General features: G+C 71.4%; 44 protein-coding genes and 1 pseudogene (1 of these 45 running past the window's edge). 18 read left to right on the forward strand and 27 right to left on the reverse strand.

Annotated features, from left to right (window positions below):
• Together KWI83_RS31295 and KWI83_RS31300 are read left to right on the forward strand one after the other, a co-directional pair.
• The coding region (locus tag KWI83_RS31295; protein ID WP_256363058.1) for a carbohydrate-binding protein at positions 1–2,204 on the forward strand (2,204 nt) is incomplete at its 5' end.
• 234 nt (positions 2,205–2,438) lie between these two features.
• The gene (locus KWI83_RS31300) at positions 2,439–4,022 is read left to right on the forward strand and encodes a right-handed parallel beta-helix repeat-containing protein (RefSeq protein ID WP_256363059.1); all 1,584 of its coding nucleotides are present in this window, start codon (positions 2,439–2,441) and stop codon (positions 4,020–4,022) included.
• Positions 4,023–4,056: 34 nt separating this feature from the next.
• Here the strand turns inward: KWI83_RS31300 and KWI83_RS31305 are convergent, their stop codons facing one another.
• Positions 4,057–4,311, reverse strand: coding sequence for a hypothetical protein (locus KWI83_RS31305; protein ID WP_218517758.1), 255 nt, complete (start codon positions 4,309–4,311; stop codon positions 4,057–4,059).
• On the opposite strand from KWI83_RS31305, the gene KWI83_RS39230 reads away from it, so the two are divergent.
• The gene (locus KWI83_RS39230) at positions 4,262–5,626 is read left to right on the forward strand and encodes a non-reducing end alpha-L-arabinofuranosidase family hydrolase (protein WP_374106413.1); all 1,365 of its coding nucleotides are present in this window, start codon (positions 4,262–4,264) and stop codon (positions 5,624–5,626) included. The two genes, KWI83_RS31305 and KWI83_RS39230, sit on opposite strands and share 50 nt — an antisense overlap.
• A 149-nt stretch (positions 5,627–5,775) precedes the next feature.
• Here the strand turns inward: KWI83_RS39230 and KWI83_RS31315 are convergent, their stop codons facing one another.
• The 4 genes from KWI83_RS31315 to KWI83_RS39240 all read right to left on the reverse strand — a co-directional run bounded on the left by KWI83_RS31315 (position 5,776) and on the right by KWI83_RS39240 (position 11,375).
• Complete coding sequence (locus tag KWI83_RS31315; protein WP_218517760.1) at positions 5,776–7,095, reverse strand: Nramp family divalent metal transporter; 1,320 nt, start codon at positions 7,093–7,095, stop codon at positions 5,776–5,778.
• 111 nt (positions 7,096–7,206) lie between these two features.
• Positions 7,207–7,701: an ATP-binding protein gene (locus KWI83_RS31320; RefSeq protein WP_218517761.1), complete on the reverse strand. Its 495-nt coding sequence runs from the start codon at positions 7,699–7,701 to the stop codon at positions 7,207–7,209.
• 88 nt (positions 7,702–7,789) lie between these two features.
• Complete coding sequence (locus KWI83_RS31325) at positions 7,790–8,698, reverse strand: MEDS domain-containing protein (protein ID WP_218517762.1); 909 nt, start codon at positions 8,696–8,698, stop codon at positions 7,790–7,792.
• 40 nt (positions 8,699–8,738) lie between these two features.
• Positions 8,739–11,375: a LuxR C-terminal-related transcriptional regulator gene (locus KWI83_RS39240; protein ID WP_256363060.1), complete on the reverse strand. Its 2,637-nt coding sequence runs from the start codon at positions 11,373–11,375 to the stop codon at positions 8,739–8,741.
• A 365-nt stretch (positions 11,376–11,740) separates the two neighbouring features.
• Between KWI83_RS39240 and KWI83_RS31335 the strand changes: the two genes are divergently transcribed.
• Complete coding sequence (locus KWI83_RS31335; protein ID WP_218517763.1) at positions 11,741–13,093, forward strand: M14 family metallopeptidase; 1,353 nt, start codon at positions 11,741–11,743, stop codon at positions 13,091–13,093.
• A 15-nt stretch (positions 13,094–13,108) separates the two neighbouring features.
• Here the strand turns inward: KWI83_RS31335 and KWI83_RS31340 are convergent, their stop codons facing one another.
• The 6 genes from KWI83_RS31340 to KWI83_RS31365 all read right to left on the reverse strand — a co-directional run bounded on the left by KWI83_RS31340 (position 13,109) and on the right by KWI83_RS31365 (position 18,468).
• The gene (locus KWI83_RS31340; RefSeq protein ID WP_256363061.1) at positions 13,109–13,648 is read right to left on the reverse strand and encodes a hypothetical protein; all 540 of its coding nucleotides are present in this window, start codon (positions 13,646–13,648) and stop codon (positions 13,109–13,111) included.
• 33 nt (positions 13,649–13,681) lie between these two features.
• Complete coding sequence (locus KWI83_RS31345; RefSeq protein ID WP_218517764.1) at positions 13,682–15,247, reverse strand: AAA family ATPase; 1,566 nt, start codon at positions 15,245–15,247, stop codon at positions 13,682–13,684.
• A gap of 89 nt (positions 15,248–15,336) precedes the next feature.
• A complete protein-coding gene (locus KWI83_RS31350; protein WP_218517765.1) occupies positions 15,337–15,900 on the reverse strand; it encodes a hypothetical protein in 564 nt (187 codons plus the stop codon).
• Positions 15,897–16,121: a hypothetical protein gene (locus KWI83_RS31355; protein ID WP_218517766.1), complete on the reverse strand. Its 225-nt coding sequence runs from the start codon at positions 16,119–16,121 to the stop codon at positions 15,897–15,899. Before KWI83_RS31355 ends, KWI83_RS31350 begins: the two co-directional genes overlap by 4 nt.
• Complete coding sequence (locus tag KWI83_RS31360; RefSeq protein ID WP_218517767.1) at positions 16,118–17,890, reverse strand: hypothetical protein; 1,773 nt, start codon at positions 17,888–17,890, stop codon at positions 16,118–16,120. The genes KWI83_RS31355 and KWI83_RS31360 overlap by 4 nt, the downstream gene beginning before the upstream one ends.
• Positions 17,891–17,946: 56 nt before the next feature.
• Positions 17,947–18,468: a hypothetical protein gene (locus KWI83_RS31365; RefSeq protein ID WP_218517768.1), complete on the reverse strand. Its 522-nt coding sequence runs from the start codon at positions 18,466–18,468 to the stop codon at positions 17,947–17,949.
• 176 nt (positions 18,469–18,644) lie between these two features.
• Between KWI83_RS31365 and KWI83_RS31370 the strand changes: the two genes are divergently transcribed.
• Positions 18,645–20,576 (forward strand): caspase family protein, encoded by a 1,932-nt coding sequence (locus tag KWI83_RS31370; RefSeq protein ID WP_218517769.1) that lies wholly within the window; start codon positions 18,645–18,647, stop codon positions 20,574–20,576.
• Here the strand turns inward: KWI83_RS31370 and KWI83_RS40120 are convergent.
• The 7 genes from KWI83_RS40120 to KWI83_RS31405 form a co-directional block, all read right to left on the reverse strand.
• Positions 20,557–24,774, reverse strand: coding sequence for a CHAT domain-containing protein (locus tag KWI83_RS40120; protein ID WP_218517770.1), 4,218 nt, complete (start codon positions 24,772–24,774; stop codon positions 20,557–20,559). The two genes, KWI83_RS31370 and KWI83_RS40120, sit on opposite strands and share 20 nt — an antisense overlap.
• Positions 24,775–24,811: 37 nt before the next feature.
• Positions 24,812–25,465: an RES family NAD+ phosphorylase gene (locus tag KWI83_RS31380; RefSeq protein WP_218517771.1), complete on the reverse strand. Its 654-nt coding sequence runs from the start codon at positions 25,463–25,465 to the stop codon at positions 24,812–24,814.
• Between the two features lie 5 nt (positions 25,466–25,470).
• A complete protein-coding gene (locus tag KWI83_RS31385; RefSeq protein WP_218517772.1) occupies positions 25,471–26,154 on the reverse strand; it encodes a hypothetical protein in 684 nt (227 codons plus the stop codon).
• Positions 26,154–27,254, reverse strand: a complete 1,101-nt coding sequence (locus KWI83_RS31390; protein WP_218517773.1) for a hypothetical protein — start codon at positions 27,252–27,254, stop codon at positions 26,154–26,156. The genes KWI83_RS31385 and KWI83_RS31390 overlap by 1 nt, the downstream gene beginning before the upstream one ends.
• Positions 27,255–27,979: 725 nt before the next feature.
• Positions 27,980–28,390 carry a RidA family protein gene (locus tag KWI83_RS31395; RefSeq protein ID WP_218517774.1) on the reverse strand — a complete coding sequence of 137 codons (411 nt, stop codon included), beginning with the start codon at positions 28,388–28,390 and terminating at the stop codon, positions 27,980–27,982.
• Positions 28,387–29,148, reverse strand: a complete 762-nt coding sequence (locus tag KWI83_RS31400; protein WP_218517775.1) for an IclR family transcriptional regulator — start codon at positions 29,146–29,148, stop codon at positions 28,387–28,389. Before KWI83_RS31400 ends, KWI83_RS31395 begins: the two co-directional genes overlap by 4 nt.
• A complete protein-coding gene (locus tag KWI83_RS31405; RefSeq protein WP_218517827.1) occupies positions 29,145–30,272 on the reverse strand; it encodes a sugar kinase in 1,128 nt (375 codons plus the stop codon). Before KWI83_RS31405 ends, KWI83_RS31400 begins: the two co-directional genes overlap by 4 nt.
• A gap of 179 nt (positions 30,273–30,451) precedes the next feature.
• On the opposite strand from KWI83_RS31405, the gene KWI83_RS31410 reads away from it, so the two are divergent.
• Together KWI83_RS31410 and KWI83_RS31415 are read left to right on the forward strand one after the other, a co-directional pair.
• Positions 30,452–31,744 carry an amino acid deaminase gene (locus KWI83_RS31410; RefSeq protein WP_218517776.1) on the forward strand — a complete coding sequence of 431 codons (1,293 nt, stop codon included), beginning with the start codon at positions 30,452–30,454 and terminating at the stop codon, positions 31,742–31,744.
• Between the two features lie 10 nt (positions 31,745–31,754).
• Complete coding sequence (locus tag KWI83_RS31415; RefSeq protein ID WP_218517777.1) at positions 31,755–33,365, forward strand: amidohydrolase family protein; 1,611 nt, start codon at positions 31,755–31,757, stop codon at positions 33,363–33,365.
• A gap of 18 nt (positions 33,366–33,383) precedes the next feature.
• On the opposite strand, the gene KWI83_RS31420 is transcribed toward KWI83_RS31415, so the two are convergent.
• Together KWI83_RS31420 and KWI83_RS31425 are read right to left on the reverse strand one after the other, a co-directional pair.
• Positions 33,384–34,223: a serine protease gene (locus tag KWI83_RS31420; RefSeq protein WP_218517778.1), complete on the reverse strand. Its 840-nt coding sequence runs from the start codon at positions 34,221–34,223 to the stop codon at positions 33,384–33,386.
• A 165-nt stretch (positions 34,224–34,388) separates the two neighbouring features.
• Positions 34,389–35,036, reverse strand: coding sequence for a hypothetical protein (locus KWI83_RS31425; protein WP_218517779.1), 648 nt, complete (start codon positions 35,034–35,036; stop codon positions 34,389–34,391).
• 144 nt (positions 35,037–35,180) lie between these two features.
• Here KWI83_RS31425 and KWI83_RS31430 point away from each other — a divergent pair, with 144 nt between their 5' ends.
• Positions 35,181–36,392 carry a pyridoxal phosphate-dependent aminotransferase gene (locus tag KWI83_RS31430; protein WP_218517780.1) on the forward strand — a complete coding sequence of 404 codons (1,212 nt, stop codon included), beginning with the start codon at positions 35,181–35,183 and terminating at the stop codon, positions 36,390–36,392.
• A gap of 100 nt (positions 36,393–36,492) precedes the next feature.
• Positions 36,493–36,909 (forward strand): hypothetical protein, encoded by a 417-nt coding sequence (locus KWI83_RS31435; protein WP_218517781.1) that lies wholly within the window; start codon positions 36,493–36,495, stop codon positions 36,907–36,909.
• 113 nt (positions 36,910–37,022) lie between these two features.
• On the opposite strand, the gene KWI83_RS31440 is transcribed toward KWI83_RS31435, so the two are convergent.
• On the reverse strand, positions 37,023–37,199 hold the full coding sequence (locus KWI83_RS31440) for a hypothetical protein (RefSeq protein ID WP_218517782.1): 177 nt from the start codon (positions 37,197–37,199) through the stop codon (positions 37,023–37,025).
• 1,063 nt (positions 37,200–38,262) lie between these two features.
• Here KWI83_RS31440 and KWI83_RS39250 point away from each other — a divergent pair.
• The 5 genes and pseudogenes from KWI83_RS39250 to KWI83_RS31465 form a co-directional block, all read left to right on the forward strand.
• A pseudogene (locus tag KWI83_RS39250) lies at positions 38,263–38,529 on the forward strand (cellulose-binding protein); the annotation flags it as partial.
• A 167-nt stretch (positions 38,530–38,696) separates the two neighbouring features.
• Positions 38,697–39,791, forward strand: a complete 1,095-nt coding sequence (locus tag KWI83_RS31450; RefSeq protein ID WP_218517784.1) for a substrate-binding domain-containing protein — start codon at positions 38,697–38,699, stop codon at positions 39,789–39,791.
• Positions 39,788–40,999 carry a toxic anion resistance protein gene (locus KWI83_RS31455; RefSeq protein ID WP_218517785.1) on the forward strand — a complete coding sequence of 404 codons (1,212 nt, stop codon included), beginning with the start codon at positions 39,788–39,790 and terminating at the stop codon, positions 40,997–40,999. The genes KWI83_RS31450 and KWI83_RS31455 overlap by 4 nt, the downstream gene beginning before the upstream one ends.
• On the forward strand, positions 40,996–42,537 hold the full coding sequence (locus tag KWI83_RS31460; protein ID WP_218517786.1) for a substrate-binding and VWA domain-containing protein: 1,542 nt from the start codon (positions 40,996–40,998) through the stop codon (positions 42,535–42,537). Before KWI83_RS31455 ends, KWI83_RS31460 begins: the two co-directional genes overlap by 4 nt.
• Positions 42,524–43,126 (forward strand): hypothetical protein, encoded by a 603-nt coding sequence (locus KWI83_RS31465; protein WP_218517787.1) that lies wholly within the window; start codon positions 42,524–42,526, stop codon positions 43,124–43,126. Before KWI83_RS31460 ends, KWI83_RS31465 begins: the two co-directional genes overlap by 14 nt.
• Positions 43,127–43,315: 189 nt before the next feature.
• On the opposite strand, the gene KWI83_RS31470 is transcribed toward KWI83_RS31465, so the two are convergent.
• The gene (locus KWI83_RS31470) at positions 43,316–45,142 is read right to left on the reverse strand and encodes a phosphoenolpyruvate carboxykinase (GTP) (RefSeq protein ID WP_218517788.1); all 1,827 of its coding nucleotides are present in this window, start codon (positions 45,140–45,142) and stop codon (positions 43,316–43,318) included.
• A gap of 339 nt (positions 45,143–45,481) precedes the next feature.
• Here KWI83_RS31470 and KWI83_RS31475 point away from each other — a divergent pair, with 339 nt between their 5' ends.
• The 3 genes from KWI83_RS31475 to KWI83_RS31485 are packed head-to-tail and all read left to right on the forward strand — an operon-like array spanning position 45,482 to position 47,599.
• Positions 45,482–46,195, forward strand: coding sequence for a hemolysin III family protein (locus KWI83_RS31475; RefSeq protein WP_218517789.1), 714 nt, complete (start codon positions 45,482–45,484; stop codon positions 46,193–46,195).
• A 53-nt stretch (positions 46,196–46,248) separates the two neighbouring features.
• The gene (locus KWI83_RS31480; RefSeq protein WP_218517790.1) at positions 46,249–46,863 is read left to right on the forward strand and encodes a TetR/AcrR family transcriptional regulator; all 615 of its coding nucleotides are present in this window, start codon (positions 46,249–46,251) and stop codon (positions 46,861–46,863) included.
• Positions 46,864–46,867: 4 nt separating this feature from the next.
• Complete coding sequence (locus KWI83_RS31485) at positions 46,868–47,599, forward strand: Mut7-C ubiquitin/RNAse domain-containing protein (protein ID WP_218517791.1); 732 nt, start codon at positions 46,868–46,870, stop codon at positions 47,597–47,599.
• On the opposite strand, the gene KWI83_RS31490 is transcribed toward KWI83_RS31485, so the two are convergent.
• The 5 genes from KWI83_RS31490 to KWI83_RS31510 form a co-directional block, all read right to left on the reverse strand.
• On the reverse strand, positions 47,596–49,998 hold the full coding sequence (locus tag KWI83_RS31490) for a galactose oxidase-like domain-containing protein (RefSeq protein WP_218517792.1): 2,403 nt from the start codon (positions 49,996–49,998) through the stop codon (positions 47,596–47,598). The genes KWI83_RS31485 and KWI83_RS31490 overlap by 4 nt on opposite strands.
• Positions 49,995–51,176 carry a glycosyltransferase family 2 protein gene (locus KWI83_RS31495; protein ID WP_218517793.1) on the reverse strand — a complete coding sequence of 394 codons (1,182 nt, stop codon included), beginning with the start codon at positions 51,174–51,176 and terminating at the stop codon, positions 49,995–49,997. The genes KWI83_RS31490 and KWI83_RS31495 overlap by 4 nt, the downstream gene beginning before the upstream one ends.
• Entirely contained in the window at positions 51,173–52,822 is a 1,650-nt protein-coding gene (locus KWI83_RS31500) for a glycosyltransferase family 39 protein (protein ID WP_218517794.1), read from the reverse strand. Before KWI83_RS31500 ends, KWI83_RS31495 begins: the two co-directional genes overlap by 4 nt.
• Positions 52,819–54,081 carry a glycosyltransferase gene (locus tag KWI83_RS31505; protein ID WP_218517795.1) on the reverse strand — a complete coding sequence of 421 codons (1,263 nt, stop codon included), beginning with the start codon at positions 54,079–54,081 and terminating at the stop codon, positions 52,819–52,821. Before KWI83_RS31505 ends, KWI83_RS31500 begins: the two co-directional genes overlap by 4 nt.
• A gap of 193 nt (positions 54,082–54,274) precedes the next feature.
• Complete coding sequence (locus KWI83_RS31510; protein ID WP_218517796.1) at positions 54,275–56,305, reverse strand: thioredoxin domain-containing protein; 2,031 nt, start codon at positions 56,303–56,305, stop codon at positions 54,275–54,277.
• Between the two features lie 441 nt (positions 56,306–56,746).
• Between KWI83_RS31510 and KWI83_RS31515 the strand changes: the two genes are divergently transcribed.
• On the forward strand, positions 56,747–57,671 hold the beginning of the coding sequence (locus KWI83_RS31515; protein ID WP_218517797.1) for a tetratricopeptide repeat protein. Its footprint extends 2,276 nt past the window's final position; the window shows 925 of its 3,201 coding nt (coding positions 1–925); it begins with the start codon at positions 56,747–56,749; its stop codon lies off the right edge, out of view.

Raw genomic sequence — 57,671 nt, forward strand, 5'->3', positions numbered from 1 at the left:
ACTGGCAGGTCGGCGGCAACATCTTCGACAACGTGACCTGGTCCAGCCCGGGCAGCGAGAACTACCCGGCCGGCCCGAACCCGCAGTCCAACACCACCGTCAGCATCCCGTACTCCTACCGCCTCGACGCGGCCAGTTGCGTGCCGGGCATCGTGAGCGCGACGGCGGGCGCCAACAAGGGCCTGAAGGTGTCGGACGGCAACTGCACGCCGCAGTCGCCCACACCGACACCCACGCCCACCCCCACGCCCACACCGACGCCCACACCGACGCCCACACCGACGCCGACCCAGCCCAGCGGGACCAACCTCAGCATCGGGGCCGGCGCCGACGGCTCCAGCAAGGCCTCCGGCACGAGCTACGGCAACGTCATCGACGGCGACATGAGCACCTACTGGTCGCCGAGCGGCTCGACCGGCCGGATCTCGGTCAAGTGGGGCTCGGACACCACGGTGTCCACGATCAACGTCCGTGAGGCGGCAGGTTCCGAAGGCAACATCGGCTCCTGGCGGGTCGTCGACCACGACACCGGCGACGTCCTGGCCTCCGGCAGCGGGGCGGGAGTCATCACCTTCCCCGCGACGTCGCTGAGCAAGATCAACTTCGAGATCACCAGCTCGAACGGCACGCCGAGGGTCGCCGAGTTCGAGACCTACGCCGGATCGCCGCCGGACGACGGGACCACCGAGCCGCCGGACAACGCCGAGACGGTGCGGTTCGAGGCCGAGTCCTCCTCGGCGACGTGCGACGGCACGATCGACTCCAACCACTCCGGCTACTCCGGCACCGGGTTCTGCAACACCGACAATGCCTCCGGTGCGGCTGCCGGGTTCACCATCGAGGCGGCCGACGCCGGCTCCGCGACCTTGAAGGTCGGGTTCGCCAACGGCGGCTCATCGGCCCGGAGCGCGGACCTGGTCGTCAACGGCTCGACGGTCCAGTCGGTCTCCTTCGAGGCCACCGGCGCGTGGAACACCTGGTCCACCAAGTCCCTGACGGCGCAGCTGGGTTCGGGCACCAACACCGTCCGGCTGGTCGCCACCGGCTCGGCGGGCCTGCCGAACATCGACTACCTGGACTCCTCGACCGGCACCCCGCCCGACAATGGCGGCAACCCGCCGACCGGGGACGCGCTGTACGTGGCGCCGGGCGGCAGCGACGGCGCCTCCGGGAGCCAGTCGGACCCGACGACGCTCACCGCGGCGATCAGCCGGATCGAGCCCGGCGGGACGATCTACATGCGCGGGGGTACCTACAACTTCTCGCAGACGGTCCACATCGAGCCGGGCAACGACGGCACCTCGGGCAACCGCACCGAGCTGTTCGCCTACCCGGGTGAGACCCCGGTGCTGAACTTCTCGGCCCAGAGCGAGAACTCGTCCAACCGCGGCCTGGCGATCGGCGGTGACTGGTGGCATCTGCAGGGCCTCGTCGTCGAACGCGCCGGTGACAACGGGATCCTCCTGGGCGGAAGCAACAACATCATCGAGCGGGTGATGACGCGGTTCAACCGCGACACCGGGCTGCAGCTGTCGCGCTACACCGCCGGTGCGCCGTCCTCGCAGTGGCCGTCGAACAACCTCATCACCAGCTCGGAGTCGCACGACAACGCCGACTCCGACGGCGAGGACGCCGACGGATTCGCTCCGAAGCTCACCGTGGGTCCGGGGAACGTCTTCCGGTACTGCGTCGCCCACAACAACATCGATGACGGCTGGGACATGTTCACCAAGGGCGACACCGGCCCGATCGGAGAGGTCACCATCGAGGACTCGCTCGCGTACGAGAACGGGACGCTCTCCAACGGCGGCCAGGCCGGAAACGGCGACCGCAACGGGTTCAAGCTCGGCGGCGAGGACATCGCGGTCGACCACACCGTGCGGCGGACCATCGCCTTCGACAACGGCAAGCACGGGTTCACCTACAACAGGAACCCCGGGTCGATGACGATCGAGAACAACCTGAGCATCGGCAACGAGGAGCGCAACTACAACTTCGACGCGGGTGACTCGACGTTCCGGAACAACACCTCCTGCGACAGCGGGTCGAATGACCGGATCGTCGGCGACGACGCCGGCGGAAACCAGTGGTGGTCCGGTTCCAACGGGTCCAGGTGCTCCCAGTACTCCGGAGCCCTGGACTGGCAATTCGCCTCGGACGGTCGCCTGCTGGTGACCATAGGAGGAAATCCCGTCAACCTGTAGCCGATCCAGCCGACGGAGCCGGCATCGACAAAACCCTGGCCGGCCCGTCCGAATGAACCGGACGGGCCGGCCGTTCCACGTCTTCACACCACTCCCGGCGGGGCCGCGACCCCCGTAAAAAGCAGGTAATGCAGTCAGTTGTGAAATCTCATGTCGCACAGGGAGGTTGTACCGAATATGTCACTCAGTGGAATGCGAGTTCATGGCAAGCGGTCGAGAGCGGTGCGGATCGCCTTGACGGCGGTACTGGGCCTGCTCGCCGCCGTCGCGCTCGCGTCGCCGTCGTCGTCGACGGCGGCGGCGCAGACCAGCACGCTCACCGTCGCGACCAACGGCGACGACGCCAACCCCGGCACCGTCGCCGCTCCCCTGCGAACCATCCAGCGCGCCGTCGATCTGGCCGAACCCGGCACCGTGATCCAGATCCGCGGCGGCACCTACGACCCCAGCGTCAACATCCGCATCCAGAAGAGCGGCACCGCCTCACAGCCGATCACCATGCGCGCCTACGGCGGTGAGCATGTCGTCATCGACGGCGAGAAGATGCCCAACACCCCCGCCCCCTTGGGTGAGTCGTACCCGCGCATCGAGCGCGGCGCGATCCACGTCGCCGGCGACTGGTGGCGCTTCGAGGACCTGGAGATCATCAACGGACCCTACGGAATCTTCGCCATCGAGTCCGACAACAACATCTACCGGGACCTGGTCACCCGCGAGAACTACGAGACCGGGCTGCACCTCGTGCTCGACTCCAGCGACAACCAGGTCATCAACCTCGACAGCTACGGCAACCGGGACCCGCGCAAGAACGGCGAGAGCGCCGACGGGCTGGCCATCAAACAGGGCACCGGCTCGGGCAACACCGTGGTCGGGGCCAGGTTGTGGAACAACGCCGACGACGGCTTCGACTCCTGGGAATTCCTCAGCCCGATCCGCATCGAGGACTCGGTCGCGTGGGGCAACGGCGTCAACCGCTGGGGCTTCCCCGAATGGGAGGGCGACGGCAACGGCTTCAAGCTCGGACGCGGCGACACCGACCACGTCGTGACCAACAGCATCGCCTTCGACAACGCCGTGGGCGGATTCATCGACAACGGCAACACCGCCTCGCTGCGGCTGGAGAACAACACCGCCTGGGACAACGGCGGCAGCGGGTTCCTCTTCAACCGCTCGACCTCGACGCTGAACCGGAACCTGTCCGTGAGCAACGGCAGCGGCGTCCACCTCGGGCCGTCCGGCGGCAGCGGCAACTCCTGGGACATCAAGGACGACTGGAGCAACGCCGACCTGGTCAGCACCGGCACTTCGACCATCAAGGGCCCGCGCGAGGCCGACGGCTCGATTCCCGCCACGGACTTCCTGCTCCCGCGGGACCACCCGGACCTCGGCGCCGACTTCAGCGGCGACGGCGGCAACACGGGCGACCCGGGCCGATACGAGGCCGAGGACGCTCCGGCCACCTGCGCCGGCTCCATCGACGCCAACCACTCCGGATTCTCCGGGACGGGGTTCTGCAACACCGACAATGCCTCCGGTGCGGCAGCGCGGTTCACTGTCGAAGCCGCCGGTTCCGGCACGGCTACGGTGAAGATCCGCTACGCCAACGGTGGCTCGTCCGCCCGACCTGCCGACATCGTCGTCAACGGCTCCACGGCGCAGCCGATCTCGTTCGAGACCACCGGCGCGTGGGCCAACTGGGCGACCGCGGCGGTCACCCTGCGGCTGAACGCGGGCAACAACGCGATCTCGCTGACCGCGACCGGTTCCGACGGCCTGCCGAACATCGACTACCTGGACGTCACGACCGGCGCCGCCTGACGGTCGGGACCGGGATCTGAATCAAGAGGCCGTCTCAACGGGTTCGTTCACAGATCCGCGCGCCATCACCAGCGGAAAGGTCACTGATGAAAAAGTGGTTCAGAATCCGATCTCGGTTCACGGCCGTGCTGATTGCCGCCTTAGCCACGATCACATTCACTGTCGCTGCCGGCCCGCCGCCCGCGTCGGCACAGGCCGACGCACTTCCCAGCAGCTTCGAGTGGGAGTCGAGCGGCGAACTGGTCGCACCGCGGCAGACGGCTCCGGGCCGTGAGCTGGTTTCGATCAAGGATCCGACAGTGGTCAGCGTGGGCGGCGAGTACCACGTCTACGCCACCACCGCCGATACCGGCGGCGGCTGGAGCATGACCTACTTCGGTGGGTTCTCCGACTGGTCCCAGGCCGGGCAGGCGGAGCAGTACCACCTGTCGCAGACCGCGATCGGCGGCGGCTACCGCGCCGCGCCGCAGCTGTTCTACTTCGAACCGAGAAACGAGTGGTACCTGGTCTACCAGACCGGCCTTCCGTCGTTCTCGACCCTGTCGGACCCGAGCCGGCCGCAATCGGCCAGCGCGCCGCGGAACTTCATGGGCGCTTACCCACCGATCGTCCACGACACCGCCTCAGACGCCGGATACGTGGTCGACCACTGGGTCATCTGCGACGAGGTGAAGTGCTACCTCTTCTACAACAACGACAACAACTACTTCTTCCGCTCCGAGACGACCGTCGAGGAGTTCCCGAACGGGTTCGGCGACACCGTCGTCGTGATGGCCGATCCCGGCAACAACCGCATCTTCGAGGCCATCAACGTCTACAAGGTCGGCGACACCGGCCAGTACATGATGGTGATCGAGGGCATCGGCTCCGACGGCAAGCGCTACTTCAACTCCTGGACCGCCGACAGCCTCGACGCGGTCGGTTCGGAGTGGACCCCGCTGGCAGCCACCGAGTCCAACCCGTTCATGCGGCACAACAACGTCGCCTTCGCGCCCGGCGTCGAGCCGTGGACGAGCGACTTCAGCCACGGCGAGCTGATCCGCGCCTCCAACGACCAGACACTGACGATCGACCCGTGCCACCTCCAGTTCCTCTACCAGGGGAAAGACCCGAACGTCGGCGGGGACTACTCCCAGTGGCCCTGGCGCCTCGGACTGGTCACCCAGACCAACGCTCCGGCCGGCTGCGATGGCGGCGGCACCGGCGGTGGCAGTGGCGAGTTGCGGGCGGTGGCGGCGGACAAGTGTCTGGACGTGCCGAATGTGTCGACTCAGCCGGGGACGCAGTTGCAGATCTGGGACTGCTGGGGAGGGGTCAATCAGCAGTGGACTCCGACGCAGGCCGGCGAGCTGACGGTGTACTCCGGTGGCGACCGGCGATGCCTGGACGCCGCGGGCAGCGGTACCGCCAACGGTACGGCGGCGACCATCTGGACGTGCCACGGCGGGGACAACCAGAAATGGAACCTGAACGCCGACGGGACCATCACCTCGGCGCAGTCCGGGCTCTGCCTCGACGTCAGCAACTACGCGACGACCAACGGCGCCAAAGTCCACCTGTGGACCTGCCACGGCGGCAGCAACCAGCAGTGGACCCTCGCATGAGTCACTGACGGCACCGAATCACCCGGCAGAGCGGCACCCGTTGATCGGCACCAGCCGACGAACAGCCCCACCCGGCGTCCGCTGAACCAGCCGAGCAGCTCAGCGAGATCGCCCTCGCCCCCAAGTGGCCCGCCCGGCTCAAGTGACCGCTAGAAGAACTCCGCCCACGGCTGGTCCCAGATCTGCTTCACGCACAGCACCAGGAACAGCAGCCCCGCGATCGTCAGCATCCCGTTGCTCACCCAGCCGTTGCGCCACTCCCTGGGCGTGCGGTCGGTGTTGAGCAGCCAGAGCAGCGTGCCGGCGAGGAAGGGAAGGAACGCGGCGCCGAGGACGCCGTAGATGATGACCAGCCGGAACGGCTGGCCCTGGAAGAGCAGGACCATGGGCGGGAAGGTCAGCCACAGCAGGTACGCGCGGAACGGCCAGGAGCGTTCCCGCTCACCGGAGGCGATCTCCTCGCCCTTGGCCGCGTCGCGGCGACGGTAGCGCGCCACGAAGTCGGCGAACATCAGGCTCACGCCGTGCCAGACGCCGATCAGGGAGGTGAAGGAGGTGGCGAAGAAGCCGATCAGGAAGAACTTGGCGGTCACCGTGCCGTACTCGTCCTCCAGGATGCCGCCGAGCTGGATCAGTCCCTTGTCGCCGCTCTCGATGGCGATGTTCCGGGCGTGCAGGAGTTCGGCGCCGACGAAGAGCATCGCGATGACGAAGACGCCGGTGGTGGCGTAGGCGACGCGGTTGTCCAGCCGCATGACCTTCATCCAGCCGGTGTTGGTCCAGCCCTTTGCGTTGACCCAGTAGCCGTACGCGGCCAGCGTGATGGTGCCGCCGACGCCGCCGATCAGGCCGAGGGTGTTGAGGATGGAGTCCTTCTCGTCGGGGAGGACGGGGAGGAGCCCGGCGAGCGCGTCCGGGATGTTCGGGGTGACCCGGATCGCCAGGTACACCGTCACCACGAACATGACGCCGACCAGGACGGTCATGACCTTCTCGAAGACGGCGTACTTGTTGAACCAGACGAAGACCAGGCCCACGAGAGCGCAGGCGATCCCCCACCACTCCAGGTCCATCACGCCCGGGAACAGCGCCTGCAACGGCAGCGCGCTCGACGACATCGCCGCCGCCCCGTACACGAAGCCCCAGATCACGGCGTAGACGACGAAGAAGTACGTGGTCCAGCGGCCCAGGCTGGCCCAGCCGTCGAAGAGGGTGCGGCCGGTGGACAGGTGCCAGCGGCCCGCCGCCTCCGCGAGGGAGATCTTCACCAGGCAGCCGATGACGGCGGCCCACAGGAGGGTGTAGCCGAAGTTGCTGCCCGCGATCAGGGTCGCCACCAGGTCGCCGGCCCCGACACCGGTCGCCGCGACGACGATTCCTGGGCCGATGTACTTCCAACTGGACTTGCGGGGGCGCGAGTCCGACTCCCCGGCCTGTGCTGCCGCTGTGTTTCCCGTGGTGTCCGCCATGAAGGTCAAGTAAGCCCATGGACGGGCGGGGGACAAGAGGGCGTGCGGGATCTTCACCCGAAGTGTTCGGGGCCCTGTGTGTTCGGGAGCAAAACGGGCCCCGGCGGAGCGCTACGGCTGTCGCCGACCGCAGCCGTCGCACGCGCACGTGCCGAGCTCGAACCAGACGGTCTTGCCCGGCCCGTCCTGGTGGCAGCCCCAGCGCCGGGCGAGCGCCTCCACCAGGAACATCCCCCGGCCGCTCTCCGAGGTGCCCGCGTCGAGCACCTGCGGGACCCGTCGGCCGCCGTCGGACACCTCACAGCGCAGGACGCCGTGGGCGGCGGACAGCGTGAGCCGGAAGCGGCTCGCGGCGTGCAGCAGGGCGTTGGTGGCCAGTTCGCTGACCAGCAGCTCGGCCGTGGCCACCAGGTCGTCGCCGATGCCGTCCCGGTCGGCCAGCCCCCAGCTCTCCAGCTGCCGCCTCACCTCCGCGCGGGCCTCGCGGACGGCGGACGGACGCGGGCCGTACTCGACGCTCAAGTGGCCCGCGCCCATGGGTGGTTGTGGATAGGCGCCGTACCGCGGGTCGGGGTCCGGGCGGCCTTCCCCGGAGAGTTGCAGCATGTCTTCAGAGTGGTGCGTATCGGGTGTGGGACACACGGGGAGGACTACCTGTTTCCATACCTGCGTCGGGGTGCGCACAGCGGTCGGGCTACGCGTACTGCAGGCGTACGACCGCGCCCGCGTCGTCGTCGCGTACGTCGACGTAGGCGCACACCTGCCGCGCGAACCACAGCCCCTGCCCGGGGGCGGGCTCCGCGGCGGGCGGCGGCACGAAGCCGGCCAGCGGGTCGTCGACGCGGCGCGGCGAGCGCAGCTCGCAGACGCAGGCGGGCGCCTCGCCCCACAGCAGGACCTGGCTGACGGGGTCGAGCGGGGCCGCCGCCTCGGACACGGCCGCGGCGAACAGTTCCGCGTCGGCGGCGGGCAGGCCGTGGCCGGTGGCCCAGGTGCGCACGGCGTGCGGTTCGGGGGCGGGCAGCGGGTGCGCGTCGCGCGGGGGCGGCGGCAGCGGTACGGCGTCCAGTTCGGCGGCGATGAGCAGCGGGTCCTCGTAGACGCCGGTGCCGGGGTGGGCACGGCGGGCGGCGGCGACCACGGCCGGGCCCGCGGTGCGGGTGTCGTAGGCGCACAGGGCGGTGGTCGCGAGCGGGGCGAAGAGGAGGTTGGCGAAGGCCTCGTAGCGGATCCACTCGCTGCTCTCGCGGGCGGAGCGTCCGGCGCGGCCGCCCCAGTCGGGCTCCATCAGCAGGTGGATACGGCCCTGGGGGCCCGCGTGCTTGGCGAGGTAACCGGCGCCCTGTGCCACGGCGTTGGCGGCGGACCCGGTGTACCACTCGGTGTGCGGGATGAAGCCGACGCGGCGGGCGTCGCCGCCGAGGGCGTCGCGCAGCAGGTCGAGCCTGCCGGGGGCGGCGATGGCGACGGGCGGGGGCTCGTCGGGGGCGGCGAGGCCCTCGGTGAGGAAGGGCAGGGCGGCGGCGAGGAACTCCTCGTCGGTGGCGAAGACGGCCATGCGGTGGTCGAAGGTGCCTTGGGCAAGTGCGGGTGGGGTGAGCATGGGGGTTCCTGTCGATTGGGGGTGTAGGGGTGGGGGGCAGTCAACGTTGGGCGGTGATCCAGGCCGCGATCTGGCTGCGGTTGCTGAAGCCGAGCTTGCTGAGGATGCGTTCGACGTGGCCCTCGGCCGTGCGGCGGGCGATCACCAGGCGGTCGGCGATCTGCTGGTTGGCGAGGCCCTCGGCGATCAGTTCGGCGACCTGTGTCTCACGGCGGGTGAGGCGGACGCCGGGCTGGGGCCGCTCGGCGGTGGGCTGTTCGGGGCCGGGCTGTTCGGGGCGCTCGTCCAGCACGTGGCCGGCGACGCCGGTGAGGCCGAGGGTCGCGCCGTGCTCGTACGACCGCTCGTAGGCGGCCGCGCCGAGTGCCTCGCGGGCCCGCGTCTCGGTGCCGCGGCGGGTGGAGTCGAGGGCGGCGGAGCCCCAGCGGTCGCGGTCGACGTCGGCCCAGACCCGGTCGGCGCCGCCGAGCAGGACGGCCGCGCGGTCGTGGGCGCCGCTCTGGGCCGCGATCTGGGCCAGCAGGTCGAGAGTGAGGCCGATGCCGACGATGTCGTTCACGGCGAGTTTGAGGCGCAGGGCCTCGCGGGCGTGCCGTTCGGCCCGGCGGTGGTCCTTCTTCACGGTGTGGGCGAGGGCGAGCATGCGGTGGACGTACGACAGCACCCACTCCTCGCCGTGCCGCTCGCACATCCGGCGGGCCTCCTCGCAGACCGCGATGGCCTGGTCGGCCTCGCCCAGGAAGCCGAGCGCGCAGGCGAGTTCGACGCGGTCGAGGCCGACGAGGCTGAGGTGCTGGCCGGGGACGCGGCCGCGCTCGACGCAGGCGCGGAAGTGGGCGAGGGCGGCGTGCAGGTCGTCGCTGAACAGCAGGATGACGCCAAGCACGTACTCGGCGTGCGCCGCCTCGGCCTCGACCCCGAGCCGCCGGGCCAGGCTTCGGGCCTCCTCGGCGCGTCGACGGCCCCGGGTGAGGTCCTCGGGACAGCCCGCGAGCAGCCCGGCGACCCACAGGGCCCGGGCGCGCTCGGGCGTGGGCTCGGGGCTGGCCTCAAGAGCCCGGTCCAGCCAGTACCGGCCCTCACGGGGCGCACCACAGGCATGCCAGTAGAACCAGAGCGTGCCGGCCAGCCGGAGGGCGGCGAGGGCGTCGGCGGGGGTGGGGTGGGTGTTGGCGGGGGCGGAGTGGCCGTCGGCAGGGGTGGGATGGCCGTCGGCACTAGCGGAGTAGCCGTCGGCAGGGGTGGGATGGCCGTCGGCACTAGCGGAGTAGCCGTCGGCAGGGGTGGGATGGCCGTCGGCACGGACGGAGTGGCCGTCGGCACGGGTGGGGCGAGGGGCGGATGAAGTCGGGCCCGCCGCGGCGGGGGCGGTCGGAGTGTCCGTGGCAGTGCAAGGGGTGTTGGTGAGGAGCGGGGGGTCGTCGGTGGAGGGGGTCAGGGCGGCGCTAGGCGTCGGGTGGGCGCCCGTCAGGCCGAAGGCCAGTGCCGCGCGCAAGTTGTCCTGGTCCGCCCGCAGTCGGGCCACGATCTCCCGCTGGCCCGGGCCGAACCAGGCCGCCTCGCAGGCCGCGGCCCGCTGCTGCATCCAGTCCCGTTGGCGGCGGCGCGCGGCGAGTTCCTCGCCGGGGTGTTGCCGGAGCCGTTCCAGGCCGTAGTGGCGCAGGGTGTCGAGGAGGCGGTAGCGCACGCCGTCGGGGCCGGGCTCGCGGCACAGTACGGACTTGTCGACCAGCCCGGCCACGGCTTCCAGGACATCGTACGACCGGACCCGCTCACCGTCCGCGCACACCGCCTCCGCCGTCTCCAGGTCGAAGCTCCCGGCCAGCACCGACAGCCGCGCCCACACCGACTGCTCCCGCTCGGTGCACAGGTCGTGGCTCCAGTCGACGGCCGCGCGCAGCGTCTGGTGGCGGGGCAGGACCGAGGGACTGCCCGCAGACAGGAGGCGGTAGCGGTCGTCGAGGCGTTCCAGGAGCTGCTCCACCGACAGCACGCGCATGCGGACGGCGGCGAGTTCGATGGCGAGCGGGAGGCCGTCGAGGCGTCGGCACAGGCGGGCCACGGCGGGCCGGTTGGCGGGGGTGAGGCGGAAGCCTGGGACGACGGCGGCGGCCCGGTCGGCGAACAGGGCGAGCGCCGGGCCCGGTTCGGCCGCGGACAGGTCGCCGTCCGGGTCGGGCACGGGCAGTGGCCGTACCTCCAGGAGGTGTTCCTCGGTGAGGCCGAGCCGGTGCCGGCTGGTGGCGAGCACCCGGACACCGGTGGTGCCGTGCAGCAGCGCCGCCGCCAACTCGATGCAGGCGCCCAGCAGATGCTCGCAGTTGTCGACGACGAGCAGCAGCCTCCGGTCCCGTACCTGCGTCACCAGCGCGTGAAGCGGCGGCTGGTCGGAGTGGTCGTGGAGTCCGAGGGCGTCCGCGGCGGCGAGGGGTACGAGTGCCGGGTCGTACAGGCCGGAGAGGTGGACGAAGCGCACGCCGTCGGGGAAGGCACGGGCGACGCGGGCCGCGATACGTCCGGCGAGCCGGGTCTTGCCGACGCCGCCGGGTCCGGTGAGCGTGACCAGACGGGCCCGGGCCAGCAGTTCGCGGCCTTCGGCCAGTTCGGCCCGCCGGTCGACGAAGCTGGTCGTCTCGACCGGCAGCCGGTTGTCCCGTCGTGGCGCTGATCCGCCCATGATCAGCCAGTCCTTGGGGAGGGTGGGTGGGGTCGTGTGCGCGAACCTCACTCTTCCCGGCCGCGTACATATATGCACGCGCCGGTCACACCCGCGGGTGTTCTTTGCCGGGGACCCATTCCGGCGGGGTCGGCCCGCGTACACTGCACGGCCCTCACGCGGCCCTCACGCGGCAGTTTTACGCCGGTTCCGGCCGCCACTTCTCGGCCCACTCTTGACCTGGTCATGCCAGGCGCTCACGATGAGCGCCACACCCGCACCAGAACGTCGTACGTCGCACGGAAGAACCACCCCCACAGCTCCACTCCAGCTCCACTCCCCACGTCCGGAGACCCCGGAATTCCTGGAGAACCAAGGAGAATTTCATGCGACTTCGCATCCGCGGCTCAGGCGCCCGAAGCGGCAGACGCACCGCCGCCCTCGCCACCCTGCTGGCCCTCGCCCTCGCGGCCCCGATCTCGGCGACGGCCTCCGACGCCACCGCCGACAGCGCGGGCAGGGCGGCGGCCTCGGCGGACGACATCCGCCAGTACGAGATCCACACGCACTCGACCGCCAAGGACCGTACGGCACTTCAGCGGTCCGGCGTGGTCGTGGACGAGGTCCACGACCACGGCGTCGTCGTCTCCGGGCGCGCGGACCAGGTCAAGAAGCTGCGGTCACTCGGTTACGAGGTCACCCCACTCGGCGCCGTCCCCGACCGGTCGGCCGGCGAGGACGACATCCGGCTCTACGACTTCCCGTCCGCCGACTCCCGATACCACAACTACGCGGAGATGACGAACGAGATCAACTCGGTCGTCGCGGCCCACCCGGGCATCGCGAGCCAGCGCGTGATCGGCAGGTCGTACCAGGGCCGCAACATCGTCGCCATCAAGATCAGCGACAACGTCGGCACGGACGAGGCCGAGCCCGAGGTGCTGTTCACCCACCACCAGCACGCCCGTGAGCACCTCACCGTCGAGATGGCGCTGTATCTGCTGCGGGAGCTGACGTCCGACTACGGCACGGACTCGCGCGTGCGGAACATGGTGAACAACCGGGAGATCTGGATCATCCCCGACCTCAACCCGGACGGCGGCGAGTACGACATCGCCACCGGCTCCTACCGGTCGTGGCGGAAGAACCGGCAGCCCAACTCCGGGTCGTCGTACGTCGGTACGGACCTGAACCGGAACTGGAACTACCGGTGGGGCTGCTGCGGTGGGTCGTCCGGCTCACCGTCCTCCCAGACCTACCGGGGCTCGGCGCCCGAGTCGGCGCCCGAGGTGAAGGTCGTCGCCGACTTCGTGCGCAGCCGTGTGGTGGGCGGCACGCAGCAGATCAAGGCGGGCATCGACTTCCACACGTACAGCGAGCTGGTGCTCTGGCCGTTCGGGTACACGTACTCCGACACGGCCCCCGGGATGACGGCGGACGACCGGAACGCCTTCGCCACGGTGGGGCAGAAGATGGCCGCGAGCAACGGCTACACGCCCGAGCAGTCGAGTGACCTGTACATCACGGACGGGTCGATCGACGACTATCTGTGGGGCTCCCAGAAGATCTTCGGGTACACGTTCGAGATGTATCCGCGGTCTGCCTCCGGGGGTGGGTTCTACCCGCCCGACGAGGTGATCGAGCGGGAGACCTCGCGGAACCGGGACGCGGTGTTGCAGCTGCTGGAGAACGCGGACTGTATGTACCGGTCGATCGGGAAGGAGGACCAGTACTGCTAGTCGCCGTCCGGTCGTCTAGTCGTCGTCCTCGGCGTCTGCTGCGAAGTAGGCGTCGAGGACCTCGTCCAGCTGCTCGTCCCACTCCTTGTGCTGGGACTTCGACTTCGCCTCGATCTCGATCGGGTACCAGCGGCGGTCCGGTGTGTGCACGGTCACCGTGAACCGCTTGCCGAAGCGCGGTGACTCGGTCTCGATCGCGCCGATCTCGTCCCAGCGGAACTCGCAGCTCTCGTCGTCCAGGCTGAGGCGTACGCCCCTGGCGTCGGCGACGATACGGGCCCGGCGGTCGGCGGCCTCGAAGACGGGGCCGTCGGCCGCGTCGGGCTCCTCGGCCTCCGGCTCCTCGGTCTCCTCGGTCTCCTCGGTCTCGGGCTCCACTGCGTCGGAGGCCTCCTCGGTGACCTCCTCCTCGACCGGCGCCGCATCCTCGGGCTCGGGCTCGGCGGCCTTCTCCGGGCCGGTGAGCCCGGGGATGTGGGCCGGGTTCACCCCGGCGTCCAGGGGCTGACTGCTCGTACCTATGCGCTGCTCCACAGCGGGCAGTATGGCGGACATTGCTGTGCCGTGGGGCGCCGGGGGCGTCAGAGGTCACTCGTCCATGAAGACGATCCTCCGGGACGGTGTGGCCGCGCCCGCCGCCGCGGTCGCCACCGCACGGCCGGCCGGTACCGCTCGCTCCCGGCCCCACGCGCGGATCTCCTCGATCTGCTCGGGGTTGACCCGGCTCAGCGGCACCGTGTTGGCGAAGGTGTCCAGCACGAACGACGGCTTCAGCCGGTCGGCGCCGCCCAGCCGGTACGCCTCCTCCCCCACGTCGTGCAGGGTGGACTCGATATCGGAGCCCGCGAAGCCCTCGGACAGGTCGACCAGCCGGTCCACCTGCTCGGGCTCGGGGTCGGTCTTGAGATAGCGGCGGTAGTACAGGTCGATGATCTCCCGCCGGTCCTGGCTGTCGGGCAGGTCGACGAAGAACAGCTCGTCGAACCGGCCCTTGCGCAGCAGTTCGGGCGGCAGGCTGCGGATGTCGTTGGCGGTGGCCACGACAAAGGCCCGCGACCGGGACTCCTGGAGCCAGAACAGGAACTGCCCGATGATCCGCTGCGGCACGCCGGACATGTCGTCCTTGCCGGCGAGGCCCTTCTCGATCTCGTCGATCCACAGGATGCAGGGCGCCACCCGGTCCGCCATCGACAGCGCCTCCCGGAACCGGCCCTCGGACTCGCCCAGGTACTTGCCGTGGATGCTGGCCATGTCGAGTCGGTAGAGCGGCAGTTGCCACTCGTGGGCGATGGCCTTGGCGGACAGCGACTTGCCGCAGCCGGGCACGCCGACGAGCAGTACGCCGCGGGGCGGGCGGAGTTCGGAGTCGCGCAGGTCGGCGTGGAGCATGTCGTGCTTGCGCCGCAGCCACTCGCGCAGGCTGGTCAGTCCGCCGACGGTGTAGTTGCCCTCCTTGAGCTGGACGCGTTCCAGGCCGGTGAGATTGCTGAAGATGCGGTCCTTGGCCTGGGCGAGGCCGAGGACGTCGGACTTCAGGATCGAGCCCTTCGCGGCGATCGTCGCCATGAGGTTGATGCACTCGGCCTCGGTGACGCCGCTGAGGAACTCGGCGGCGCGCCGGGTGTCGTCCTCGTCCCACTCGATGGGGATGTGGCCCCGGTGGTCGCCGAGGAAGCCGGCGAGGGTGCCGTGCATCTCGTCGGCGTCCGGCAGGTCCAGGTGCAGGCTCATGCCGAGGCGTTGCAGGCCGCTCCAGATGGGGGCGTCCGTGATCAGGACGATGCTGCCCATGTTGTTGTCGGCGAGCCGGGCGAGTTCGGCGATGTGCCGGGTGACGGGAGTGTCGGACTCCAGGTGGTCGGGGTCGACGAGGACGATCGTGGCGTTGGCGCGGCTGCTGAACTGGGCGGCGGCGAAGTCCATGGCGCCGGTGAGGGAGCGGTCGTCCTGGACGGCGGCGTTGGTGCGCAGGTCGCGCAGGCCGGTGGCTCTGGTGTAGATCCAGAACGGCATGCTGCTGCGGCGGGGTTGGAGGGCGGCGTCCCTGAGGAGGCGGAGGGCGCGTTGTTGTTCGATGGTCCGCATGCCGATCACCGGGACACGGGCGGAGATGTAGCTGTCTAGGTGGTGGAGGCTTTCGGTGTAGTTCGACATGGGGGCCTTTGGGTTCGTTTTTGGGTGCGGGTGCGTGGGGGCTTGTCGCGCAGTTCCCCGCGCCCCTAGGCACAGACAGTCACGTTGGCTTAATCCGTCACGACTCTGCGGCGGGGGCGGTCCCCGGTGTGGGCCTGTGCCCAAGGGTCTGCCGTCGGTGTGGTCGGCTGTGCCGTCAAGGCGTTGTCCCGGACCGTTCGTCTGCGTTGCTCGATCCAGCGGATGTCCGAGCCGTTCGTCGCGGCCAGGTTGTCCAGGTTGCGTTCGATCTGGGACTGGAAGTCCGTGATCTGGGACTCGACCAGTTCGGTGAACCTGGTGCGGATGGTTTCGGGCAGGCCGGGGTGGCCCGCCACGGCCCGTACCTCCTGAAGGCCCGCCCGCGCCTGGGCCAGGGCGCGGCCCGCCGAGAACTCGTCGGGGGCCGCGAGGAGTGCCTGGGCGAGGTGGCGGTCCCAGGACTTCAGGCGTTTGTCGAGGGCCTCGCCGAGGTGGAGGGCGAAGCGCTCCCAGGTCTCGCCGGGGAAGTCGTCCTGGGACAGGGGCGGCAGGGTGGCCGGGCCGGCGGGCGGCTCGGCGGCGGCCCAACGGTGCAGGAAGTCCACCCAGGTCTCGTAGGGGCCGCCGTGTCCCCAGTAGGAGTACGTGTTCACACCGTGCCGCCCGGCCTGCGGACGACGGTCTCGCCGGGGGGCAGGGGCTCCCAGTCGGGCAGCCCCTCGGCGATCTTGCGGACCCTGCTGGTGGCGCGCTCCCCGGCGGGCCTGCGGCTGGCGCCCCAGGGTGAGGTGCCGGGCGTTGCGTACTGGGGGTCGCCCTGGGGTCTGCGGGGTGGGGGCGGGGCCGCCGGGGTGGGGCCGGGCGCGGTGCTCATGACGCGGTGTCCTCCTTGGCTACGGTGCGGCCCTCGAAGGGTGAGGCGCCGCGGGTCGCGGTGGCGAGGGAGTTGATGAACTCCCGGCACTGCGGTTCGACGGCGTCGGCGGCGCGGAACTTGGTGTTCCAGTCGGTGAGTTCGGCGGAGGCGGCGCGCAGGTGGTGCACGGACTCCTGCTTGGCCTGCTGGAGGATCTGCCGGGCGTTGTTCTGGAGGCGGACTGCGGCTTGGGCGCCGTTGTGCAGGACGAGCCCCCACACGCCGCCGACGACCAGCGCGACCACCAGGGCGGCGGGGAAGGAGATGGAGCCGACGATCACCAGGATGCCGAAGACGACGAGGGCGAGCGGGGTCGCCTTCTTGGCCCAGGGGTAGGCGTAGGCCGCGATGAACGGCTCCATGTGCTGGTCCCAGTGGGCGGACAGCGACGCTTCCAGCTCGGGCAGCGGGCGGGTGAAGGAGCCCTGCCACGGCGGGAGTTGGAAGGTCTGCGCGGCGACCGTGCAGGCGGTGCCGAACTGGGCCTGCACGTCCTGCGGGACGGCGGCCCGGTAGTCGCGGGTGAACCCGGCGTGCGCCTGGAGGAACCACTCCTGGCAGGCGGCGACGGAGAGCCGCTGGGTGGCGGGCGAGGCACCGATGGCCGTCGGGTTGAGGGCGGCGGTGGTCTGCACCGTCAGATAGTCGAGCGTCTCGTCGTACGAGGCGGAGTCCGCGTCGGCGGCCTTGCGGGCGGCGTCGAGGTCGCCGCCGTGGTCGATCACCGCGTGGTTGAACGCCAGGTCGCGGCGGAGCGGCAGCTCCTCGGTGTCGTACTCGGAGACGAGCCGGTCGAGGATGTCGTCGACGGCGTCCTCCAGCCGCTCGGAGGGCTGGAACTCGCGGTCCATGACGGCCCGGTACCGGTCGAGCACCACCTGGTGGGCGCGGGCCCGGCCGAGAACGGCGTCGAGCTGCGGCCACTGCGGGCTGACCTGGGCGATGCGCGGGAACTCGGCGGCCGCGGACGGCTGCGCGAGGGAGTCGATCTCCTGGCGCCAGCGGTCGATCTGCTTCTGCTGGCCCTCGGCGCTGTCCATGAGCTGTTCGCGCCAGCCGGCCAGGGTGGTGTGCAGCAGCTCGCGTCCGGCGAGCCCGAAGGCGCCCTGGGCGATGGACTCCAGGATGACGGCGAACTCCCGGCCGAGCGCCGTCGGGTCCTGCGCGAGCAGGTAGTGCCGCAGCCAGCGCACGGCGGCCTCCCTGCGGTTCTGGCGGCGCAGCACCAGCGCGAAGAACAGCGCTGTGCGGTCCGGTGAGCGCCGGAAGGCCTCCTCGACGGCCCGTTCGCACAGCGTCCGGTCGTCGGCGGACCAGGAGGCGAGCGCCACCAGGGCGGGCGCCAGCCAGTAGCGGGGCGTCTGGATCATCAGCTGGTCGCCGACCGCGCGGACGTTCTCCTCGGAGACGAGGCCGACGTCGAAGGCCTGCAGCATGCCGACCGCGGTGCGCCGTACCGTCTTGTGGTGGCCGAACTCGTGGTCGACCTGGTCCTGGATCACGCCGATGCGGGTCTCGGCGCGCTGCACGTTGGCGGTGAGCTGGGCGCTCTTGACGAAGGCGAGGAATTCGTCGCGGAGTTGCTGCAGTTCGGTGCGGGTCTGCTGCTGATTGGCCTCGACGGCCGAGACCTGGCCGGACACGGAGCCGACCTGCTCGCTGAGCCGGACCACGAGGTTGCTGACCTGCTGCACCTTCTGGTGCAGGGCGTAGTCCACCTCGGACATTCGGTTCTCCGATCACGATTGCATGGAGTACGAGGGGCGCCTGCTGCGCCGGGGGTTCAGGGACGTACGACGGTCCCGTCGTCGAGGACCGGCAGGAGCAGTCCGCCGGAGTACACCTCGACGAAGGCGTAGCCGCCGGAGCGCACCAGCATCCGGGCGCCCGCGAACGGCTCGGGCACCGGGTCGGAGGGGGCGAAGTGGCGGATGATCACCTGGAAGAGGTTGAGCTGGTGGTCCACGTACGGCGGGCCGAGGTAGCAGCGGGCGAAGAAGCCGAGCGGGACCTCGCCGTAACTGGCCCGGTACTCCTCGCCGATCCACTGGGCGAGCTGTCGGCGGGCGTGCTCGTCGAGGCCCGCGTCGAGGCGGCCGACGGCGTCGCGCAGTCCCTGCGGGCGGGGGGCGAGGCGCTCGCGGCGCAGTGGTGCGGCCGGGCCGGGTGCGCCGACGGTGCGGCGGGCACCGCCCGAGGCGGTGAGGCCCTGGTCCGTGCGGCGCAGGGCGTCCGACGAGGTGGACGGCGGTGTCCCGGCACCGCCTGGCTGCACGATGCGCCGTGGCCGCTCCAAGTGGCCCATGTGTCCCCCGAGCTGATGTGCATGAGCGATGGCGAGAGAAGAGTAATGACGTTCAGTCAATAGTGCGACCTGATCCGCAACTTGGCACGCGGATAACCGGTTCCTGCCCCGAACTCGCCCCGTTGCCGCCCAGTTCACTCACGTCACGGGCCGGGTGGGCTGACAGACTGCCCGGCATGGGGTCGATCCACACGTTCATGGCGGGCATCAACGACTATCCGTCCGAGATCGCACCGCCCCTGCAGGGCTGTGTCAACGACGTCACCGAGGCGCACCGGCTGCTGACCGCCCGTACGGCGGGCGGCGCCGAGGTGCGGACCGTGCTGGACGGCGCGGCGACGGTGGCGGCGGTCGAGGACGGTATCCGTACGTTCCTGGGGGCGGCCGGGCCCGGGGACACGGCGTTGTTCTGGTTCTCCGGGCACGGCACGCAGCAGGTCGCCACGGGCGCGGACCTGCTGATCGAGGCCACCGGCTTCAACCAGGCGCTGGTGTGCGCGGACGGCCCGCTGCCCGACAAGCGGCTCGGCGCGCTGCTCGACGCGGTCGCGGCCCGGGGGGCGCATGTGGTGGCGGTGCTGGACTGCTGCTACTCCGGGGGCGCCAGCCGGGACGACCTGCCCGAGGGTCTGACCGCGCGGTTCGCGCCACCGCGCCCGCAGTGGGCGGCGCCGGGTGGCCGGGAGGTCGGGCTGCCGCAGGGACCCGCCCGGCATGTGCTGCTGGCGGCGAGTCGGCTCGACCAGCTGTCGTACGAGGGGCACTACGGCGGTAGGCGGCACGGGGCGTTCACGTACGCGCTGCTGAGCGCGGTGCGTGCGGCGGCTCCGGACGCCACCTACCGGCAGCTGCTGTCCGCGGCCGACGCGCACGTGCAGCGCTCCGGGGGACGGCAGCGGCCGGTGCTGTATCCGGAGACGCCGGGCGGCGCCGCCGATCTGCCGTTCCTCGGGGGTGCGGTGACGGAGGCGGCTGGTGAGCATCTGCTGCGGTGTGCGGCGCAGGGCTGGGAGGTGGACTGCGGCACCGGGCACGGGCTGCGGGACGGGGAGGGCGCCGAGGGCACGGAGTTCGGCGTGGTCGGGCCGGAGGGCGCGCCGCCGGGTGCGGTCGTGCGGGCCCGCTCGGTGCGGGCCGACCGGACGCTGGTGGAACCGGTCGGCTGGGCGCCCGACCCCGAGCGGGTGTACCCGGTGAGCCTCACCGCGCTGGCGACGCCGCCCGCGACGGTGAGCGTGGCGGACGGCGACGCGGCGGAGCTGCTGCGGGCGGCGGTGGCCTCGCACGGCCCCGGCGGCGGCCCCGCCCCCCTGCTGCGGGTCGTCGACCGGCCCGAGGAGTACGGGGATCTGCACTTCCGGGTGGTGGTACGCGGGGACAGTGCGCGCGTGCTGGGCCGGGACGGGTCGGACTTCGTGGCCCCGCTGCCGTTCGCCGCGGACGGCGACGCCCGGCGCGTGGTGGACTGCCTGGTGCATCTGGCCCGCTGGCACCAGCTGCGCGACCTCACCTCCCGGCCCTGCGTGCTGGACAACCTCGTCCAGGTGGAGGTCGTCCCGTGGGACACGGCCGACGGCGGGCCCCTGGTGCCGGACGGCAGCGGCGACCTCGTCTGCTCCTACACCCCGGAAGGCACGCCCGGGCCGCGTGAGCCGTGGGTGTCGATCCGGCTGCACAACCGCTCCCCGCACCGCACGCTGTGGTGCGTGCTGCTCGACCTCACCGACCGCTACGCCGCCGACCCGGCGCTCTTCCCCGGCCACTTCATCGGCCCGGGCCGTACCGGGTACGCCCTGGACGGCGACCCCGTCCAGCTCTCGCTGCCCGCCGACCGGGCCGTCGTGCCCGGAGCGGAGTGCCGTGACTGGCTGAAACTGATCGTCGCGGAGGGCGAGTTGAGCACGGCCCCGTTCCGGCTGCGGGCCTGGGACCCGGACGGTCCCGGCAGCCGGGAGGCAACGGGCGATCCTGCCGGAGTACTGCGGTTCGAGGCAGCGCCCGCCGGGGCGCGCGAGGCGGGCCCGGTCCCGGGGAGTGCGCCCGGGCGCTGGGCGACCCGGACGATCGCCCTGCGCACGGTCGTGCCGCCTACTGGCCGAGGTGCGTGAACCCGGCCCAGGCGCTCAGGTCGTCCGGGTCGATGTGCGCGGCCCGTTCGGCGAGCCGGGCGGGCAGGCCTTCGGGCAGTTCGCGGGCGGGGTCCAGCATCCACAGCTGGGCCCGGCGCAGCGCCCTGGCGGGCGGTTCGCCCTCGGTGCGCAGGAAGTGGTGGGTCAGGAACATCAGCACCGACGTCGCGTCGTCCGGCACCGGCCACAGCGAGCCGACCACCGAGCGGGCACCGGCCACCAGGAACGCGGTGGCCAGGCTGTACGCCTCGTTGTGCCCGCGTCCCGAGACATGGCTGCGGCACGCGGCCAGCACCACCAGGCCGAGCCTGCCCCGGCCTGCCCCGGCGACCGCCTCGGTGAGTTCCTCGGCCGCGAGCTCACCGTCGTACAGGGAGAGATGGGCGGTGCGGCGGGCGGTGCGGGCGATGGAGGCGTGGCAGGCGAGGTGCAGTACGGCGCCCTGCTCGTCGGGGCTGTCCGTGCCGGTGAGCCAGGACAGCACCTCTCGCGGGGTGCCGGGCCCGTCGGCGCCGCCGCCCTCGCGCCGGCCGAGGAACCGGCCGCGCGGGTAGAAGGCCCGCTGCACCGCGTCGGCCTCCGCACCGGCCCAGTGCAGGTCCCCGGTGGGGTTGCCGACGACGAGCGCGGCGCCCGAGTGGGCGGCCTCGGGGCGGGCGGCCACGTCGCACAGGAGGCGGGCGGAGGCGGCGTACGAGATCTCCGCCTCGTGCAGGGCGTAGCGGCGCCGCCCGTCCGGGCCCTGGGCCCAGGCGGCGTGCCAGGGGACCAGGCCGAGGGTGCCCATCGGCACGAACACCAGCCGGGGTGCCCGCCCGGTGCGGGTGGCGAAGACGTCGAGGAGGGGGCGCATCCCGGCGTACCAGGCCCAGCCGCACAGCCGGTCGAGCCGCTCCCGCAGGGACGGCAGGTCGGGCCGGGTGCCGGACCAGCCGGGGACGGGTCCCATCACGCGCTGGTCCTGCGGGGCCGCCACGAAGGGCGCCGCGTCGCGTGCGTCCTGCGCGAGCCGTGCGGCGTCGGCGTGCGGGGCGCGGGCGTACTCGCGCAGCGCGGCCGCGTCCTCCGTGAGCGTCGGCAGGGACACGGAGTGGACGGCACCGGTGGAGGTGACGACGACGGCGGTGCCGGGGGTGTCGTCACCGGCCGGGACCAGGTAGACGAGGGCGTCCTTGCGCAGGGTGCGCAGGGCGGTGGCGATCTCGTCCGGGGCCGGCGGGTCGAGGAGACGGTCCTGGGTGGCGTCGGTGCCGGTGAGGGCGGCCAGGACGCGGCGGCGCAGGGCGCTCGGGACGGACATCGGCGCCTGCATCGCGGTGAGCGGGTCGGCTGCTTCGGTGGCGAGGCCCGCGGCACGCCACTCCTCGGCCAGGGCGTCGTGGCCGGCCGCGACGAGGCGTTCGGGGACCGTGCGGGAGGTGGTCGCGGCGTGCAGCAGCAGGCCGCGGCAGGCGTCCAGGGCCTGCACGGCCTCGTCGAGGGCGTTGTCGCGCAGGCACCAGCCGGCGACCTCCAGCGCGGTCGTGGTCGCCATGGCCACGGCCTGCGCGGCGTGCTCGGTACCGGACTGCAGCAGCGCCGCCCAGGCGTGCCCGCGCAGCGCGTCGAGCCCGGTGCGGCGGCCGAGGCCCTTGTCGTCGCGGCGGAGTTCGCCGCGGGTGCGGTAGGCGCGGCCGAGGGCGAGTCCGGCGGCCGCGTAGAGCCGGTGCTCGGGGCCGCCGGCGGTGCGGAAGGCGTCCTCCAGCAGGGCGATGCCCTGGGCGAGATGGCGGGCGCGGGCGGTGGGGAAGGGCTGCACCTCGGCGAGCGCGCAGTGGCCCGAGCCGAGGCAGTGGGCGTAGCGCAGCCAGCTGTCGCTGCCCTCGTCGACCAGGTCGTACGCCTCCTGGAGCAGCTCCATGGCCTCCGCGATCCCGGTCGCGTCCCGGGCCCGCAGGAACCGGGTGATGCCGTTGTCACCGAGCACCCAGGCCCGGTGGTCGCGCGGCAGTTCGCGGGCCGCGCGTCGCAGTTGGGTCACCGAGGGGCGGCCGGACAGGGGTGGTGCGGGCGGCGCGCCCAGTGCGTCGGCGAGGCGGTCGCGGGCCGAGCGGGCGTTCTCCAGCAGCGTCCACAGCTCGATGCGCGTCGAGTCGTCGGGGTCGAGGTCGGCGTGCACGGCGAGCATCTGGGCGATGTGTTCGTCGGCCGCCGCGAGGTCGCCGCGCTGGGCGGCGGCCTGGGCGTCGAAACCGGCCTGCTGGGCGGACATGACCCGGCGGTGGTACGGAGTCAGGCGGGGGTCGTCACGCAGCTCGCGCCACAGCGCGCCGCCCGTCTCCATGTCGTCGGCGGCACCGGCGGTCTGCCCACGGTGGGTGATCGCGGCGAACCGGACCAGGGCCATGCCGTGCCCGAGGCCGTCGTCGGCGCCCCGCGCCGCACCCGCCGCCTCGGCCTGCGCGAGGTGATCGAGGACCGCGTCCATGCCGCGGCCCGAGCCGCTGAGTTCGTCACGCAGCCGGGCCTGGGCGACGACGGCGTGCGCTTTGCGCTGCCAGTCCGGATCGTCCTGCCCGTGCGCGAGGACGGTGTCGATCAGCTCACTCTTCTGCGCCTCGGTGATGTGAGTGCCGTGGGGGTCGAGGATCAGGCCCTGGGACAGCAGGTTCAGGGCGACAAGCGCGCGCTCGTCGCCCGGCTCCAGGGAGGCGAAGTTCTGGTACATCCGGTCGAAGGTCGCCGCCGCCCAGTCGCCGGTGGGGCCCATGCTCCTGAAGATGCCGGGGAAGTCGTCGTCGGTGTCGCTGAAGTTCAAAAAGCCGCGGCCCTCGCCGACGTCGTCGAGCAGGCTGAGGTAGGTGTGCCGTGCGTTCTCGAAGCGCATCTCCTCCGGGATGCTCTCCGGGGAGTCGGGGGTGATGCCGTGGTCCTGCTCCAGGGTCATCCAGGCCCAACTGCCCAGCATCGGGGCGACCTTGCGCAGACCGAAGTCGAAGTCCTCGTCCTTGAGGACCAGCGCGCATGCCTCGGCCACGTCGTGGAGCCGCCGTGGGTCGGGGTCGTCCCGGTAGCGGCCCTGCTGGAACATGGCCAGGAACAGGGCGGTCAGGGTGATCGCGCCGTCCCGTTCGGGCACCCAGATGTCCATCGCGCGCCGGATCAGCCCGATCGCCCGGTCCTGGCCGGCACCGTCGCCCCGCGCGCTCGCCCGCTCGTACAGCAGCCGTCCGAAGCTGTCGAGGAACACCGGGGTGAGCCGCTCGACATCGGCCGGGTCGGCCAGCAGCCCGTTCAGCTCCACCTCGGCCGCCGCGGCATGTGCGGAGTCCTTCCAGTGGGCCCAGATGAGAAAACGGACGAAGGCGCTGCGGATCCCGGCATCCCAGGCCCACGGTGGCTGCTGCCCTGTTGCCTGCCGCGCGTCGAGCAACGCGGTGCCGAACTCCTCGCGGGCCTGCTCCAGTTCGTCCCGGTCGACCCGGGCCCGGCCGTGCGCCATGAGGGCGAGGCCCAGGCTGTAGCGGACGAGCGGCAGATCACTCGTGGGCAGCCCCGCGTCGAGCACGGCCCGGTAGTGGGCGGCCGCGGCCTCGGCGTCCGCCGGGTCGTGCAGCAACCCGTTGCGTTCCAGGTGGAGATATCCCCGCGCCGCCGCCAGATCGGCCGCCGCCGCGCTGCCGGTCTCCAGCGCGTCGGCCGCCGCCTCGTGCCGGCGCAGGGCCTCGTCGAGGAGTCCGACGCGCTGCCGGACGGGTCCGTCGCAGTGCAGGTAGCGCTGCTTGGCACAGGCCGCGAGCAGCTGCCGTCCCAGCTCCCGCACCAAGTCGTGGTCGGTGTCGTCCGCGGGCAGCGCTGCCATGCCTTCGGTGAGCAGCTCCCAGGCCGCGTCGAGGAGTTCCGTGCCGGGTTCCCTGTCGTACTGGAAGGCCCGGACGTGCCCGAACGCGATCCGCCAGGCCGCCCACTCCCCGTCGTCGCCGGGCGCCTCGAAGGCGAGCTCGAACGCCTGGGCGGCCAGGTCCAGGTCGTCGGGGTCGTCCGCCAGGAGGTGCAGCCGGTAGCTGAGCTCACCGGCCAGCGCGCACAAAGCAGGTGCGTCCGGGTCGTCGGAGGCGGTCGCGGAGAGGGCGTCGAGGATCTCCTCGCGCTGGGCGCGGAGTTCGTCGACGAGGCTGGGTGCGTCGTCAGCGGTCACGGGTCGAGCTTTCCAGGATCGTCGCCACCATGCCGCTCTACGGCGCGAGTTGGACGTAGTAGGGCAGCAGTACGGAGTTGAGCCACTCCCGGCCCTCGGCCGTGTCGAAGTCCACGGCCTCGTCCTCCTCGCAGCGCAGCGCACCGTCGGGGCAGCGGTCGCCGAACAGCACCACGGTCCGGTCCGCCGGTTCCCGCTTGGACGACCACACCATCCCCTGCGCCCAGGGCTGGGTGTGCCGGCGGATCCAGTGCGCCCAGTCCCTGGTGTACGGGTACTCGTGCGCCTCGGTGTGCACCAGCCACGTGTCCTGGTGTACGGCGGCCAGGTCCTGCGCGGTCATCAGCGGCAGCACGCACAGGTCGGCGGTGAGGCGGAGGGTGCTGAGGCGGCGTCCCTCGACGGCCCGGCGTTGCAGCAGGCGGGGGCCGCCGGCGGGGTCGAAGGGCAGCGAGCGCAGCAGGGTCTCGCACACGGCGGCGGCCGCGCTCAGGCCGGCGTACAGATAGCCGTACCGGTCGCAGGAAGTGGCGTCGAAGCGGCCGCCCCCGTACAGGCAGTGCGAAGGCCTGGGGTTGAAGTCGGCGGCGCCGCGGTGGGAGCCGTGGATGCGGTACAGCAGGGTGCCGCGGGCCAGCGTGACCTTGCCGGGGGTGCCGGTGAGCGCCTCGGGCGGCCGGTAGTTGGGCACGACGGTCAGCCCTCACTGTCCATCAGGAACCGTGCGGTCTCGACGAGTTGCCGATCGCGTCCGGTGCCGAGCAGGCGGACGGGGTTGGTGCCGAGCCAGGCGTTGGCGGACAGCCACCAGTCGGCGGCGCCCCACGGGTCGCGGTCGGCGTCCAGCAGCGCGTTGACCTCCAGGACGACCAGCCAGGGCAGGGTCTCCTCGGAGAACTGGAACCGCGGCAGCCGCAACCGGCCCCCGGCGCCGCGCAGCCGGATCAGGTCCGGCGCGTACGGCTCTCCGCCGCCCCGCTCCAGCGTCTCGGCGTCCAGCGCGGGCTCCGCGAGCAGCCGCTCCCGCACCGGCCCGAGCACCGGCCCCACCATGCGGTGCCCGTCGATCAGCAGCACGGCCAGGTCCTCGGTGGCGAACCCCTGCACGGTCGGCGCCCCGCCCTGTGCCTCCGGCACGGCAACGAGCCGTGCGTGCGCGTCCGCCCCGAACTCGTCGGGCAAGCGTTCCCGCAGCAGCCCGGCGGCCCGCACGGCGCAGTCGTGGCGGCCGGGGGCGTCGGCGCGGCGGACGACGGTGAGCAGCTCGGCCAGCCGGGCCCGGGTGTCCGGCCCGAGCCGCGCGGCGACCCGGTCCCAGCGGGCCGCGGCGGCGGCGAGGGTGAGGTACGGGTCGGCCGGTTCGGACGGGGGGTGCCCCATCACTCCTCCCCCACGGAAGTCAGCAGCCGTTCCAGCAGATCGGCGCGCGCATGGCGGCGTACCACGAAATGGATGTCCCAGTCGGCGCCCCGGGCGAGTTCGGCCTCGACGGCCGTCCACAGCGCGCCGAAACTCTCCAGCGGGGTCAGCCCACCGCGGCCCGCGCCGAGCAGCGGCAGGCACACCGACCGCAGCGGCGGGTCGTACCGGCGGGCCTCCTCGGCGAGCAGGGCGAAGACGCGGGCCACGCCCCTTGTGATGTCGGCGGGCTGTACGTCGTACTCGTTGGTCTCGGGGCGGGGTACGGCGACGGCCACGTGGTAGATGCGCCGGACGCCCTGCCCGGCCAGCGCGCCCGCGGAGGTGACGGCGACCGTGCCCGGCAGGGCCGCCCGGCCGGGAGCCCCGTGCCGGGCGGCCCATGCCCCCAACTCGTCGTGGATACGGTCCTCGACGAGTCCCCCGGTGGGGTCCCTGCGCGCCCCCGCTCGGCGCAGGGTCGCGGAGACGGACGACTTGTAGGGCGCGGGCAGCGCGAAGTAGGTGTTCGAGGGCGAGACGACGACGTCCATGTCGCGCAGCAGGTCCACGGAGTGGACGTGCACGGTGACGGGCACGGTACGGCGGTCCACGCGGACGCGCAGCGCCCGGTGGGCGGCGGGGACGCGGTCGTACGGCGCCGGTGCGGGGGCGTCGGTCACCGGTGTGTGCCCGGCGGCCTGGACGATTTGTTCCGCGACCTGCCCGAGGACCATCAACTCGTGGTGCTTGCGGAACCGTTCGACGCTCACCCCGTACACCTGCGCGGCCCGTCGGCGCCGGTCGGCGGCCGGCCAGTCCCGGGTGCCCTGGGCGAGGCCGAGGCTGTACTCGGCGGCGGTCTGCAGGGTGCCGCCGCCCATCCGGGAGACGGCGAGCCGTAACACCTTCTCCACCGGCCCCCCAGGCAACTCGCCGTCTCCCCACGGAAGGTCACGGGCGACCTCGGCGAGCACCGGCAGGGCGAGCTCCCGCAGCCTGACGACTCCGGCTCGTCGCACCTTCCGCACCTCCGCGAGGACCACTCCGTGTTCGAGCGGGTGAGGCGGCGGCGACGGCATGACGATCAGCATCGCACCGGCCCGCGGCCGCTCACAAGCCCGTTCCGCCCTTCCATTGCAGCGCACGGCCCGGTCGCGAACGGGGCGGAATCAGGGCGCCTCCGGGTCCGGCCCCCTCACATCCCGAGCCTCGAAGTAGGCGTTTTGGAGCTCTCTCCCGCGTACGAGACCCGCCTGATCGATGTTGCGACTGGCGTTGAAGTCAGCATTGCCGGTCCAGCCACACTCTGGATTACGGCATACGAACCGCGCCTGGCACTCACGACTGCCAGGCGTGACGACTCCGCACTCGGACAGCGCAGCGCCGTGCCAGGCGCGGACACTCGTTACCGTCGGACAGGGCGAGAGGAACGGCGGTACCTCGATCAATTCCGACGTGTGAATTGGCTCCGTCCCTGCGCTTCGGCACCAACACCTCGCGCGCCGTGCGGGACACGATGTGCCAGCCGAGCGCGTCCTTGATCAGACGGGCCCCGGTGATCCGACCCGACGGGCCACCTTTGGTCGCGCCGGGTAGATCCCGCGTCCAACGGAACCGCACTCGCCCGAGCTTCGGAATGTTCACCATCCCCCAGCGTCGGTGCACCCGGGCGACGATACGACTTCAGTACCGCCTGCGCCGCTTGCGCAGGCGGTCGTGCAAGCCAGTCGACGTGGGCACGCGCCCATCGGATGGGACTGTCCACGCAGGAAAGGGGAGGTCGGCTGGTTCGATTCCCGATCAATCAGCCGAGTACTGCGAGGGCATCGATCTCGATCAGCAAGCCCTTGGGGAGACCGACGTACACCGTCGTGCGGGCGGGCGGAGCCTGGCTGAGCCCCTGCTCCTCAAAATACTGGTCATAGACCTCGTTCATCTCGGCGAAGTGGTCCACGTCCGTCAGATACACGCGGATCATCATCACGTCGTCCCAGGTGGCCCCGCCCTCCTGAAGGATCGCCCGGACGTTGGCGAGGGTCTGGAGGGTCTGCTCACGCAGGGTCGGACCGGCCGGTGTCGGGGGCTGCCCCTCGACCGCGGGCAGGAAGCCGACCTGTCCGGCGACCTGGAGGATGTTGCCCTTCTTCACGCCGTGGGAGAACTTCGCGGGCGGGGTGGTGTGGGTCTTGGGGGTGAGGGCGGTCTTCTCGGTCATGCCGGCTCTTTCCTCGGAGTTCTGCCGGAGTACTCGCCGCTGATGGCGTCCGCCGTGCGGCGGACCAGCGGGAGCAGGGTGAGGAGTTCCTCGCCGGTGACGACGACGGTGGGCGCGGACACCGACATCGCGGCGACGACCCGGCCGTCGGCGCCGCGGATCGGTGCGGCGACGCAGTTGATGGACTCCTCGTGGCCACCGAGGTCGGTGGCCCAGCCCTGTTCGCGCACCGTGGCCAGCTCCCTGAGGAAGGCCTCGGCGTTCGGTGCCGAACGGGACGTGTACATGGGGTAGTCGAGCTTCTCCGCGAGGGCGCGGCGCTCGTGCTCGGGGAGGTCGGCGAGGAGGAGCTTCGCCACGGCGGCGACCGTGATGGCCACCGGCTTCCCGATCCGCGAGTACATCCGCACGGGGTAGCGGCTCTCCACCTTGTCGATGTAGAGCACCTCGTTCTCCTCGTACACCGCGAGGTGCACGGTGTGTCCGCACTGCTCGTTCAGCCGTACGAGGTGGGGGTGGGCGATCTCGCGGATGTCGAGGTTCTCCATCGCCTCCTGGGCGAGCGCGAAGAGGCGGGCGCCGAGGCGGTAGCGCTGGTCGGACTGGCGGTAGACGAAGCCGTGCTCGTGCAGGGTGCGCAGGAGGCGGAGCGCGGTGGACTTGTGCACGCCGAGGCGGTCGGCGACCTGTCCCAGGTCGGCGGGGCCCTCGGCGAGCAGCGGCAGGATGCTCAACGCGCGGTCGACGGTCTGACTCATGGCGTACGTACCTCCTCCGGGGCCCGGTCAACGGCGTGCGTCCAGCCGGGGCCGAGTCGAAGTCTCCCCCAGGCGTCGTCGTCCAGGGCGGCCAGCCGGTCGGCGTGGTCGCGGGAGGGAGGGGTGGCGAGGTCGCCGGGGACGGTGAGGGCGGCTGCGGCCATGAGGTGGCCGTGCCGGAGGCGGTCCCTGAGGGGCAGGCCGCGCAACGTCCCGGAGAGAAACCCCGCGGCGAAGGCATCGCCCGCACCGACGGGGGCGACGACGCTGACGTAAGGGGCACGTTCGACGACGCGGCCCGGCCGTGCCGACCCCAGGGGCGCGGGGAACTGCGCGACCGGCTCACCACGACCCGCAGCCGGACGACCACCGCGCCCCGGCCGCCGCTCGAACACCGTCGCCCCCTCGGCACCCTGTTTCACCACCAGCGTCCCCGGCTCGGGCAGCAGCTCCCGAATCGTCTCGGGCCCTCCCGTCACCCCCCAGGCCTCCTCGGCCTCGTCCTCCCCCAAGAACACGATGTCCGCGTCCCGCGCCAGCTCCAGCAGGATCGGGGCCCCGTCGGCCTCCCGCCACAGCTCCTGCCGGTGGTTGACGTCGAACGACACCAGCGGGCGCCCGGCGGCCGGAGCGGTCAGCTCGCGCAGCAGCGCCAGGCAGTCCTCCGACAGCGCCGCCGTGATCCCCGACAGATGCAGGACCCGCGCCGCCCGCGCCGCACCCATCTCCACGTTCCCCACGCCCATCGCCGACGCCGCCGACCCCGCCCGGTAGTACGCCACCTCGTGACCGTCACCGGCTCGGTCCCCCGCCGTGCGGAAGTACACGCCCGTCGGGCGTGCCGGGTCACGGCGGACGGACGACACGTCGACGCCGTACGCCCCGATCGCCTCGACGAGATGGTCCCCGAACCCGTCGGCGCCGACGCGGCTGACCCACCGCACGGAATGCCCAGCGGCAGCGAGCACGCACGCCACGTTGGACTCCGCCCCGCCGATGCCCCGCTCGAAGGACGGAACGTCGGCGAGGCGGCCCGGGCGGGAGGGCAGGAACGTGACCATGGACTCGCCGAGCGCGACGACGTCCACGACGTCGGGGGCGGTGCGAAGGGCGGTGGCGGTCAGGATGGTCAGGACTCCTCGGTCGGCGTCGCGGGTCGTGCCGGCTCCGTTGACCCCGCGTTGGCCGAGATGTTAGACAGCAGCAAGCGACATACGCAATGGGCGTTGCAGAATGCGCAACGCAGCCCAACGCGGCGCAACACGGCGCAACACAGTGCGACGCACCAGATCAGGGAGGCTCCATGGCCGTCGAACCCGGCTCCACGCCCGCCACCGAAGCGCTCGCCCGCCTCACCGAGGAACGCGTCGACCACCGCTTCAGGGGCCTCCCGCCCGACGCCGACGGCCTGACCGTCGCGGAACTCGCCGCCCAGCGCCGCAACCTCTTCACCGACGGCTTCACCACCCCGGTGCTCGCCCTCTCCGCCGAGCGTCTGGAACACAACCTGCGGCTCATGGCGACGTACGCCACCCGCCACGGCCTCGCCTTCGCCCCGCACGGCAAGACGACCATGGCCCCGCAGCTCTTCCGGCGGCAGATCGAGCACGGCGCCTGGGGCATCACCCTCGCGGTGCCGCACCAGGTGCGGGTGGCGCGGGCGTTCGGGACTCAGCGGATCTTCCTCGCGAACGAGCTGGTGGACGCCGCGGCCCTGCGCTGGATCGCGGGCGAGCTGGCCACCGACCCCTCCTTCGAGTTCGTCTGTTACGTCGACTCCGTGCGCGGCGTCGAACTGATGCACGCGGCCCTGCGCGGCGGCACGGCACGCCCCCTGGACGTCGTCGTCGAACTCGCCGCCGGTGAAGGCGCCCGCACCGGCGTCCGTACGGAGGCCGAGTGCGCGGCGATCGCCGACGCGGTGGCCGCCGCACCCACCCTGCGCCTGGCCGGCGTCGCGGGCTACGAGGGCGAGGTGCCCGAGGCCGACCCCGAGCGCGTGCACGCGTGGCTGCGCCGTCTGGTGGCGCTGGCGGTGGACTTCGACAAGGCGGGGCGGTTCCAGGGCCTGGACGAGATCGTCGTCAGCGCGGGCGGCAGTGCGTGGTTCGACGCGGTCGCGGACGTGTTCGCGGACATCCCCGGACTCAGCGCCCCCGTACTGAAGTTGCTCCGCTCCGGCGCGTACGTCTCGCACGACGACGGCCACTACCGCAGGCTGACCCCCTTCAACCGGGTCTCGGAGGAGGGCGCCCTGGAGCCCGCGTTCCGGCTGTGGGCGCAGGTGGTGTCGCGGCCGACGCGGGAGCAGGCCTTCGTCAACGCGGGCAAGCGGGACGCCGCGTACGACCTGGACCTGCCCTTCGCGCAGGTCGTCCGCCGGGGCGGCACCCAGCGCCCCGCGACCGGCGTCGAGGTCACCGCACTCTCCGACCAGCACGCCTGGCTGCGCACCACCCCCGAGGCGGACCTTGAGGTCGGGGACTGGCTCGGCATGGGGCTGTCCCACCCCTGCACGTCGTTCGACAAGTGGCAGCTGATCCCGGTGGCCGAGGCGGACGGCACGGTCGTCGACTACATCCGTACGTTCTTCTAGGAGCCCCGGCATGGCAGACCTCGTCATCCGTGACGCGGACGTCGTCGACGGCACCGGCGCCCCCGCGTACCGCGCCGACGTGGTGGTGGACGCGGGCCGGATCGTGTCGATCGTCCGGGAGGCAGCGGCGGCGGGCTGTCAACGGCCCGGCGCGACGAGGGAGCTGGACGCGGAGGGCCTCGCCCTGTCCCCCGGCTTCATCGACATGCACGCGCACAGCGACCTCGCCCTCCTGCGCGACCCCGACCACAGCGCGAAGGCCGCGCAGGGCGTGACGCTCGAAGTCATCGGCCAGGACGGGCTGTCGTACGCCCCCGTCGACGACCGCACCCTCGCCGAGGTCCGCCGTGCCATCACCGGCTGGAACGGGCACGGCGACGACATCGACGTCGACTGGCGGTCGGTGGGCGAGTATCTGGACCGGCTGGACCGAGGCATCGCGGTCAACGCGGCCTACCTCGTCCCCCAGGGGACGGTCCGCGCGCTGGCCGTCGGCGGGGAGGACCGGGAGGCCACGCCGAAGGAGCTGGACCGGATGCGGCAGCTCGTGGCGGAGGGCCTGGAGCAGGGGGCGGTCGGGATGTCGTCCGGGCTCACCTACACGCCCGGCATGTACGCCAAGGACGCCGAGCTGACGGAGCTGTGCCGGGTGGTGGCGCGGTACGGCGGCTACTACTGCCCGCACCACCGCTCGTACGGGGCCGGGGCCCTGCGGGCGTACGCGGAGATGGTCGCCCTGACGCGGGAGGCCGGCTGCCCCCTGCACCTCGCGCACGCCACGATGAACTTCGGCGTCAACAAGGGCCGCGCGCCCGAGCTGCTGTCCCTGCTGGACGACGCCCTCGCGGCCGGGGCGGACATCAGCCTGGACACGTACCCCTACACGCCCGGCTGTACGACCCTGGTGGCGCTGCTGCCGAGCTGGGCGAACGAGGGCGGCCCGGAGGAGACCCTGCGGCGGCTGACGGACGACGGGACCGCCGAGCGGATCCGCCACGACCTGGAGGTGGTCGGCGCGGACGGCTGTCACGGCGTACCGGTCGAGTGGGACACGATCGAGATCTCCGGCGTGACCGAACCGGCCCTTCAGGCGTATGTCGGCCGGACGGTCGAGGACTCGGCGGCCCTGCGCGGCGAGGCGCCCTGGGTCACCGCCCGCCGTCTGCTGGTCGAGGACCGGCTCGGGCCGACGATCCTCCAGCACGTCGGCCACGAGGAGAACGTCCGGGCGATCATGCGGCACCGGGTGCACACCGGCGGCTCGGACGGCATCCTCCAGGGCGCCAAGCCGCACCCGCGCGCGTACGGCACGTTCCCGCACTATCTCGGCCGGTACGTGCGGGAGCTGGGGGTGCTGTCGCTGGAGGAGTGCGTGGCCCGTCTGACCGGGCGCCCGGCGGCCCGGCTGCGACTGCCGGACCGGGGCGTGGTCCGCGAGGGGTACCGGGCCGACCTGGTGCTCTTCGACCCGGCCACGGTCGCGGCGGGCGCCACCTTCGACCAGCCGCGCACGCTCCCGACGGGCATCCCGTATGTGCTGATCGACGGCCGGTTCGTGATCGAGGACGGCCGCCGGACGGACGTCCTGGCGGGGCGGGCGGTCCGCAGGGCGCCGATGTGATCGCCCGCCGCGGCTGAGTCACGGCTTGGGCAGGGTGCACCCGCTCGCGTACAGGTCGAGCTTGTTGTCGAGGCCGAAACAGGCGGCGAGCTGATACGTCTGCTGGGCGTAGTTGATGCCCTGGCGGACGGTGACGTTGCCGTTGGCGTCGACCTCGCAAGGATTGTTCAGCGTGCAGCGCTGCCCGTCCTCGTTGCCGGTGTTGTTGACGGCGACGACGCGGCCGGTGGACCGGTCGACGACCGGGGAGCCCGAGGTGCCGCCGATGGTGTTGCAGGCGGAGGTGTACCGGACGGAGTCCTTCCAGGTCCAGTCGCCCTCCTTCAGCCGGTGGGCGAAGCCGTCGATCGAGCAGGTGTAGATCCGCTTCCAGTACCCGGAGACGACACTGATGGCGGTGCCCGCCGTCGGGCGGGTGTCGTTGAGGGTGAGCGCGTCGATGCCGTAGGAGCCGCGGATCTGCGCGTAGGTGCGGGTGAGCTGGTAGACCGCGACGTCCGTGTCGGTCATCGTGGAGTACGCGATCTTGCTGGCGCGCAGAGTGGCGACGCGGGTCCCGGCGGAGTTCAGCAGCCCGAAGGAGCGGGTGGAGGGCTGGTCGACGATGACCTCGCCGGGCTCCGGGAAGCCGCTCTCCAGGCAGTGCCCGTTGCTCAGCACGAGCGCGGGGTCGTCGTCGGCGGAGTCCGGCATCCGGATCACGGAGCCGGAGCAGTTGCTGAGCGCGACGGTACCGGCGAAGTCGACGGCCTGGATCGCGGGCGCGGCCTCCGTGTCCGGGGTGGCGGCGACCGCGGGGGCCGCACCTGCCCCGGTTATCAAGAGGGCGGCGAGTGCGGCCAGGAGAGGTTTGTTCATGTGGGGGTCCCCTCTTCATGACGGGAGCGACCGGAGGTCGTCCGGTCGCCCGCTGTCTTGTCATGCACATTGTTGGTGCAGAGATGCGAGGGGACAAGAAGGCGTACAGGCCCTCGGGGACGTGTCTTCGCGTGTCTTCGCGTGTCTTCGCGCGTGCGACGGGGGCTACTTGGGCCGTTTGGTGCCGCCCTGACCCTGCCCCGGGTTGCCGTTGGCGTTCCCCGGACGGTCGTCGAGGGGCGTCGCCGTGGGGGTCGGAGTCGGAGCCGAGGCGGGCGCGGTCGTGGGCGCCTCGGTGGCGGGGGCAGTGACGGGGGCCTGGGAGACGCCGTCGCCGCCTTTCGAGGAGTCCGGGGTCGGAGCCGAGACGGGAACGCGGGCGCTCTCCGAGGCGGGCGCGGAGGGCGTGCCGTCGCCGCCGCCCGCTTCCGTACGGGACGGCGTCGCCGCCTCCTCCGGGTCGTCCGACGTCGAGTTCGTCCGGTCCTGCTTGCCCTGCGTGCCGCCGCCGGAGGACGACCCCGAGAAGGAGAACCCGGCGATCAGCGCCGCCACGGACGCCGCGCCCACCGCACCGGCGGCCACCGCCACCCGCCGCTGCCGCCAGGGGCTGGGCTTGCGGCGGGAGCCCCGGTGCCGCGCCGGGGCCGGTACCGTCGGCAGCTCGCGCGTCTCGTCGTAGGCGTTCTGCCAGCCGTGCGCGGCCGCCGGGTCGGCGTACTCCTCGTAGGCGGGTATCCGCTCCGGCTGCGGCTGCGGCAGGTACACCTTCGGCGGACCCTGAGGTTCACCCGTTCTGGGGGGCTCTGACATGGCCACGCATTCTAGGGACTGGCGTGACGACAGGGACAGCAGCGGCTTCGGAGGGACAGCGGCGGCATGTGCCCACCCGAACCCGCGTCTCATGTGGCGGAAAGCACGAGCCGTGATGCGTTACGCGGCCGTAAGCTCCCAGACATGCAGGTGATCCAGTCGACCAAGCTCGCCAACGTCTGTTACGAGATCCGGGGCCCGGTACTCGAAGAGGCGATGCGCCTGGAAGCGGCCGGTCACCGCATCCTGAAGCTGAACACCGGCAACCCGGCCGCCTTCGGCTTCGAGTGCCCGCCGGAGATCCTGGAGGACATCCTCCGCAACGTCTCGACGGCCCACGGCTACGGCGACGCCAAGGGCCTGCTGGCCGCGCGCCGGGCGGTCGTCATGCACAACCAGACCCTCGGCATCGAGACGGACGTCGAGCACGTCTTCATCGGCAACGGTGTCTCCGAGCTGATCACCATGGCGATGCAGGGCCTGCTGGACGACGGCGACGAGGTCCTCGTACCGGCGCCGGACTACCCGCTGTGGACGGCCGCCGTGTCCCTGTCCGGCGGTACGGCCGTGCACTACCGCTGCGACGAGCAGTCCGACTGGATGCCGGACCTGGCCGACGTCGAACGCAAGGTCACCGACCGCACCAAGGCGATCGTGATCATCAACCCGAACAACCCGACCGGCGCGGTCTACGACGAGGCGATGCTCAAGGGCCTGACCGACATCGCCCGCCGCCACAACCTGCTGGTCTGCTCGGACGAGATCTACGACAAGATCCTGTACGACGGCGCCGAACACATCCCGACCGCGGCCGTCGCCCCCGATCTGCTCACCCTCACTTTCAACGGCATGTCGAAGGCGTACCGGGTGGCCGGATACCGGGTCGGGTGGATGTCGATCTCCGGCCCCCGCGCGCACGCCGACTCCTACATCGAGGGCCTGACCATCCTGGCGAACATGCGCCTGTGCGCCAACATGCCGGGCCAGCACGGCGTGGTCGCGGCACTCAGCGGACGCCAGTCGATCAACGACCTGGTGCTGCCGGGCGGCCGCCTGCGGGAGCAGATGGATGTCGCCTACGAGATGCTGACGCGGATCCCGGGCGTGACGTGCGTCCGCCCGAAGGGCGCCCTGTACCTCTTCCCCCGCCTGGACCCCAACGTCTTCAAGATCAAGGACGACCGGCGGCTGGTCCTCGACCTGCTCCGGCGCGAGAAGATCATGGTCGTGCACGGCACCGGCTTCAACTGGACGGAGCCGGACCACTTCCGGGTCGTCACGCTGCCGACGGTCGCCGATCTGCGGGACGCGATCGGCCGGATCGGCAGCTTCCTGGACGGCTACAGCCAGCACTGACGCTCACGCTGCGTGGGCACCTCCGCCTTATTTGTGAACGGCTCAACTTTAGACGAAATCCAAGCTAGGATGGCTTCTGCCAAGCACAGGAGGCCATCCCATGTACGAGCCGATCCGCGCCAAGTCGGTCCACACGATGGCCGGCACCTCTTCCGACTTCCCCCACCGGTCACGTGAGGAAGAGCTGGACATCCAGCTCGCGGGGCACCTCGCGGCACTGCTCGCCGTCACCGACGAGCTGCGCGCGCTGGCCCCGTCCGACGACCTGGACACCGCCGCCGCACGGCTCGCGGAGCAGGTGGCCCGGCTGCGGGGAGGCCGTACGCCGGCCCGCACCTCGGCGACCGCGACCGCCGCACCACACCTCGCCGCGCTGCACCGGCGGGCCCATGCCCTCGCCGGGCGCGCGCTGGTCGTCGCCGCGTCCCGGGCGGACACGGCGGCGGCGATCCTGGCGGCCGAGCGGATGGACGCCCACGCGGCGCTGCTCGAACCGCACGAACTCGCCACGCACTGAGCCCTGCCGGGCTCCCTCCGACGGCCCCGGTCCGCGCGCACCCGCAGCGACGCGCGGACCGGGTGCCACACACCACCTCCCTGATCACCACGGAGCCCTGGGCGACTCCCGGCTCATCCGACGAGGTGGTCGAAGAACGGCACCGCGACACCGAAGGCGGCGGCCCCCGTGAGGACCGCCTGGGCCGGAGCGGCTCCGCCGAGAGCGCCGAGCACTCCCGCGCCGACCCCGACCAGTACTCCCATCAGCAGGACCAGCGCCGCGCGCAGGGACAGCAACGGACTTTTCACTCCGGCTCCTTCGGCCGTCGACAACAGCGTGCGTCACGCCGTTCCTCCGCCTTCACCCTCGCGGTGACGCACGGTGTTGCGGAACGGAAACGGTCACCGTTTCCCGCGATCGGCAACACAAGTCTTCGCCGAATCGAGGTCGGCGCCCCCTGTGAGCGGCCACAGTTGGAGGTACGAGTAAACGCTGGCGCGAGGAGGGCATGTGCGCGGTGACGATCGCTGGGCGGGCGGCGACGGGGGCCGGGAAACGCCGTTCGAGGACGTGGAGGACGTCGCCGGGCTCGGTCCCCTCCCGGACGGTCTCCAGCCCGAAGTCCGTGACTTCGTCCGCGCGTTGCGCGGCCTGTTCAAAGCGACGGGGAAATCCCTCCGGCAGTTCGCCGCGTACCACCACATCAGCCCGCCGTCCGTCTCCCGGTATCTCAGCGGCAAGCGCCTCCCGGACAAGAACTTCATCGACGCCCTGCTGAAGTCCGCCTGCAAGGCGCACGGCGTCGACATCAGCCCCGATGTGCAGGCCTACGCCTACCGCCTGCACCGTGAGGCGCTGCTCGCCCAGCAGCCGGGCCGCTACCGGCTGCAGATGGCCAGCGACAAACTGGAGGAGGCGATTCTCGCGAGGGAGCAGGCCGAACTCCAGATCCGGGACCTGACGCTCAGTGTTTCCGACCAGAAACGCGAACTGAACCGATTGGAGCGGCAGCAGCGCGAGATCGCGCGCAGTGCGGCCGAGGAGCGGGGGCGTACGGCCGCGCAGATCGAGGTCTATCGCGGTCGGCAACGGGACCTGGAGGCTCAGTGCCATGAGCTGCGCGGGGAGATCGACCGGCTGGAAGCGGAACTCGAGCAGGCCGAGCGTGACCGTGACGACGCGCGGGCCCGCTGCGCGAAGCTGGAGCGGAAGCTGGCCAGTACCGAGGAGGACGCGGAGCGCGAGGAGCTGGAGGAAAGGGTCGAGGAGGTACGGCAGGAGATGGCCGGCGCCGCCGGGATCGCGCAGGAGCGCCTCCTGGAACTCCAGCGCGCGGCCCGGGAGGCGGAAATCCTGCGCGACCAGGCGACTCGTGAGGCACAGGCCAAGCTGGAGCGGGCCGACGCCGTCTACGAGGAGACCCGCGCCAAGGCCGCCCAGGCCGCCGCCGACTTCGAGACCAGCTTCGCCAAGCGCCGCGAACAGACCGAACGTGACCTGCTGGCCCGTCAGGCCAGGGCCGAGAAACACCTCGCCGAGATCGAGGACCGCGCCGAGCAGCTGCGCCTGGAGGCCCAGACGCTCGTGAAGGACGCGGAGCGTCGTGCACGCGAGACGGTGGAAGCCGCCCGGCGCCAGGACGGTGCCCTCGCGAGCAGAAAGGACAGGCCCATCAAACAGCTGTACGTACCGCCACGCACGACGTAGCGGAATCCCTGGCTCCTGTTGCATACCGGGATCCGTCCGCCACCTCCCGTTCACCCCAGGACACGGGGAACGTCGGGTTCCGGGAGCACGCTCCGGGCGTGAGACGAATCACAGGTATTGTCCTCGCGGTGTTGCTGATCGGCGGCGTGGTGGCGGCCGTCGTGGTGGGCCGGGACAACGGGGAGCAGAGCGCGGCAACGAAGACCGTGCGTGGCGTGGTCGGGTCGGAGAAGGCGGAGTTCTTCGCCGATCCACAGGTGGTGGACGCCCTTGCCGCCCAGGGCTACACCGTGCGGGCGGAGTCGTCCGGGTCGTGGGCCATGGAGGAGCTGGACCTGAAGGGCCACGACTTCGCCTTCCCGTCCAGCAAGGCGCCCGCCGACGCGCTCGCCGCGAAGCACCGGGCACAGCAGCCGCTGCCGCGCCCCTTCTACTCGCCCCTCGTCGTCGTCGCCCACCGCAACGCCGCCGAGGTGCTGGAGGCGAACGGACTCGCCACGCTGGACGCGCCCCACCGCGGCACCCTGAAGATGAGCGCCTATCTCGACGCCGCCCGGGACGACCGCAGCTGGCAGCAGCTCGAGGGTGCCGAGAAGTACGGGGAGCTGAGCGGGACGCTCTACATCGCCAGTACCGATCCCCTCACCTCCAACTCCGGCGCCCTCTACCTGGCCGCCGCCTCCTACGTCCACAACGGCGGCAAGGTCGTGGCGGGCGACGCCGACGTCGAGCGCACCGCGCCGCTGCTGCGCAAGCTGGTCACGGTGCAGGGCGCCCAGCAGTCCAGCTCGGACGGTCCCTTCCGGGACTTCATCAGCGGCGCCGGCAACCCGCTGGTCCTCGTCTACGAGTCGCAGGTCGCCGCCCTGCTCGCCCAGGGGCAGGGCATCGACGACCTCACCGTCCTCTACCCGGACACCACCGCCACCAGCGACCACACCGTCGTGCCGCTGACCGACGAGGGCCGCGAACTCGGCCACCTGCTGGCCACCGACCCGGCATTGCGCGAGCTGGCCGTCCGGCACGGGTTCCGCCCGCAGGGCGCCACCGCCGAGTTCACCGCGGCCACCGCCGACCGCACCGACTACCTCAACCAGAAGCTGACCGGCGTACGGCAGGCGCCCGTGCCCACCTACGAGGTGCTGCACGAGATGGCGCGCCGGGCGCGCGGACAGGGGGGATCAGCCCGATGAGCGACTACGACCTCGGCCACAGCGCCGACCAGAACACCAGCGCCGGCCGCGACGACTCCTTCACCCTCACCCCGCCCGAGCCCGTCTCCCCGGTGCCGCGCGAGAAGGCGGGCGGACTCGTCCCCGTCGACGAAGGCGTCCGGACGGACATGGCCCGCAAGGCCGCCGAGTACGTCGCCGGACTCGCCGCCCTCGACGCCCGCTCCCCCGAGTTCGCCGGCAAGGTCGGCGAGATCACCGCGCTGGGCGCCGGGGAGATGCGCACCGCGGCCGCGCAGTCCAACCGCATGCTGGAGCGGACCGTGCGCAGCCTGCCCAGCAAGGGCGGTGACGCCCAGGCGCGGGTCGCCGGGTCGCTGGTGGAGCTGCGGCGGGTCGTCGAGGACCTCGACCCGCGCGACCTGCCCGCCGCCAAGGGACGCCGGTTCCTGTCCCGGCTGCCCGGCGGGAACAAGCTGCGTGACCACGTCGCCAAGTACGCCTCCGCGCAGGGCACGTTGAACAGGATCGTGGGGTCGCTGCGCGGCGGGCAGGACGAACTGCGCCGCGACAACGCCGCGTTGCAGACCGAGCGGGTCCGGCTGTGGGAGACCATGGGCAAGCTCCAGGAGTACGTGGTGCTGGCCGAGGCCCTGGACCGGTCTGTCGAGGAGCACATCCGCGGGGTCACCGACCCTCAGCAGGCCGACACCCTGCGCGCCGACGTGCTCTTCCCCGTCCGGCAGAAGCACCAGGACCTGCTCACCCAGCTCGCGGTGTGCGCCCAGGGCTACCTCGCCATGGATGTCGTACGCCGCAACAACGAGGAGCTGATCAAGGGCGTCGACCGGGCCGCCACGACCACCGTCTCGGCGCTGCGCATCTCCGTCATGCTGGCCTCCGCCCTGGACCACCAGAAGAAGGTCGTCGACCAGGTCAACGCCCTGCGCGGCACCACCGAGGACCTGATCCGGGGCAACGCGGAGATGCTGGCGACGCAGTCCGGCGAGATCCAGCGAATCGCCGCGGACCCGGCGGTCGGCGCGGAGACCCTGCGGGCCGCCTTCCAGCAGATCTACCGCACGCTCGACACCATCGACACCTACAAGGCGCAGGCCACCGAGGCGATGGCCGCCACCGTCGAGTCGCTGACGAACGAACTCCACAACGCCAGTGCCTACCTGGAGCGCAGTCGCTCGCAGGGCACCCTGGAAGGAGGCCGGACATGAGACGCCGGATCGCCGCCCTCACCCTCGCCGCCCTCACCCTGCTCACCGCCTGCACCACCGGGCAGGACACCCCCGACGACGATCCCACCGCCTACACTCCCGGCACCCTGCGCGTCCTCGCCTCCAGCGAGCTCAGCGACATGTCGCCGGTCCTGGACCAGGTCCGCGAGCAGACCGGCATCACCGTCCGGCCCACCTACATGGGCACCCTCGACGCCGTCGACCTGCTGGCGGGGGGCAAGGCGGACCAGGCGTACGACGCGGTGTGGCTGGCCTCCAACGACTATCTGCGGCTGCGTCCCGAGGCCCGCGAGAAGGTCGTCTCGGAGACGCCGATCATGTCGAGCCCGGTCGCGATCGGCGTCAAGCCGGCCACCGTCCGGGCCCTCGGCTGGACCCCCGAGGACGTCACCTGGTCCCAGATCGAAAAGGCCGTCCGGGACGGCGAGCTGACGTACGGCATGACCGACCCGACCCGCTCCAACTCCGGCTACTCCACCCTGGTCTCCGTCGCCTCGGCCCTCTCCGGCGCCCAGGCCGCGCTCACCGACGCGGATGTGCGCAAGGCGACTCCGCGGCTGCGGGAGTTCTTCCAGGGGCAGAAGCTGACCTCGGGCTCGTCGGGCTGGCTGGCGAGCGCGTACACCCGGCGCGGCAACGTCGACGCGCTGCTCAACTACGAGTCGGTGCTGAAGAGCATCCCGGACCTGACGGTGATCCGCCCCAAGGACGGTGTGGTCACCGCCGACTACCCGCTCTCCTCCCTCGCCTCCGCCAGTGCCACCGCCCGCGAGGACGTGCGCCGCCTCGCCGAGGCCCTGCGCGGCCCGGAGATCCAGCGCGCGATCACCGACCGCACGCACCGCCGCCCGGTCGTCGCCTCCGTCACCCCCGCACCGGGCCTGGAGACCACCCGGCGACGCGAACTGCCCTTCCCGGGCAGCCGTTCCGTCGCCGACGGGCTGCTCGACTCGTACGAGAACGAACTGCGCCGCCCCTCGCGCACGGTGTACGTCCTGGACACCTCCGGCTCCATGGAGGGCGACCGGCTGGCCCGGCTGAAGTCGGCGCTCACCGGACTGACCGGGGACTTCCGGGACCGTGAGGAGGTCACGCTGATGCCGTTCGGGTCGGACGTGAAGAGCGTGCGCACCCATGTCGTGGACCCCGCGGACCCGAAGACCGGCCTCGACGGCATCCGCCGCGACACCCGGGCGCTGAAGGCCGAGGGCGACACGGCGATCTACACCTCGCTGCAGAAGGCGTACGAGCATCTGGGCGCCGACGAGGAGACGTTCACGTCGATCGTGCTGATGACGGACGGCGAGAACACCGTCGGCGCGAGCCCCTGGACCTTCGAGGCGTTCCACGACTCGCTCACCGGCGAGCAGCGCGACATCCCCGTCTTCCCGATCCTGTTCGGCGACTCCGACCGCTCCGAGCTGGAACGCATCGCCGAGCTGACCGGCGGCCGTCTCTTCGACGCCCAGCAGGGCTCCCTGGACGGCGCCTTCGAGGAGATCCGTGGCTACCAGTAGGGCACTGACGTACCTGGAGTCCCGCAAGAACCTCACCGGCTGCGTCTGCGGGCTGCTCGGGCTCGTGCTGACGTTCACCGGGGTGGCGGGCCCGTACTGGCCGGTCGTCGTCGCCGGTCTGTACGGGGCGGGCGCGCTGATCGCACCGCCGGAACGGCCGACGCTGCCCGACTTCCCGGATCCGTCCGCCCAACTGGACGAACTGCGGGGCGACTTCGAGCGGCTCGGCGCCTACCTCGCGGACGTCGAGCTGCCGCCCGCCGCCTCCGGGCGCCTCGCCGAACTCACCGAGCTGCTGGCCGCGCTGCTGCAGCCGGGCTGGGTCGCCGAGGTGCTGGCCCGGGACCCCGAGGGCGTGCACGCGCTGTCGCGGGCGGTGCGGCAGGACATACCCGAGGCCGTCGACGCCTTCGTACGCACCCGGTGGTGGCACCGGATGACGCCGGGGCAGGAGCCACCGGAGCGGCATCTGGAGCGGCAGCTGGCGCTGCTGCACGAGGAGGCGGAACGCCTGGCGGCGGACCTCAGGGAGACGGAGGCCAGACGGCAGGAGTCCCACACCCGCTACTTGGAGGACCGCTCTCAGTAGCTGACCTGAAGGGGCGCGGGGAACTGCGCGAACAACCAGGCACAACCCGCACCCGCCGACGCACAACAGCCACCCGAGCTATTGGGCGGCACCCCCGCCGCACGGAGTGAACCGCGGCCGACCGTGACGATGTAGCTGGTCAGGGCACAGTCGGTTCAGCCGGCCGCGGAGTCTCAGTGACGGGACGACTCAGCCCAGCCGCTCCACCAGCGCCCGGTACTCGTCCCACAGCTCCTTCGGCGTGTGCTCACCGAAGGTGTTCAGGTGCTCGGGAACCAGCGCGGCCTCCTCGCGCCAGACGTCCTTGTCGACGGTGAGCAGGAACTCCAGCTCGGCGTCGCCCAGTTCGAGCCCGTCGGTGTCGAGCGCCGCAGGCGTCGGCACGATGCCGATCGGGGTCTCGACGCCCTCCGCCCTGCCCTCCAGCCGCTCCACGATCCACTTCAGGACGCGGCTGTTCTCGCCGAAGCCGGGCCAGACGAACTTGTCCTCGTCGTCCTTGCGGAACCAGTTGACGTAGTAGATCTTCGGGAGCTTCGCCGGGTCCTTGCCCTTGGCGACGTCGACCCAGTGGCCCATGTAGTCGCCCATGTTGTAGCCACAGAACGGCAGCATCGCGAACGGGTCGCGGCGCAGCTCGCCGACCTTGCCCTCGGCGGCGGCGGTCTTCTCGGACGCCACGTTGGCGCCGAGGAACACGCCGTGGTTCCAGTCGAAGGACTCCGTCACCAGCGGTACGGCGGTGGCGCGCCGCCCGCCGAAGAGGATCGCGGAGATCGGCACGCCCTTGGGGTCCTCCCACTCGGGCGCGATGATCGGGCACTGCGCGGCCGGGACGGTGAAGCGGGCGTTGGGGTGGGCGGCCGGGGTCTCCGACTCGGGCGTCCAGTCGTTGCCCTTCCAGTCGGTCAGGTGGGCCGGGGTCTCCTCCGTCATGCCCTCCCACCAGACGTCGTTGTCGTCGGTGAGCGCCACGTTGGTGAAGACCGAGTTGCCCCACAGCGTCTTCATCGCGTTGGCGTTGGTGTGCTCACCGGTGCCGGGCGCGACGCCGAAGAAACCGGCCTCGGGGTTGATGGCGTACAGGCGGCCGTCCTCGCCGAAGCGCATCCAGGCGATGTCGTCGCCGATCGTCTCGACCGTCCAGCCGGAGATCGTGGGCTCCAGCATGGCGAGGTTGGTCTTGCCGCAGGCGGACGGGAAGGCGGCGGCGACGTACTTGGGCTCGCCCTGCGGCGGGGTGAGCTTGAGGACCAGCATGTGCTCGGCCAGCCAGCCCTCGTCGCGGGCCATCACGGAGGCGATGCGCAGGGCGTAGCACTTCTTGCCGAGCAGGGCGTTGCCGCCGTAGCCGGAGCCGTAGGACCAGATCTCGCGGGTCTCCGGGAAGTGGGAGATGTACTTGGTGCTGTTGCAGGGCCAGGGGACGTCCTGCCGGCCGGGCTCCAGCGGGGCTCCGAGCGAGTGCACGGCTCGCACGAAGAAGCCCTCGGAGCCGAGCTCGTCGAGGACCTGCTGACCCATGCGCGTCATGGTGCGCATGGACACGGCGACGTACGCCGAGTCGGTGATCTCGACGCCGATCGCGGACAGCGGCGAGCCGAGCGGGCCCATGCAGAAGGGCACGACGTACATCGTGCGGCCGCGCATCGAGCCGCGGAACAGGCCCTTGTCGCCGGTGAAGATCTCCCGCATCTCGGCGGGGTCCTTCCAGTGGTTGGTCGGGCCGGCGTCCTCCTCCTTCTCGGAGCAGATGAAGGTCCGGTCCTCGACGCGGGCGACGTCCGTCGGGTCGGACGCCGCGTAGTAGGAGTTGGGGCGCTTGATCGGGTCGAGTTTCCGGAAGGTGCCCTTCTCGACGAGCTCTCCGCACAGACGCTCGTACTCGGCCTCGGATCCGTCGCACCAGACCACGTTGTCCGGCTGGGTCAGTTCGGCGATCTCGTTGACCCAGGAGACGAGCTCCTGGTGGTTGGTCGGGACGGTACTGGGGGGAGCCGCGATGTCGCGCGCCACGATCGCTCCTAAATGAGGGATTTTTGACTGTCTGCCCCGTGGGGGCCGCGACCCGGATGCTTCGCTTACTCCCTTTGGCGCTCATCCGGTGCCGACCGCACTCATTTGATCATCCGAGGTGACTGCCCATTTGTCCAGAGGGCCGCCCACCTGAGCGGCGTGAGGAAGGCCACCACCTCTGTGTTCCCATTTGTTTCTTTACATGCACGTTGGATTTGGATGACCGACTCTTTGCGGGACACGGACGCCGTCTCACGGGCCCCAACCGCCGTGAGACGATGACCACTACCCTCGGCCCGCTGACCCGTTACTTACGGTTGCGTAGGTACGATGCGGCGCATGACTACGTCCGCCTCCGACGCGCCCACGGACACGCCGGTCGCCGACCGGATCTCCAGCGCGCTCTCCCTGCCGCAACCGATCAAGCCCAAACTCCGCGGCTGGCTGCACCTCGGGATGTTCCCGGCGGTGCTGGTCGCGGGCCTGACGCTGACCGCCCTCGCGGACTCGCCGCGCGGCCGCATAGCCTGCGGGATCTACGCCTTCACCGCCTGTCTGCTGTTCGGCGTGAGCGCGCTCTACCACCGGGGCACGTGGAGCCCGCGGATGGACGGCATCCTGCGCCGCCTGGACCACTCCAACATCTTCCTGATCATCGCCGGTACCTACACCCCGCTCACCCTGCTGCTCCTGCCGGGCAGCAAGGGCCGCTGGCTGCTGGGGGGCATCTGGGCCGCGGCGCTGGCGGGCATCGTCTTCCGCGTCTTCTGGGTGGGCGCCCCGCGCTGGCTGTACACGCCCTGCTACATCGCGATGGGCTGGGCGGCGGTCTTCTTCCTGCCCGACTTCCTGCGCACCGGCGGTATCGCCGTACTGGTCCTGGTGATCGTCGGCGGGGTGCTCTACAGCGCGGGCGGAGTCGTCTACGGCATCCAGCGACCCAACCCGTCACCGCGCTGGTTCGGCTTCCACGAGGTGTTCCACTCGTTCACGCTGGCGGCGTTCGTCGTGCACTACGTGGGGATCTCGATGGTGGCGTACCAGCACGCGTAACAGTCGGCATCATTTGAGAGCCACTCCCAGTATGGAGAGCTACTCTCGTTGTCATGACGGCAGCGCACTCCCCCACCCCCGCCGACCGCTCCCGGCCGGGGCTCCGCGAGCGGAAGAAGACCAAGACGCGGGCGGCGATCCGCACCGCCGCCTACGCGCTGATCGAGGAGCAGGGGTACGACGCCACGACGATCGAGCAGATCGCCGACCGCGCCGAGGTCTCGCCGTCGACCGTCTTCCGCTACTTCCCGGCCAAAGAGGACATCGTCCTCACGGACGAGCACGACCCGCTGCTGTCGGAGGAGCTCCGGGCCCGTCCGGCGGACGAGCCCTGGCTTCGGTCCATGCGGCACGTCATGCGCAAGGCCATCGGCGTCGGCGAGGCACCCGAGGTCACCCGGCTGCGCTGCCGACTGCTGGCGGAGGTCCCGGCGGTGCGGTCCCGGATGATGGAGAGCATGTCGCAGACCGGGAACTCGCTGGCCGAGGCCATCGGCGAGCGCACCGGCCGGGACCCGCAGGGCCTGGAGGTGCGGGTGCTCACGATGTCCCTGATCGGAGGGCTGATGGAGGTGTCCCAGTACTGGGCCCGCACCGGCTTCCGGGAGGACCTCACGGACCTCGTCGACCGGGCCCTGACCGTTTACGAGCACGGCCTGACATCCTGATCCGGTGAACCGACCCGAGATCCACGTCCAGTTCGCCGCCGAACTCCACCTGTTCGTCCCGCACGGCCGGCGGCGCGGTGCCACCGCGCTCGGCACCGACGGCATCTCCACGCTCGGCCATGTCGTCGAGTCCCTCGGCGTCCCGCTCACCGAGGTCGGCGCGCTCGTCGTGGACGGCCGCCAGGTCCCGCCGGCCCACATCCCGAAGGACGGCGAGACGGTCACCGTCCACGCGATCGAGCGCCCGCAGCGCGTCCCCGGCGCTCCCCTGCGCTTCCTCCTCGACGTCCACCTCGGCACCCTCGCGCGCCGACTGCGTCTGCTCGGCGTGGACACGGCCTACGAGTCGACGGACATCGGCGACCCGGCGCTCGCCGCCCGCTCGGCCGCCGAGCGGCGCGTCATGCTCAGCCGCGACCGGGGGCTGCTGCGCCGCCGCGAACTGTGGGCCGGCGCCTACGTCTACAGCACCCGCCCCGACGACCAACTCCGCGACGTCCTCGACCGCTTCTCCCCCGAGCTGCGCCCCTGGACCCGGTGCACCGCCTGCAACGGCCTGCTGCGCGACGCCACCAAGGAGGAGGTGGCCGAGCAGCTGAAGGGCGGGACACAGCGGTCGTACGACGTCTTCGCACAGTGCCGGGAGTGCGGCCGGGCGTACTGGAAGGGCGCGCACCACGAACAGCTGGTGGCCATCGTGGAGCGCGCCCTCACCGAGTTCCCGAGCCGGGGCTAACGCCGGCGCACATCACCCTTTCCGCAGGCCACGCCGTCCTTGTTCGGGTCGAGGCGGAGCGGGTCGTCCTTGCCGTTGACCTTCAGGCGGCCGTAGTCGTGCTGTTTCAGCCAGGTGCAGCGGGCCGCCGTCGTCCTCTTCACGTCCGCCGGGAAGGTGGTCGGCACGCAGACGTTGGCGGAGCCGTAGTGGCGGTCGCAGCCGGAGATGGTCGTGGGGACCTGCTGCGACGTCCGCTTCTTGCCCGGCTTGGTGACCTTGCCGGACAGGTCGTCGGCGAAGGAGTGGACGTGCGCGGAGGCGTCGGTGGTCTTCAGGGCCTGCGGGCCCGACAGGTGCACCCACTCGGCCACCGACGGCACGCCGTTGGCGTCGACCGCGAAGAGCATGTACCAGCCGGGCGGGGCCAGGTTGGGGTTGCTCGTGACGTTGAGGTCGATGTTGTTGCCGTCCACGCTCAGCGGCAGGTCCACGAACCGCTGGTTCGGGTCGGAGGAGTGCGTCACCGCCGCCGGGCGGATCAGCTCGGCCTTCGCGATGGGCCGGTCGACCGTGATGCGCTGGGTGTCGCCGTAGTTCCACTCGGTGTCGATCACCGAGGTGATCGTCGGGCGCGGACCCTTGAGCAGATAGGGCGGGGTGTAGATGGACACGTTGTGGTTCCACGAGCCGTTGCCCGGGTTGTCGCCGGTGGTCATCACCCGGCCGTCGGGCAGCAGGAACGCCGAGGAGTGGTAGCCGCGGGCCTCGGGGTCGGGGGCCACCGGGTCGAAGGTGTTGGTGGCCGGGTCGTAGATCGACGTCTCGTAGACCGGGTTGGCGCGGTTGTGCAGGGCGCCGCCGGTCTCCAGGACCTTGCCGTCCGGGAGCAGCACGGCGGAGACGTACATCTTGCCCTGGTCGCCGGTCTGCGGGACGGGCCCGTTGCCGAGGTCGACCGTGCCCTGCGGGATCGGCGGCCCGGCGACGTAGGTCGGGTTGGGCTCCTTGAGGTCGATGACGTCGGTGAGGCGGTTCGCCTCCGGGTTGGAGTCGATGTTGCCGCCGCCGAGGGTGAGGACCTTCTGGTCCTGCGCCGGGGGCAGCAGCACGCTGGCCGACTGGTCCCGCTCGTCCTTGTTCTGCAGGCCGGGCACCTCGGTGATGGTGTTGGCGTCGTAGTCGTAGATCGCCGAGCCGGTGCCGGGGATGTTGTTGCCGAAGACATGGCTGCCGGAGTAGAAGAGGCGGCCGTCCTGCATGAGGATCATCGACGGGTACAGGCCCCAGTACGACCAGGTCTGGTTGACCTTCCACAGCGGCTGCCACTGCTGCTCGGCCTCGGAGAACAGCTCGGCGGTCACCGACCCGGTGGAGTCCTCCTTCAGCCCGCCGAAGGAGATCACGTCACCGTTGCCGAGGATGGTCGCCGACGGGTACCAGTGCCCGTCGTTCATGTCGTTCGTCTTGAGGTACGTCTCGGTCGCCGGGTCGAAGATGTACGAGTCCTTGTACCCCTGGTAGCCGATCGTGCCGTCCGCCGACGGATAGCCCTTGTTGCCGCTCATGATCAGCACCCGGCCGTCCTGGAGCTGGACGTGCCCGGCGCAGAACATGTCGTCCGGGGTGGGGATGACCTTGTACGTGCCGTTCTCCGGGTCGTAGACCGCGGAGGTGAACGTGCCCGCCTCGAACAGCTCCGGGTCGTTGCCGGAGCCCGCGATCAGCAGCACCTTGCCGTTGTGCAGCACGACGGAGTGCATCGAGCGCACCGGGTTCTGCGCGGGCAGCACCTCCCACGTGCCGTTGGCGCACTCCTCCGCCGTGCCCGTGCACTCGGGCTCCGGGACCGGGTCGGCGACCTGTTCCATCGTGTAGTCGTCGGTGGTGGCGGAGCCGGTGCCGTAGACGGAGACGCCCCAGGAGACGCGGTCGGTGCCGGCCGGGACCTCCGGGGTGCGGACCGTGGCCTCGGTCCAGGTGTCCGCCATCTCCAGCGTCTTCAGGTCGGTCCAGTACTGCCAGCCGGCCGTGGTGTCGTGCCGGAACAGGGTGATGTTGGCGTCCGGCGTGGTCGTCTTGTACCAGAGGGACAGGTCGTACTGCTTGCCGACCGTGACCACCGGCGCGCACTCGGCGGACTCGGTGATCAGGGCCTTGCGGTCGCCGTCGACGCGGCGGGTCAGCTCGACCTTCATCGCCTTGCTGCCGGAGTGGGCGTCGGCGACCGTCTCGAACGTGAAGTCGTTGTCGCCCCAGCCGGACTTCGACCAGCAGTACGGCATGTCGCCGGTGCCGGCCGTCTCGAAGCCGGGGTTCTGGATCAGGTTGGCGGCGGAGGCGGGCTGGGGTGCGGTCAGCAGCAGGCCGCCGGTGAGGCCTGCCACGGCCAGCAGTGCGGTTCGGCGTCTTGATCTCATACGGTGCTCCTTGCTGTGCGGCTCCTGCGAGGCAGGTACACCAGCGCTTCGGTCCCTACGAAGCGCAGGACGAAGGTGATGACGAGCGCCAGCGCGGTGGCGGGCAGCACGGCCATCCCGAACACACCGACCAGCAGCGCGATCAGCGGGATCCGCAGCACCAGATCGGCGTTGGCGAGCAGCGCGAACCGCCCCAGCCGGTCCCACCAGGCCCGGTGCCGGCGCCGGTCGCGGAACAGCAGCCGCTCGATGAGCAGGAAGTTCCAGGCGACACCGAGCTGGTTGGCGAGGATCTCAGCGGGCAGGTAGTGCATGCCGAGGCTGGTGAGGGCCCACAGGCCGAGCAGGTTGGGAAGGAAGCCGGTCACACCGATCAGCCCGAAGACGATCATGCGGGCGACCGGTGAGGCGGTGCGCAGCCCGACCAGGTGGCGCAGGAAGCGCATCCCCTCCTGCGCGGTCGACTTGGACTCCCCGGCGAACCGGTCCTGGAAGACGAACGGGACCTCGGTGACCTCGCGGGGGCGGCTGCGCACGGCGAGTTCGAGGAGGATCTTGTAGCCGAGCGGCTGGAGGATCTCGGCGGTGACCGCGCTGCGGCGGATGGCGAAGAAGCCGCTCATCGGGTCGCTGATGCCGTGCAGCTTGCGCGGGAACAGCGACTTGGTCAGCCAGGTCGCCCCGCGGGAGACGGCCACGCGGTAGCTGCCGGCGAGTCCGGCGCGGCTGCCGCCCTTGATGTAGCGGGAGGCGACGACCAGTCCGGCGTTCGCCCGCTCCCCCGTGGCGACCAGCTCCGGCACCAGGGAGGGCGGATGCTGGCAGTCGCCGTCCATGACGACGATCCAGTCCGACCCGGCCGCCTTCATGCCCTCGACGACCGCGCCGCCGAGCCCGCCGACGGGCTCCTCGCGGTGCAGGACGGTCACCGGAAAGGGGCAGTCCTGGGCGGCCTTCTGGATCACCTCCGGGGTGTCGTCGGTGGAGTCGTCGACGAAGACGACCTCGCAGGGCAGCCGGGACGGCACCGACTCGGTGATCTGGTGCAGCAGCTGACGGATGTTGGCGGACTCGTTGAAGGTCGGTACGACGATGGTGACGGCGCCCGGCTCGGGCACGTCCGCGGCGTACGCCGCCGGATCGCCCAGCTCGCCGGGGACCACGGACTCCTGGCTCATCGGTCGCCTCCCGTCCCGGCGCTCTGAATCTGCCGGATCTCGATCCGGTCCTCGCCGGTGCCGAACACGGCGACCGGCGTCGAGTGCTCCATCGCGGCCTTGACGTTCGGCAGGTCGACCGCGTCCCGTCGTACCGTCGGCGAGGCGACCACGTAGTCCAGGTCCCGCCAGCCGTTCGGCATGGTCTTCGTCACGGCCGGGTCGAGGTCGGCCTTGTAGAACCAGATGACGCCGAGGCCGGGCCGGTAGCCCTGGTGCACGAGGTCCAGCCACATGGCGTCGTCGACCAGCACCCGGGTGGCCTCCGGGTCCTCGACCTCGGTGGCCATCCACTGCGTGGCCGCCCGGTAGGGGGCGTTGGCGTCGGCGGTCATGGCGGTGCGGTCGCCGTCGTACCAGCGCGGTACGACGTACGCGCCCGCGGCGAGCGCGAGGACGGCGGCGAGCGCGTACCGGCCGCCGGTCACGTATCTCTTCTCGCCCGCCCGGCGCCACCGCCGCAGCACGGCGTGGGCGACGGAGGCCGTGCCCCCGGCGAGCACCAGGGCGAGGAACGGCAGCGCCTGGATGATGTACATGGCGGGCAGGTAGCCGGGCCGCAGGGCCATTCCGGCGAGGATCGCCACGGCGAGCGCGGGCCCGGCGAGCGCCCGCGCGGTCACCGACCAGCGCCAGGTCACCACGAGCAGCAGGGCGCCGGCGAGTCCGCCGAGGGGCAGCACACGGTCGTAGTACAGCCAGGACTGGAGCACGCCGTACGAGCCGGTGCCGGGTTCGAGGATGAAGCCGGAGCCGGGGCGGCTCATCTGGTAGACGATGCCGTCCCACAGCGAGACGTGCCCGGCGCCGGGCAGCAACTCGCCCTTGAGCAGGGCGAAGAGCGGGTAGGAGATGCCGATGAGCGCGCAGGCCGTGATGGCGCCGGTGATGGCGAACTTGCGGGTGTCCCGGTGGCTGTGGCGCCACATGGTCACCAGCACGGCCGGCAGCACGAGCAGCATCGTCTCCTTGGTGAGCACCGCGGCCGCGGCTGCCATGCCCGCCCCGAAGTGGTGCCAGAGGTGGCGGCTCGGGGAGGCGGCGAGGGTGAACGCGAGCAGCGTCCACATCACCGCGATGTTGTCCAGGAAGATCTCGCGCTGCAGGACCACCGACAGCGGGGACAGCCCGAACAGGGCCATGGCGAGCCCGGCCGCCCAGCGGGGCAGCGACAGCCGGCGCGCCAGGACGTAGATGAGGACCGCGCTGATCGCGCTGATCAGCAGCATCACGGCCCGCATCGAGCCGACGGTCATCGACTCGGGCGCGACGTACGCCGGGATCCAGGTCAGCAGGGCGAGCTGGATCCAGCCGAGCGGCGGGTGGTCGTACCAGTAGGTGTAGTGGGCCAGGCCCCGGCCCTCCTGCACGGCCCAGGCCTGGGCGAGGTAGGTGCCCTCGTCGTCGCTGAAGGTGGGGTAGGCGGCGATGTTCCAGCCCTGCACGACGAGGATCGCCACGAGCAGCAGGCCGCACAGGATGAGGTCGGGACGGGAGGAACGCAGTCTCTTGGGCGGCGTTGTCCGGTGTGTGGACCCGGTTCTGGGCGCAGCTGTCCGCTGCACGGGGACCTTGACTCCGGTCGCCGCGGGAAGGGTGGAGGTCACGCAGGAACGTCCTCTCGGTTCACGTGCGCGAGATGTGCGCCGACGTGGCTGGTCAACTCCCAGTCGTTGCGGCCGCGTTGCTCGCGCCACACTGCGCGGACGGCGGCTCCGGCGAGGAGCACCTGGTAGAAGGGGCCGCCGATGATCAGCTTCAGGTAGTGCACGAAGCGGACCCGGAGTCCGTACTGCTTGCCGAAGTCGTGCAGTCCGACGAGCTCGAAGACGAAGGTGACGAGCGCGGTGACGGCCGGCAGGAAGGTGATGAAGGCGACGCCGACCGGCACGTCGAGGAAGAGGGCGATGGCCACGTTGAGCGGGATGACGACGCCGGAGACGGCCTGGAGGTACGGCGTCATCAGGGTGTAGCGGGCCAGCAGCCGCTGGCGGAAGCCCGGCAGCTGTTTCCAGTCCCGCTTCCGGTAGACCTGAAGGAAGCCCTGGTTCCAGCGGGTGCGCTGCTTGAGCAGGGACATCAGGCTGCCCGGGGTCTCCTCGCGGGTGACCATGTCGGAGTCGTAGGCGACGACGACCTTCTTGCCGACGCTGGACAGCCGCACGCCCAGGTCGCAGTCCTCGGCGAGGCAGTTGGGGTCCCAGCCGTTCGCTTCTTTGAGGACGTCCGTCCGCACGAAGACGGTGTTGCCGCCGAGCGGGATGAACCCCTTCTGCGCGTGCAGATGGAGTCGGGAGCGGAACCAGAAGAAGTACTCCAGGCAGTTGCGCAGGCTGTACCAGCTGGAGTGGAAGTTGATCAGCTGCACACCACCCTGGACGACGTCCGCGCCGGTGGACCGGAACGCGTGGTCGACATGGGCGAGCAGCTCGGGGTGTACCTGGTCCTCGGCGTCGAAGACCCCGACGACGTCGCCGCGGCAGTGCGGCAGCGCCGTGTTCATGGCCTTCGGCTTGTTCTTCTTCTCGTGGGTGTCGACGACGACCCGCACGCGCGGGTCACGGGCCGCCGCCCGCCGGGCCACCTCGGTGGTCTCCGGGTCGTCGTGCCCGACGATGACGATGATCTCGAAGTCGGTGTGCGTGGACTGGAGCAGCCGCTGGATGGTGTGGTCCAGCACGGCCTGCTCGTGCCGCGCCGGAAGCAGCAGTGAGAACGACAGGTGCTCGGCGCCGTCCGGCCGGCTGAAACGGGTGGAGGCCAGCACTTCGGGCGTACGCCACGCGTGCATCTGCCACCACAGGGTGAAAGCCGCCATCCAGAACAAGGCAAGCGAAACGGCGGCAATGAAGACAGACGTCAGCAAAAGATCCCCCCAGATCTTCAAATTCCCCCCAGCCGGGACGGCTTGAGCCGCCCGCCCGGCACTGTGGAGAGACTAGGGGGGAACGGTGAAGCGCGGTAGCTGTTCCGATAAATAGCTTGTTTCGGAACGGTCCGGCGCCTAGGGGGACGTGTCCGAACACGTGCGCAATTGCGCAGCGATGTTCGGCATACGGTCAGGCGTTCAGTGCCGCCCGCAGCCGCTCCGGGTCGGTCGTCGGGGCGTCACAGGTGAAGTTACGGCAGACGTACGCCGTCGGTTCACCGCCGGCCAGCGGACGGTCGGCGAGGAGCGGGAACTCGTCACTCCCCGGGACGCCGTACGCCACCACCGCGCCCGGCGCGGTACCCAGAAGTGCCGTGTGGTGCAGGGACTGTGCCGCCTCGTCATCGAGCGCGGGCCCGACGACGGCGACCTCGCGCGGCCCGTCCAGCCGGGCCTCGGCGACCGCGAGGCCCCAGCCGATGAAGCGCGGCACGCGCGGCCCGAGCGCCTTCACCACGCCCAGCGCCCGCTCCGCGGCGGTGCGATGGGGCTCGGCGCCGGTGTGGGCGGCATAGCTCAGCAGGGCGCCCGCGGCGGCGGTCCAGCCGGACGGGGTCGCGTTGTCGGTCGGGTCCTGCGGGCGGCGGATCAGCTGCTCGGCGTCGGCGGCGGTGTCGAACAGCGCGCCCGTCTTCTCGTCCGTGAACCGGACGAGGACGTGGTCGAGCAGCAGCCCGGCGAATTCCAGCCAGACGCCCTCGCCGGTCACGGACGTCAGCGCGAGGAAGCCCTCGGCGACGTCGGCGTAGTCCTCCAGGACGCCCGCGTTGCCGCCGACCCGGCCGTCCTTGCTGGTCCGGGCCAGCCGGGCGTGGTCGTCGAGGTGGACGCGGACCAGCAGGTCGGCGGCGGCGACGGCAGCCTCCACCAGGTCGGGGCGGTCGAAGTAGGCGCCGGTTTCGGCCAGGGCGGCGATCGCGAGGCCGTTCCAGGCGGCGACGATCTTGTCGTCCCGTCCGGGCGCGGGCCGCTCGGCGCGCGCCGCCCGCAGCCGCCGCTTGACGGACTCGGCCTTCTCGGCGTCGAACACGCCGTCGGACTGCGGGAGCTGCAGGACGGAGGCGCCCTCCTCGAAGGTGCCCTCCTCGGTCACCCCGAAGTACTGGGCGGCGAGTTCGGCGTCGTCGCCGAGGACCTCGCGCAGCTGCGCGGGGGTCCAGACGTAGTACGCGCCCTCGACGTGCCTGCCGGTGCCGTCGTCGCTGTCGGCGTCCAGCGCGGAGGCGAAACCGCCCTGCTCGGTGCGGAGTTCGGCGATCATGAAGTCGGCGGTCTCCAGCGCGACCCGCCGCGCGAGCTCGGAGCCGGTGGCGCGCCAGAGGTGGGCGTACACCCGGCACAGCAGGGCGTTGTCGTACAGCATCTTCTCGAAGTGCGGCACGATCCAGTCCCGGTCGACGGAGTAGCGCGCGAAGCCGCCGCCGAGCTGGTCGTAGATCCCGCCCCGGGCCATCCGCTCGCACGTGTCCTGCGCCATCTGCAACGCGCCCTCGGCGCCCGTCCGGGCGTGGTGGCGCAGCAGGAACTCGATGACCATGGACGGCGGGAACTTCGGCGCCCCGCCGAAGCCGCCGCGCTGCGCGTCGTACTCCCGGGTCAGCCCGAGCAGCGCCTGCGCCAGCTCCTGCTCGCCGGGCGCCTCGGTCCCGCCGAAGCCGATCTCCCGCCCCGCCAGATCCCGCGCGATCTTCCCGGCCACGTCGGTGACCTCCTCGCGGCGGTCCCGCCAGGCGTGGCTGACGCCCTCCAGGACCTGCCGGAAGGAGGGCATGCCGTGCCGGGGCGCCGGCGGGAAGTAGGTGCCGAAGTAGAAGGGCTCGGCCTCCGGCGTGAGGAAGACCGTCATGGGCCAGCCGCCCTGCCCGGTGGCCGCCTGCACGGCCTCCATGTAGACGGCGTCGACGTCGGGGCGCTCCTCGCGGTCGACCTTGATGTTGACGAAGTGCTCGTTCAGGTAGTCGGCGGTCGCTTGGTCCTCGAAGGACTCGTGCGCCATGACGTGACACCAGTGGCAACTGCTGTAGCCGACGCTGAGCAGGACCGGTTTGTCACTCCTGCGCGCCTCCTCGAACGCCTCCTCCGACCAGGGCCACCAGTCGACGGGGTTGTCGGCGTGCTGCAGCAGGTACGGGGACGTCTCATGGGCCAGTCGGTTCGGCATACCTCCATCCTGCCGCACGGGACCCCTCCCGGCCCGACGGCACTGCCGTCCTGCTCCATGGTCCGGCCATGGCATCTGCTGCTGACGCTGACCGTCGTCGCGGCGTGACGGTGGGCGCAATCCGTCTCCCTCGGCCGGGACACCCACCGGGACGTCGACCTGCGCCACGCCGACCGGTTCCGTGCGATGCGGCAGGACTTCCTCGCCGTGGCGAAGGCGATGCCGCCGACGGGACGAATCCCTGCGGAGCTGAAGGCCGATGACCTGCTGCGGCCGAGCTGGAGAAGAGGCTGAACGGCCTGGGCCATGGCACGTCCGACCTCGGCTGACCCCGGCGCAACGTCACATGGCTCGGAAGCGTTGATCGCCGCCCTCTCGCCATCACACGCCCGCGGAAGGACACTCATAGGCGAATCAGTTGTCGCCGGAGGGGGACGGGACATGCGGGACAGTCATCGGGCGGAGGCCGAGCGGCTGTTGATGCGGGCGGTGGAGGAGGAGGTGCGGCGGTCCGGTGGCCGTACCGACGGCAAGGTGCTCCTGGCCCGGGCGCGCGGCGCGCTGGACGCGATGGCGCAGACGGCCGCCGAGGAGTACGAGGCCTACACGCGGGCTCTGGACGAGACGGAGGCGGGCCGACTGACCTTCGCGCAGCGGTATGCGCGCGAGGGCGCCGGGACGCCGCTGGTCGTTGCGGGTGTGGCCGCTGTGGCTGCCGTGGTCGCCGATCTCGCGCTCGGCACGGACACGACGACCGCGCTCGGCGCGGGCGTGACCGTCGGCGTGGTCGGCGCGGCGACGACCGTGGTGAAGGTGGCCGGTTCCCATCTGCCCGCCGCGCACCAGCGCGCCGGAGCGGTGGGACAGCCCGGCGGGCCGGAACAGCTGCGGTTGCAGTGGCTGACGGCGCTGGAGGTACGGGGTATCCGCCCGTTCCTCGATCAGCAGCGGGTGCTGGCCGCGTCGACCGGGCCGAAGAAGCCGGGGCCCAAGCTGCTGGGTGCCGACAAGAGCGGGGCGGCGCGCGGGCGGAGCGTGCTGGAACAGTCGTTCGGTCAACTCCCGGAGCAGGTCGGACCGTTCGCGGGGCGTCGGCAGGAGATGGCGCGGATCCGGCAGTGGGTGCAGGCGGCGCGCGCGAGCACGCGGACCCGGCCGACGGTGGTCGTCCTGCACGGGGCGCCCGGCAGCGGTCGTACCACCCTCGCGGTGCGCGCCACCCACGACCTGAAGGACCAGTTCCGCGGCGCGTGCGTGGTCGATCTGCGCGGCGACAGCCGGGACGAGCCGCCCCTGTCCACCCGCGAAGCGCTGCTGCACCTGCTGAACCGCCTCGGCGCACCACGTGAGCAACTTCTCTTCCGGG

Source organism: Streptomyces sp. TRM70350 (assembly GCF_019219825.1).
Lineage (GTDB): Bacteria > Actinomycetota > Actinomycetes > Streptomycetales > Streptomycetaceae > Streptomyces.

Excerpts from the sequence above, each read along its gene's own strand:
- KWI83_RS31425 (WP_218517779.1), bottom strand. The coding sequence starts at position 35,036 with ATGTCAGAGCCCCCCAGAACGGGTGAACCTCAGGGTCCGCCGAAGGTG.
- KWI83_RS31365 (WP_218517768.1), bottom strand. The coding sequence starts at position 18,468 with ATGGGCCACTTGGAGCGGCCACGGCGCATCGTGCAGCCAGGCGGTGCC.
- KWI83_RS31325 (WP_218517762.1), bottom strand. The coding sequence starts at position 8,698 with ATGCTCACCCCACCCGCACTTGCCCAAGGCACCTTCGACCACCGCATG.
- KWI83_RS31430 (WP_218517780.1), top strand. The coding sequence starts at position 35,181 with ATGCAGGTGATCCAGTCGACCAAGCTCGCCAACGTCTGTTACGAGATC.
- KWI83_RS31395 (WP_218517774.1), bottom strand. The coding sequence starts at position 28,390 with ATGACCGAGAAGACCGCCCTCACCCCCAAGACCCACACCACCCCGCCC.
- KWI83_RS31400 (WP_218517775.1), bottom strand. The coding sequence starts at position 29,148 with ATGAGTCAGACCGTCGACCGCGCGTTGAGCATCCTGCCGCTGCTCGCC.
- KWI83_RS31420 (WP_218517778.1), bottom strand. The coding sequence starts at position 34,223 with ATGAACAAACCTCTCCTGGCCGCACTCGCCGCCCTCTTGATAACCGGG.
- KWI83_RS39240 (WP_256363060.1), bottom strand. The coding sequence starts at position 11,375 with ATGGGCGGATCAGCGCCACGACGGGACAACCGGCTGCCGGTCGAGACG.
- KWI83_RS31460 (WP_218517786.1), top strand. The coding sequence starts at position 40,996 with ATGAGACGCCGGATCGCCGCCCTCACCCTCGCCGCCCTCACCCTGCTC.
- KWI83_RS31480 (WP_218517790.1), top strand. The coding sequence starts at position 46,249 with ATGACGGCAGCGCACTCCCCCACCCCCGCCGACCGCTCCCGGCCGGGG.
- KWI83_RS31315 (WP_218517760.1), bottom strand. The coding sequence starts at position 7,095 with ATGGCGGACACCACGGGAAACACAGCGGCAGCACAGGCCGGGGAGTCG.
- KWI83_RS31385 (WP_218517772.1), bottom strand. The coding sequence starts at position 26,154 with ATGGGGCACCCCCCGTCCGAACCGGCCGACCCGTACCTCACCCTCGCC.
- KWI83_RS31415 (WP_218517777.1), top strand. The coding sequence starts at position 31,755 with ATGGCAGACCTCGTCATCCGTGACGCGGACGTCGTCGACGGCACCGGC.
- KWI83_RS31335 (WP_218517763.1), top strand. The coding sequence starts at position 11,741 with ATGCGACTTCGCATCCGCGGCTCAGGCGCCCGAAGCGGCAGACGCACC.
- KWI83_RS31390 (WP_218517773.1), bottom strand. The coding sequence starts at position 27,254 with ATGCCGTCGCCGCCGCCTCACCCGCTCGAACACGGAGTGGTCCTCGCG.
- KWI83_RS31320 (WP_218517761.1), bottom strand. The coding sequence starts at position 7,701 with ATGCTGCAACTCTCCGGGGAAGGCCGCCCGGACCCCGACCCGCGGTAC.
- KWI83_RS31410 (WP_218517776.1), top strand. The coding sequence starts at position 30,452 with ATGGCCGTCGAACCCGGCTCCACGCCCGCCACCGAAGCGCTCGCCCGC.
- KWI83_RS31345 (WP_218517764.1), bottom strand. The coding sequence starts at position 15,247 with ATGTCGAACTACACCGAAAGCCTCCACCACCTAGACAGCTACATCTCC.
- KWI83_RS31475 (WP_218517789.1), top strand. The coding sequence starts at position 45,482 with ATGACTACGTCCGCCTCCGACGCGCCCACGGACACGCCGGTCGCCGAC.
- KWI83_RS31490 (WP_218517792.1), bottom strand. The coding sequence starts at position 49,998 with ATGAGATCAAGACGCCGAACCGCACTGCTGGCCGTGGCAGGCCTCACC.
- KWI83_RS31495 (WP_218517793.1), bottom strand. The coding sequence starts at position 51,176 with ATGAGCCAGGAGTCCGTGGTCCCCGGCGAGCTGGGCGATCCGGCGGCG.
- KWI83_RS31360 (WP_218517767.1), bottom strand. The coding sequence starts at position 17,890 with ATGTCCGAGGTGGACTACGCCCTGCACCAGAAGGTGCAGCAGGTCAGC.
- KWI83_RS31370 (WP_218517769.1), top strand. The coding sequence starts at position 18,645 with ATGGGGTCGATCCACACGTTCATGGCGGGCATCAACGACTATCCGTCC.
- KWI83_RS31510 (WP_218517796.1), bottom strand. The coding sequence starts at position 56,305 with ATGCCGAACCGACTGGCCCATGAGACGTCCCCGTACCTGCTGCAGCAC.
- KWI83_RS31355 (WP_218517766.1), bottom strand. The coding sequence starts at position 16,121 with ATGAGCACCGCGCCCGGCCCCACCCCGGCGGCCCCGCCCCCACCCCGC.
- KWI83_RS31455 (WP_218517785.1), top strand. The coding sequence starts at position 39,788 with ATGAGCGACTACGACCTCGGCCACAGCGCCGACCAGAACACCAGCGCC.
- KWI83_RS31340 (WP_256363061.1), bottom strand. The coding sequence starts at position 13,648 with ATGTCCGCCATACTGCCCGCTGTGGAGCAGCGCATAGGTACGAGCAGT.
- KWI83_RS31435 (WP_218517781.1), top strand. The coding sequence starts at position 36,493 with ATGTACGAGCCGATCCGCGCCAAGTCGGTCCACACGATGGCCGGCACC.